The sequence below is a fragment of the Pseudomonas sp. 22189 genome, assembly GCF_052045635.1.
GTDB classification, from domain to species: domain Bacteria; phylum Pseudomonadota; class Gammaproteobacteria; order Pseudomonadales; family Pseudomonadaceae; genus Aquipseudomonas; species Aquipseudomonas parakoreensis.
In genome coordinates this window covers 1-55,894 of the sequence record NZ_JBQEPG010000025.1, presented here as the reverse complement: position 1 = coordinate 55,894, position 55,894 = coordinate 1, and the positions used below count along the sequence as shown (strand labels likewise).

The window sequence follows — 55,894 nt, the reverse complement described above, 5'->3', positions numbered from 1 at the left end:
TTCCAGTTCGCGCGCCAGACGCCGGGCCTTGGCGTCGCCCTTGGCCGCTTGTTTGCTCAGCGCCACCAGCTGCAGCACTTCGCGTGGCAAAGCGTTACCGATGCCGGTGATCGCGCCGGTGGCGTTGCAGTTGACGAAACCGTGCACCACTTGCGTATCGACGCCGACCATCAGGGTCACGGCATCGTCCTGCGAGGTGATGTTCTCGGCGGCGTAGCGCAAGTCGGCGCCACCGCCGAACTCCTTGAAACCGATCAGGTTCGGATACTCGCGGCGCAGTTCGAAGAACAGCTCGGCGCGGGTAGCGAAGCCGTAGTAAGGGCTGTTGTAGATCACCGCCGGCAGGTTCGGTGCGGCCTTGAGGATCGCGGCGAAGTGGGCTTTTTGCGCAGTCGCCGAAGCACCACGGGACAGCACGCGTGGAATCACCATCAGGCCATGGGCGCCGACTTTTGCAGCGTGCGCGGCGTGGGACACCGCTTCACGGCTGTTGACCGCGCCAGTGCCCACGATGGTCGGCACCCCGGCGGCCACCAGACGCGCCACGCCTTCCTGACGTTCGGCTTCGGTCAGCAACGGCCAGTCGCCCATCGAGCCGCAGTAAACCACCGCGCTCATGCCGATATCGATCAGTTCGCGACCTTTGGCGACCAAGGCGTCGAAGTCCGGTTTGCGTTCGGCGGTGCATGGGGTCATCAGTGCGGGAATGCAGCCAGTGAAGATGTTATCGCTCATTGTTGTAGCTCCTCGGGAGATTCATTCAGATCGGTAAAAAAGCGGGGCAGGTCAGATGCCCCACGCGAAAGGGTCCTGCTCGTCGATCAGCAGGGTGGCGTCGGCGGTCATGTAGGCGCGCCCGGTGATGAATGGGCGCACGCGTTCGCCATGCCATTCGAAGCGCCCTTCGAACCGGCTGCCGGTGATGCTCGCCTGCGTCCAGACCTGACCTTCGGCGAGTTTGCCGTCAGCGGCCAGACAGGCGAGTTTGGCGCTGGTGCCGGTGCCGCAGGGCGAGCGGTCGTAGGCCTTGCCCGGGCACATGACGAAGTTGCGGCTGTCGGCCTTGGCATCGTCGGCGAACAATTCGACGTGGTCGATCAGCGCGCCGTCCTCGCCGTGAATGCCCTGGGCTTCGAGGGCCTTGAGCATCGCCCAGGTGTACTCGGTGAGGGCTTCGACGTTGCTCATCTGCAGGTCCTGGCCGTGTTCGGAAACCAGGAAAAACCAATTGCCACCCCAGGCAATATCGCCGAACACTCGGCCGTGGCCGGGCACGTCCACCGGCACCTGTTTGCGATAGCGGTACGCCGGGACGTTGCCCAGGGTTACCGCGCCGTCCTCGTGCAGGGTCGCGCTGACCGGGCCGACCGGGGTGTCGATCTGGTGCACGCCCGGTTCGATGAGGCCCAGGTAATGCAGCGAGTTGACCAGGCCGATGGTGCCGTGCCCGCACATGCCGAGGTAACCGGCGTTGTTGAAGAAAATCACCCCGCAGGTGGCGTCCGGCGAGACCGGCGCGCAGTACAGCGCGCCGACCAGCACGTCGTTGCCACGCGGTTCCAGCAGGCAGGCGCGGCGCCATTGATCGTGGCCTTCGCGCAAGGCATCGCGCTGCTCGGCGATGCTGTTGCCGGGCAAGTCGGGGAAGCCCTTCATCACCAGGCGTGTGGGTTCGCCGCCGGTGTGGGAGTCGATGATGTGCAGTCGTTTCATGAACGCGTCCCTTCAGTGAATATCAGGCGTGCGCCGGGCGTTGGCCCGTTGCCGAATGGGTGGAGGATTCAGCGGCTTCACTTTCGTCGTCTTCGGTTTCCAGACGAATCAGGTGTGCCGGTACGCCGGTGGCCGCACCCCAGTAGTAGATGCCCAGGGCGCAGACCGCGACGATCACGGTGTCGAACGGATGACTGAGCACGCCGATACCGCCGAAGCTGCCGAGTTTGGAGAGGAGGATGGTCACCGCGTAAAAGCCGATCAGCCACGCCGAAGAGTGCACTTGCTGGCCCAGATTCAGGTGCGCGGTCGGCACCAGGCGACCACACAGCAGGTAGATCACGAACATCAGGATTTGCAGGCCGAGCAACCACGACACGGTGCCCCAACCCGACCAGTAGACGATCAGCGCGGCGATGATGAACGACACTGGCCCGAGCACATTCATGCCCTTGACCCGGAACGGACGCGGCATGCCCGGCGCGCTGCGGCGCAGGGCGGCCACCGACACCGGGGCCACGGCGTAGCTCAATACCAGCGCGGCGGAGACCACGTTGATCAGCGCTTCCCACGACGGGAACGGCAGGGTCCAGAACACCGACAGGCCAAAGGTCAGCCACAGCGCGGGGCGCGGGATGCCGGATTTTTCATCGATGCGGGTGAAGATCTTGAAGAAGGTCCCGGTCTGCGCCCAGCCGTAAATCACCCGTGGCGTGGCGTTCATGTAGATGTTGCCGCAGCCGCTAGGCGAGATCACCGCATCGGCCACCACCAGATACGCCAGCCAGCCGACGCCCAGTGCCAGGGCGATGTCGCGATACGGCAGGGCCAGTTCCTTGGCGACACCGGCCCAGCCATTGGCGAGCATTTCGGTCGGGATACCGCCGAGGAACGCGGTCTGCAGCAGCACGTAGATCGCGGTGGAGAGCAGCACCGACAGGATCAGCGCAATCGGAATCGTGCGTTGCGGATTCTTCACTTCACTGGCCACCGAAATGATCGGCGTCAGGCCCAGATACGCGAAAATCACCCCGCCGGCCGACACGGCCATTTCGATCCCGGACAGGCCGAATGGCGCAAAGCCGTGCATCTGGAAGTTGGCCGGTTTGAAGAAGCTGAACAGCACGCCGATCACCAGCAGCGGCACGATGAACTTGAACACGCTGACCAGATTATTGGCCATGGCGAAGGTCTTCACGCTGCGGTAATTGAGCAGGAAAAACAGGCACAACAGCCCGAACTGCACGAACCAGCCAAGCACGGTCGGGTCGCTGGAGCCGACCTTGGTCAACTCGGGAAACCACGCTGCTGCATATTGCCGCGAGGCGACCACTTCGATCGCCACCAGGCTGGAAAACGCGATCAGCGTGATGAAGCCCATCAGGTAACCGAGCAGCGGGCCGTGGGAGTAAACCGGGTACCGCACCACGCCACCGGCACGGGGCAGCGCGGCGCCCAATTCGCAGTAGACAATGCCCAGCAGCAACACGGCGAAACCGCCGAGCAGCCAGGAAAAAATCCCCGCCGGGCCGGCGATGGCCGACACATGACTGGCCGCGAACAACCAGCCTGAACCGAAGATCGCCCCCAGTCCGATGAACGTGAGGTCTATCAGTGAAAGTTGTTTCTTGAACTTGCCTTGGCCTGTCATAGCGTCGCCTTCTTGTTGGTTGTTGGAGGGGCGTGCAGTGGCGCTACAGTGAACTTGTCAGGCGCTGCGCGATTGATGTTTTTTGCCGGTGTCGATGACGAAATCAGCACAATGGCCCACGGCAAAGGCCCGGCTCGACAGGCTGCCAGCCATCGGGCAATCTGCGCGCAAGCCAATGCGCACAGTGGGGAGTGACAGTCATGACGCAGAATGCGTTTGCGATCCTGAGCCAGCAGAACGAGGCGAGCCGAGCGCAATGCCTCGACGATCTGCTCGCCAGCATGGCGCTGCTGTTGCCCATGCTTGACGTGATTCCCAACGCGGCGATCTTCATCAAGGATCCGCAGGCACGCTACGTCATGGCCAACCAGACGCTAGTACAGCGCTGCGGTTTGAAAGACCTGCGACCGTTACTCGGCAAGACCAGCGCCGAAGTGTTTCCGGCGCAACTTGGCCCGGGCTACACCGAGCAGGATCGGCGCGTGCTGGAAGAGGGATGGGTGCTGGAGGATCAGCTGGAGCTGCATTTGTACGGCAGCCGCGAACCCGGCTGGTGCCTGACCCACAAGCGTCCGCTGTACGATCGTGATAACCGGATCATTGGCCTGGCGGGCATTTCCGTCGACCTGCAAACCGCCAGCGAAACCCATCCGGCGTATCAGCGACTGGCGGCGGTGGACGAGTACATTCGGGCGAACTTCAATCAGCGCGTCAGCCTGAGCGAACTGACACGCATCGCCGGAATTTCAGTGGCGCAACTGGAGCGCTACTGCAAACGGGTGTTCCACCTGACGCCGCGGCAGATGATCCAGAAAGTGCGTCTTGAGCACGCGCATCGGCTGTTGCACGGCGAGTTGCCGATCACCGAGGTGGCGCTGCAGTGCGGCTATACCGACCACAGCGCCTTCACCCGGCAGTTCAAGGCCTCGACCGGATTCACCCCGCGCCAGTATCGGTTGGCGACGGCGCAGTGAGGCTTGCCTGTCAGGCCTTGACCCAGCGCTGCCGGCTCCAGGCACTCAGCGAATCCACGCCCAGCACCAGAATCAGCATCGCCAGAATCACCGTGCTCGCCTGCGCTTCCTGAAACAGGCTGAGGCTGACATACAGCATCTGCCCCAAACCACCGGCCCCGACGAAGCCCAGCACGCTGGCCATGCGGATGTTGTTTTCCCAGCGATACAGGCAATAGGCGAGCAATTGCGGGGCGAGGTTGGGCAGGGTGCCGTAGCAGAAGGCAAGCACGGGATTGCCGCCCTGCAAGCGGATCGCTTCGGCCGGTTCTGGCGGGGTATTCTCCAGCGCTTCGGCGAACAGTCGACCGAGCACGCCGGTGGTGTGCAGGGCCAGCGCCAGGGTGCCGGCGTTCGGGCCGAGGCCGGCGGCGAGCACCATCAGCGCCGCCCACACCAGTTCCGGAATCGCCCGCAAACCGTTAAGCAACAGGCGCGAGGCGCTTTGCAGCGGCCAGCCGAAACGCCCGGCCGCAGGCAGCGCGACGAGAATGCCGAACACTGCCGCGAGCAGGGTGCCGAGGGCCGACATGGCGAGGGTTTCCAGCGCGCCCTTGAGGATCGCCTGCAAATGCGTGGCGCTCAGGTCCGGGCTGAGAAAACGTTGTGCATACGCGGCCATTTGCTTGAGGCTGGTGGCGCCGCCCAGTTCGCCGAGGTCGAGTTCGAGGTAGCCGAACGAGGCGATCACCGCGACGCCAATCACGACGATCAGCAGCAGATTGATCAGGCGATTCATGTCAGCCTCCAGCGCAGCAGGCGGCTGAGTTGGTCGGCACCGAGCACCAGAATCAGGAAGGTCAGCAACATGCTCGCCACTTCACCGCTGGCGAACATGCGCAGCGACAGGTCGATCTGCTGGCCGAGGCCACCAGCGCCAACAAACCCCATCACCACCGAGGCACGAATCGCGCACTCCCAGCGATACACCGTGTACGACAGCAGCTCCGCCGCGACATTCGGCAGAATCCCGTAGGCGAACGCCGCGAGTCGTCCGCTGCCGGCCTGCATCAAGGCATGCGCCGGGCGTTGGTCGGTGGACTCGAAAATCTCCGCGTAGACCTTGCCGAGCATGCCGCTGTAGGTGATTGCGATCGCCAGTACACCCGCCGCCGGGCCGAGGCCGACAGCACGCACGAACAGCAGCGCCCAAACGATTTCCGGCACGCTGCGCAAGAAGATCAGCAGTCCGCGCACCGGCCAACGCAGCAAGCGCCCGAGCCGACTGGGAATGCCGCTGCGGGACGCCGCCGACAACGACAGCGCGCGGCTGGCTATCAGGCTGGCCGGCACCGCCAGCAGCAACGCCAACGCCATGCCGGCGGTGGCGATGGCCAGGGTTTGCAGGGTCGCCTTGAGCAGTAACTGGAGAAAATCGTGGTCGTGCGCCGGAGGCCAGAACCCGGAGATGAAGCGGCCCATTTCGGTCTGGCTGTCGCTGTGCAGCAGCACGCCAAGGTCCAGTTCGCTGAGCTGGATGCCCGGCCATAGCAGGGCAATCGCCAGCAGGGTCAGCAGCAGTCGCGGCGCGGCGGCCGGGTCGCGGGAATCAGCCGTCAGCATCGCGGGATCTGCACAATCAGCGGCGCACTGGGCGTCGTCGGGCTTTGCAATTGCTCATTGGCGTACAGCGTGTCGAGCATTTCGCGGCTGACCTGCTCGGCAGGGCTGTCAAACAGGATCTGGCCGTCGCGCAAGCCGATGATGCGCGGAAAGTGCGCCAGCGCCAGCTCCACCGCATGCAGGCTCGCCACCAGCGTGACGTTATGCGCCCGCGCGTGCTGGGAGAGGATCGACAGGGTGTGCCCGGCGAGCACCGGGTCCATCGCCGACACCGGTTCGTCCGCCAGCAGAATCTCCGGTGCCTGATACAGCACCCGGGCAATGCCTACGCGCTGCAATTGGCCGCCGGACAATTGCTGGCAGTAAGCGAAGAGTTTGTCGCCCAGATCCAGGCGGGCGAGGGCGGCACGGGCACCGGGAATATCCGTCGGATGCAGCAGATTGAGCAGGCTCTTGCCCAGACTCCACTGCCCGAGCTTGCCGGCCAGTACCGCCGTCACCACACGCTGGCGCGGCGGCAGCGGTGGGGCCTGATGCACAAGGCCAATTCGTGCGCGCAGACGTTGCCGTTGGCGGGCGGAAAGGTGCCAGGGGCGTTCACCCAGCACCTCGATTTCACCGCTGCTGGGGCGCAACGCGGTGGCGAGCAGGTTCAACAGGCTGGATTTACCGGCCCCGGACGGACCGATGATCGCCACCTGTTCACCCGCCGCAATCTGCAGATCGACTCCACGTAGTGCGTCGACCCCATTGGCGTGGTGCAGGCGGCCTTGTTTGAGGCTCAGGGTCATTTCAACAGATCGGCGGCGCGAGCAGCTTCCTCGATGCCCTTGTAGTTCTCGGGCTTGGTGTCGATGAAACGGCTGGCCGCCTGCAGATCAAGAATCTTCTTCTGCTCCGGGTTGGCCGGGTCGAGGTCGAGGAAGGCTTTCTTGATCTTCGCTGCCAGCGCCGGGTCGAGGGTGCCGCGCACGGTCCAGTTGTAATCGAAGTAGGCCGGGGTCGTGGCGAACACGTGCACCTTGCTGGTATCGACTTTGCCGGCGTCCACCAGTTTCTGCCAGACGCTGGCGTTCAGCACACCGGCATCGACCTTGCCGGCCTGGACCCAGGCGACGGTGGCGTCGTGCGCACCGGAGTAGGCGACGCGGCTGAAATAGGCTTCAGGCTTGATGTTGTCGTTCTTGAGCATGAAGTAACGCGGCATCAGGCTGCCGGAGGTCGACGACACGGAGCCGAAGGCGAAGGTCTTGCCCTTGAGGTCGGCCAGGCTCTTCACGTTCGGGTCGGCAGTGATGAACTTGCTGGTGAACTGCGCATCCTGCTCGCGCTGCACCAGCGGAATCACCGGGGTGGTGGCGTCGGTCTTCAGGCGTGCCTGAACGAAAGTGAACCCGCCCAGCCAGGCCATGTCGAGGCGATCGGTCGCCAGCGCTTCCACCACTGCCGGGTAGTCGGCCACCGGAACGAACTGCACTTTCATGCCCAGTTGCTGCTCCAGATAGGCCCCCAGCGGTTCGAATTTGCGCAGCAATTCGGTCGGGGCTTCATCGGGAATTGCACTGACCCGCAACACATCGGCGGCATGCGCCACCAGAGCAGAAAAAGACAGGGCCAGACCAGCAGTCAGTGCCAGGGTTCGTTTGAGCATGGAAATCTCCGTTTCATGAGCGTCGCATTCTAAGCGCCACCGGGCGCGGTGTCGCGCCCGGGCGCTCAATCAGGTTAGACGAAACGGCCAGGTTATACGCAGCCGCGCCGTGAAAGGCCAGCGCGCTTGTCCGGCGATGTTTTGCTCCACATTTCCTGCAGCCCACTGCCGCTGTCACCACGAAAACACCTGTAGGAGCTGTCGAGTGAAACGAGGCTGCGATCTTTACATTTCGATTGAAGATCAAAAGATCGCAGCGTGCCGCAGCTCCTACACGGGGATTCTGGCAATCACCTTGATCTCGAACTGAAACCCGGCCAGCCAGGTCACGCCGACCGCAGTGATCGTCGGATACGGCGCGCTGCCCCAGAACTCCGGCACCACTTCCCAGATGGTTTCGAAAGTCGATTGTGGATCGATCATGAACACCGTGACGTCCACCGCATCGGCGAAGCTGCAACCGGCGGCATTGAGGATCGCATTGAGGTTGTTGAACGCCAGGCGCACCTGATCCTGCAGATCCGGCTCGGGCGAACCGTCTTCACGGCTGCCGACTTGCCCGGAGACGAACAGAAAGCCATTGGAACGAATGGCCGGTGAATAGCGATGACGCTCATAAAGTGCATGGCGGGCAGGCGGGAAAACGACGTCGCGTTGGGTCATGGGTGTCTCCATCATTTTTTGGTGGTTGTTGATGGAGTGACTTTAGGGGCTTGCGTAAGGGGGATAAACGCGCAACCTTGGCGTTCACTGTTTGCATTTTCCAAACAATCAGAGGGCGCGAAGTGGACCGTTTCGATGCAATGCAGGCGTTCGCCCGGGTGGTCGAGGCGGGCAGTTTCACCAAGGCTGCCGAGACTTTGCACATGAGCAAGACCACGGTGACGCAGCTGGTGCAGCAGTTGGAGGCACGGCTGCGGGTCAAGTTGCTCAACCGCACCACGCGCAAGGTCAACGTCACGGCCGACGGTGCGATCTATTACGAGCGAGTGATCAAACTGTTGGCCGACATGGACGACGCCGAAACCAGTTTGTCCGGCGCCTCGGCATTGCCCAGAGGGCGCTTGCGCGTCGATGTGCCGAGCCCGCTGGCGAGACTGATTCTGATGCCGGCATTGCCTGAGTTTCACGCGCGTTATCCGGATATTCAGATCGACATGGGGGTCAGTGACCGCATCGTCGACATCATCGATGAGAACGTCGATTGCGTGGTGCGCGGCGGTGAATTGCTCGACCAGTCACTGATGGCCCGGCGGGTAGCCGACCTGCAACTCGGTGTCTTCGCCGCGCCCACTTACCTGGCCCGCGCCGGCACGCCGCAGCATCCCCGCGAGCTGGAAGACTCCCATCATCGGGTGGTCGGCTTTCTCTGGGCGCGCACCGGCAAACCCGTGCCTTACGCCTTGCACAATGGCAGCGAACACCTGCAGATCAAGGGCCGCCACGTACTCGCCGTCGATGACGGCAACGCTTACCTTGCGGCAGGTCTGGCCGGCATGGGCGTGCTGTGGTTACCCAGGTACATGTCGCACGCGCATCAGGCTCGGGGTGAGTTGGTGCCGCTGTTCGAGGACTGGCAACTCGAGCCGATGCCGCTCTACGTGGCGTACCCGCCGAACCGGCATGTCAGCCTGAAGCTGCGGGTGTTCATTGACTGGATCGTCGAGCTGATGGCGCAACATGCGCCGCTCATGACTCGCCAAGTTGATTGATCAGCCATTCACTGAGGCATCGCGCCATCGGGTCATTCTCGCTGTCGCGATGGGTCAGCAGCGCCCAGTTCGGGCCGCGAATGGTTTGCTCCACCAGGGGCAGCAACAGTCCGTTTTGCTGCGCCTGGTGGCTGAGCAACTGACTGACCAGCGCGATCCCCAACCCCGCCGCAGCGGCATCGAGCAACAAGCCCGGATCGGAAAAATTCAGCCCCTGATCCTGCTGCCCGACATCGACCCCGGCTTCCACTGCCCAATGGCTCCAGTCCATTTCCCGCTCACCGTGCAGGGTGGTGCGCTGCGCGGCAGGCTGCGCCAAAACGCTTGGATGACACGCCGGAAACAGGCGGTCGGCATGCAGCACCTTGAAGCTGCATTCAGCCTGCGAGCTGATGTCGTCGCGCACTGCCAGATCGATGGTTTGCGTGGCCATGTCCGGCACTTCATCGGTGCTGTAGATCCACAGGTCCACCTCTGGATATCGAGCGCGAAAATCCGCCAGACGCGGCAACAACCAATGTCGGGCGAAGGCTGGCGTGGTGTTGAGCACCAGTTGATTGGGCTTCTGATATTGCCCCAGACGCCGGATGCCGACCGCCAGTTGCTGCAACATCGCCTGAGTGGTGCTGAGCAAATCGTGGCCAGCATCGGTCAGCGCGACGCTGCGACCGTTGCGAAAAAACAGCGGCTGTTCGAGGTACGCCTCAAGGCTGCGGATCTGCTGGCTGATTGCCGATTGGGTGAGGTGCAACTCATCGGCCGCCTTGTGAAAACTGCCGAGGCGCGCCGCCGCTTCGAAGCCGCGCAGGGAGCTGAGCGGTGGCCAGTGTTTGAGCATATCGATAAGTTCCTCTAATCATTTCTGCGCAAAATCCATCGTTTGTTTGCCTGTTTGCGCGTCCGTAGCATGGTCGGCGTGAACACATTGGCTTAACTTGCGAGACATATCATGCAGCACAATGACAATAAAAACAGCGCTTGGATGATGCCGGCGGAGTGGGCCACCCACGCTGCCACCTGGATGGTCTGGCCGCACAACCAGGCGCTGTGGGAATCGGGATGGCGTGTGACTTTGCCGCAGGTGCAAGAGGATTTCGCCCGGGTCGCGAATGCCATTGCCCGTTTCGAGCCGGTGAAAATGGTCGTCGATCCGTCGGCGCTAGCGAGCGCCAAAGCGCTGTGCGGACCGAACATCGAGCTGATCCCGTTGGCGGTCAACGACAGCTGGTGCCGCGACTCTGGCCCGAGCTTTGTCTGCCACCCGCAACAAGGACTGGCCGGTGTCAGCTGGCGCTTCAATGCCTGGGGCGGCAAGTCGGCGCACGAGCTGGACGAAAGCCTGGCACGCCGTGCACTCAATCACCTGGGGCTGGAATGCTTTGGCACGCCGTTGAGCAACGAAGGCGGGGCGATTCACGTTGATGGCGAGGGGACGCTCATCACCACCGAGTCGGTGTTGCTCAATCCCAATCGCAACCCGGACATCTGCAAGGCTGAAATGGAAGAAATCTTCAGTCGCTTGCTCGGCGTGAAGAAAACCATTTGGTTGCCGGGCGATCCTGATTACGTCACCGGCGACATGACTGATGGCCACGTCGATGGCGTCTGCGCCTTCGCCCGTCCCGGCGTGTTGCTGGTGGATGCGACCCACGACCAAAGCTCGGTGTACGCCGAAGTGGTGCGCGAAAACCGCCGCGCACTGGAGCTGGCGACCGACGCTCAGGGGCGCAAGTTCGAGCTGATCGAACTCTACGAAGCCAGCGAAGCCGTCGATACCGAAGCCGAAGTGTTCTGCGCCTCGTACACCAATTTCTACATCGCCAATGGCGCGATCATCATGCCGGCCTACGGCATCGAGGCCGACGAAGCGGCGGCGAAAGTGCTGGCGCAGGCGTTCCCCGGACGCGAAGTGGTGCCGGTGCGCATCAATCATCTGGCCCATGGCGGCGGCGGGGTGCACTGCATCACCCAGCAGCAACCCGCCTGGCCAGTGGAGGGTTGAGCGATGAGCCATCTGACCATCGCCACCACTCAGATGCCGTGCACCTGGGACCTGCCGCGCAACCTCGATCAGGCCGAGCAGCTGGTGCGTGAGGCCGCCGCGAAGGGCGCGCAGGTGATCCTGTTGCAGGAGCTGTTCGCCACCCCGTATTTCTGCATCGAACAGAGCCACAAACATCTGGCGCTGGCCGAGGAGTATCGCGACAGCCGCGTGCTGCAGCGTTTCGCCGCGCTGGCCAAAGAGCTGGGCGTGGTGCTGCCGCTGAGCTGGTTCGAAAAGGCTGGCAATGCCTACTTCAATTCGCTGAGCGTGGCCGATGCCGACGGGCGTCTGTCGGGGGTGTATCGCAAGACCCACATCCCCAACGCCATCGGCTATCAGGAGAAGGAATATTTCAGCCCCGGCGACAGCGGCTTCAAAGTCTGGGACACCGCGTTCGGCCGCCTCGGCGTGGGCATCTGCTGGGATCAATGGTTTCCCGAGACCGCGCGTTGTCTGGCGCTGATGGGCGCTGAAGTGTTGCTGTTTCCCACGGCTATCGGCTCCGAGCCGGGTTGCGCGGCGCTGGACTCTCGCGACCATTGGCAGATGACCATGCGCGGCCATGCCGCCGCCAACCTGCTGCCGGTGGTGGCGGCCAACCGGGTCGGGCGAGAAGTGGCGAGCACCGATCAGGCGCTGCAGATGAACTTCTACGGTTCGTCGTTCATCAGCGATCACAAGGGCAAGTTGCTGGCCGAAGCCGACCGCGACAGCACTGGCGTGCTGGTGCACAGCCTCGATCTCGACGCGATGCGCGAAGAGCGCCTGAGCTGGGGCATTTACCGCGACCGGCGCCCGGACATGTATGGCGCGCTGCTCAGTCAGGACGGCCACCACCTTCACGCACGCTGGACCACTCAAGGGGTTTGAACATGGCTTCGCACCACCAACGACTGCTCGGTGTTCTGGGCTTGACATTGATTTGCGTGATCCCGTCGCTGCATGCCGAGGACAAAACCCTGCGGCTGTACAACTGGGCCGATTATTTTGCCGAAGACACCCTGAGCCGCTTCACCGCCGAAACCGGGATCAAGGTGATCTACGACGTCATGGACGGCAGTGAAACCCTCGAAGCGAAGATGCTTTCAGGTGGCAGCGGCTATGACCTGATTTTCCCCGGCGACACCGTGGCCGAGCGCCTGATGCGTGCCGGCAGCCTGATGCCGCTGGATCAATCGAAGCTGACAGCGCTGGCCGACATCGAGCCCGGTTTGCAGAAACTGCGCAGCCATTACCAACATTCCAGCCAGGCCACCGTGCCCTACACCTGGGGCACCATCGGCCTGACTTACAACGCAGCGCAGATCAAACAGCGCATGGCTGATGCCCCCGTCAATAGCCTGGACATGCTGTTCAAACCGGAGCTGGCGGCGAAGTTTGCCGACTGTGGCATTTCGTTGATCGACTCGCCGGACGAAGTGCTGGCAGTGGTGCTCAATTATCTGGGCCGAGACCCGCGCAGCGCGAAACCGGCGGATCTGGCGGCGGCCAGTGAGGTGCTGATGAAGCTGCGGCCGTACGTGCGCAAGTTTCAGTCGCAACCGGTGACCGATCTGGTCAACGGCAACCTGTGCCTGTCGCTGGGTTACAGCGGCGACATGACCCAGGCCCAGCGCACCTCGGACAGCGCTGGCAAGAGCACCCGCTTCGAGTACCGCATCCCGCGCGAAGGCACCACGGTGTGGATGGACACCATGGCGATTCCGGTCGATGCCCGGCATCCGGAATACGCCTACGCCTTCATCAACTTCGTGATGCGCCCGGAGAACATGGCGGCGATCAGTAATTTCACCGGTTACCCGACTTCCAACGCCAAGGCACGGGCCAGCGTCGACGCGGCGATGCGCAATAACCCGGACATCTACCTCGACGAGGCGACCTATGCTCGATTGATCCCGGGCAAGGACATTCCTCAGGCTGATATGCGCGCCCGCATGCGCACCTGGACCAAATTCAAAACCGCCACCCACCCATGATTCAACGGCCGGCGCCCGGTCGCCGGCCCCTTTCAGGAAAGCCCGTTATGTCGACGCGTCGTGAGTTCATCAAACAGGTATCGGTCGCTGCAGGTGTCAGCGCCGCGGTCATGGGCCTTGGCCTGGCCCCCGGCAAACTGCTGGCGGCCAGCGCGGGGGATTGGTTCATGCCCGACGAGGGCGACCCGCACGAGCGCGCCTTCATCGCGTTCGGCGCGCAGGATGCAATCTGGGAGGATTTCACCGCAGATGTGCAAGCCGCGCTGGGCCGCATCGCCCGCACCATTGCCCGTTATGAGCCGGTCACGGTGTTGTGTCGCAGTGGCGAACGCAGCCTCGCCGAAGAATATTGCGGCACCCGCAACGTCACCTACGTGACCGCCGCGCTCGACGACATCTGGATGCGTGACATCGGCGCCAATTTCGTCATCGACGACAAGGGCGGGCTTGGCGCCGTGGACTTCAATTTCAACGGTTGGGGCAACAAGCAGCGGCACAGCAAGGACGCGAAAATCGCCGCGCGAGTGGCCGCCGATGCACAGGCGACCTACCTGCGTAGCGAGCTGGTGGGCGAGGGTGGCGGCATCGAAGTCGACGGCCACGGCACCGGGATCATGACCGAGAGCAGCTGGATCAACAGCAATCGCAATCCCGGCTGGAGCAAGGCCGATGTCGAGGCCGAACTGAAGGAGCGTCTGGGCCTGCGCAAAATCATCTGGCTGCCGGGGATCAAGGGCAAGGACATCACTGACGCCCACGTTGATTTCTATGCGCGGTTCGTCAGGCCCGGCGTGGTGATCGTCAACCTCGACACCGATCCACAGTCCTACGATCACCAGGTGACGCTGGCGCACCTGGAAATTCTCAAGAAAGCCACCGACGCTGACGGTCGCCCGCTGCAGATCCACACGATTTCGCCTCCGCTCAAGCCGCGCAAAAGCAAGTTCAACCAGAACAACCCGGACTTCGCCGCCGGTTACATCAACTACTTCGTAATCAACGGCGCGATCATCGCCCCGGAATTCGGCGACAAGGCAGCCGATCAGAAGGCTTGCGACTTGTTGTCGAAGCTGTACCCGGAGCGCAAAGTCGAGCTGCTGAACATCGATGCGATCGCTGCCGGTGGCGGCGGGATTCACTGCGTGACCAGTCATCAGCCGCAAGCGTGATTGACTCTTTGGCCCATCAAGCCAACTATCGGCGCATAACAACATGACCGATGGGCCAGACCTTGATCGAACGACGTCAATTCAGCGGAGGCATGAAGGGCAAAAACCTCCGCTATCTGAATGAGCAAGCCGCCGAGACCCGCATCACCCGCACCGGTTTTCTGTTGCTGGAGCATTTTTCGCTGCCGGCCTTCACCCAGGCGCTGGACACGATCATCACCGCCAACCTGTTGCGCGCCGGACTGTTCAGCTCGCGCACGTTCGGGCTGGGCGAGGGTGAGGTGATCAGCGACCTGGGGTTGGTGATTCGCCCGGATGCGCGGATTGACGCCGCCAGCCTTGCGGATCTGGACTTGCTGGTGGTGTGCGGCGGCTACCGCACTGAGCTGAAGGCGAGCGAGGAGTTGATCAGCCTGCTGCGCTCGGCGCCGGAGCGCGGGGTCAGTCTGGCCGGTTTGTGGAACGGTGCGTGGTTTCTCGGCCGCGCCGGCCTGCTCGATGGTTACCGTTGCGCGATTCATCCGGAACACCGTCCGGCGCTCACGGAAATTGCCAAGGCCACCCAGGTCAGCAGCGAGCCTTATGTGATCGATCGCGACCGGCTCACGGCGGCGAGTCCGTCCGGGGCTTTCCATATGGCGCTGGACTGGATCAAGGGCCTGCACGGCAAGGCGCTGGTCGAAGGTATCGAGGACATCCTGGCGTTCGAGGAGTCGCGGTATCGGCGGATCAAACCGGATGAAAACCTTTGCGTCAGTGCACCGTTGCGCGAGGTGGTCAAGCTGATGGACGCCAACCTCGAAGAGCCGCTGGAGCTGGAGCAACTGGCGGTGTACGCCGGGCGCTCGCGGCGACAGCTGGAGCGTTTGTTCAAGGAGCAGTTGGGCACCACGCCGCAACGCTATTACCTGGAATTGCGCATCACTGAAGCCCGGCGCCTGTTGCAGCACACCGAGCTGTCGCAGATGGAAGTGCTGGTGGCCTGTGGTTTCGTTTCGCCGAGCCATTTCAGCAAGTGCTACAGCGCGTTTTTCGGTTATCGACCGTCCAGGGAAAAACGCCTGGTCAAATAGACCGTGGCGTTTTCTGCCTTCGGCCTCAGAGGTGATCGGCGTCGATCACCGCCTGAGCAAACGCCTGCGGATCTTCCTGCGGCAGGTTGTGGCCGATGCCGCCGTTGATCAGGCGGAACTGGTACTTGCCGGTGAAACGCTTGGCGTAATCCTCAGGCGCCGGGTGCGGCGCGCCGTTGGCATCGCCCTCGAGGGTGATGGTTGGCACGCTGATCGACGGGGCGCTGGCGAGTTTCTGTTCCAGCGCCGCGTATTGCGGTTCGCCCTGCACCAGGCCCAGACGCCAGCGGTAGTTGAACACGGTGATCGCGACGTGATCGGGGTTCTCCAGCGCTTTGGCGCTGCGGTCGAACGTGGCGTCATCGAACGCCCACTTCGGCGAGGCGAGCTGCCAGATCAGTTTGGCGAAGTCGTGGGTGTTTTTCCGGTAGCCGTCACGGCCTCGTTCGGTGGCAAAGTAGAACTGATACCACCACTGCAATTCGGCCTTGGGCGGCAATGGATTCTGCCCGGCAGCCTGATTGCCGATCAGGTAGCCGCTGACCGAGACCAATGCCTTGACCCGCTCTGGCCACAACGCCGAAACGATGTCCGCCGAACGCGCGCCCCAGTCGTAACCACCGAGCACCGCTTGCTGGATATTCAGTGCATCCATGAAGTCGACCACGTCGCTGGCCAGTGCCGCCGGTTGACCGTTGCGCAGTGTCTGGTCCGAGAGGAAATGCGTGTCGCCATACCCCCGCGCATACGGCATCAACACCCGATAACCCTTGGCGGCGAGCAATGGCGCGACCCCGTCATAACTGTGAATGTCGTACGGCCAGCCGTGCAGCAGAATCACCACCGGCCCCTGCGCCGGACCGGTTTCGGCGTAGGCCACATCCAGCAGGCCGGCCTGCACATGCTTGAGCGGGCCGAACGGCGAGGGGGCGGCATAGCTGACGCGGTGGTCGCCGGGTGCCGGCTGCGCGGCGGCGGCCGTTGGCATTTGAGTCGCCGCCAGCGCGCCGAACAGCGCCACGGCGAAGATGTTCATACGGTTGAATGCTGCGTTTTTCATGCTGAAGTCTCCTTGGCAATCCTGTCGGGGGCAGGTGCGGGCTGAGCCCGGCAAACCTTGCAGGCATTTGAACGCCGGGACGTATCTGGTCCATGTCGAAAAAGCGCGATGATTCAAGTTCATGTATCGCCGGGGTGTCTGTACACACTGAGATACATAGCCGGTGTGCTTTGTATGGCCGTGTATTCAGCGGTGCGCACGATACATGGCGAGACCAACCCCGGGTTTTTCGACACATCGGCGCTACACCCGGCGGTCACAGTGCAGGCCTTCACACCACCACTGTCGAGAGGGCAACTGCATGCAACGCACACTGATTCTGGCCACTGTGGCCGCACTGGTTTCATTCACCGGCCTGGCGCAGGCGGCAGACGCTCAAGCCATGAGCTGGCAGCAGGGCTTGAGCCGTACCGACCTGATTCGTCAGGACCTGGGCGACGCGGATCGCGAGGTGATACAGGCACGTATCGATTTCGACCCGGGTGTCACCGCGCCGCGGCATGCGCATCCGGGTGTCGAAGTGGCGCACGTGCTCAGCGGCACGCTGGAGTATCAACTGGAGGGGCGCCCGGCGGTCACGCTAAAGGCCGGCGACTCACTGTTCATCCCGGCAGGTGTTGCTCATGTGGCGAGGAACGTCGGTCAGGACCAAGGCGTGGAACTGGCGACCTATGTGGTGAAAAAGGGTCAGCCGCTGCTGCAACTGAAGCCGTGATCGGGCTTATCTGGCGCGCAGCAACTTGCGGTAATCCACCGGCGAAATCCCGCGAGCCTGACGGAAGGAATGGCTGAAAGAACTGGCCTGCGAGTAACCCAGCATCAGGGCGATGTTCATGATGCTGGTCTCGGTGCGGCGCAGGTAATGGTCGGCCAGTTCCATGCGCATGGTTTCCAGCACCTGATTGAAGTTTTCCCCTTCCGCCGCCAGTTTTCGCTGCAAGGTGCGCGGCGAAATCGCCAGCTGCCGGGCCAGGCTTTTCAAGCTGAAATCGCCGGTCGGCAACTGTTCGGTGAGCAAGGCACGCAAGCGGTCGGTCACGGAAAATGCCGGGTACGACAGACAGAGCTGCCAGTCGGCCTCCAGCAGCATGCTGCGATGCATGCGTGGGTCGGCGCCCTGGATGCGTGACGAGAGGGTCGATTCGGCGAACACCAGCGCGTTGCTCCCGGCTTCGAACTGCACCGGACAACCAAAAAACGCTTCGTAGAGTGCCGGCTCGCCGAGCGCCGGGTGCCTCATTCTGACCTCCAGCATCGGCGAGTTACTGGCGATCAACCAGCGGCCGAACGCCGCCCAGCCGGCCATTAACGTTTCCTGATGCAGGGCGCAGTAAGGCTCCAGTTCATTGATGCGCTGATCTTCGAGGGTTACGCGGCCGTCGCCGATGACGATCCGGGTCTGGCTGGACGGGCTGTCGTAAACGATCTTGCCGAACCGCAGAATCATGTTCAGCGACTCGCCGAGCGTCGCACTGGTCATCAGCACGTAACCCAGTACGCCGTAGGTGCCGGGGCGCACGGCGGCGCCGACCAGCAGACCGAAATGCGGCAGGTTGCTGCTGCGCGCCGCCAGTTCCAGCAAGGTCCGCAGTTGGCGCATGGGAATGCGCACAATCGAATCGGACAACTGCTCGCGTGAGAGTCCGGTCTGCTGCAACAGCCAGTCGCCATCGCAGCCGTGTTGCTCGGCGACATCAAGGACGTGGTTCACGAAAGCAGCGCTGGAAGTGGCGGGTCGCATGGGGGGAGGGGAAGTCCGGTCATCCGGTGATCTTGCTTTTCCGAAAGGTGAAGAAAGCGACGTCGCCAAGGCGCGCGGCGTCAGTAGACCCTACATGCGCCCGATCACCGGAATGCCGGTGCCGGTGACCGCAGACGCCTGTTCCGAAATCAGAAACAGAATGACCGCCGCCAGCTGCGCGGGTGTCACCCAGCGCTGGTGCTCGGCGTCGGGCATGGCCTCACGGTTTTGCGGGGTGTCGAGCACGCTCGGTAGCACGGCATTGACCGTGATGCTCATGTCCTTGAGCTCTTCGGCGAGGCTTTCGGTCAGGCGCAGTACGCTGGATTTCGACGCAGCGTAAGCACCCATCCCCAGTCCGGCCCTGGCCGCCATGCTCGCGCCGATATTGACGATGCGCCCCGCCGAGGATTGCAGCAGCAATGGCAGCAGGGCTTTGCTGGCATTCAAGGCGGTTCGCAGGTTCAGCGAGTAGAGCCGATCCCAAGCCTCTATCGCACCACCGAGCAATGGCTCCCACGCGTAACCGCCAGCGCCGTTTACCAATGCATCGAGGCGCCCGAAGTAGCGATTGATCTGGTGGGCGACTTCCTGGCAATCGGCAAAGGAAGTCAGATCGATGCCGGACAGGACCAGTCGGTTATGGGAACTGGGCAGCGTAATCGTCGCCTGATCGATCAGCACCAGATCCGCGCCCCGGGCGGCGGCCATGTCCGCCAGGGTCTCGCCGAGATTCCCCAGGGCGCCGGTAATCGCCACAACGCGCCGTGAGAGTGACTGAGTCATCAAGAGTCCTTTCCTTTTTAAGGGCGCATACTCTAATGATATCGGTCGCCCGTAGCATGCTTTTGGATGTCAACTTGTTGTGCAAAAGTGCCAATTTTTTTTGCTCGGCGAATCTTCGGGCAAGGGTCGTGAAACAGGCGTCAGAAAGTTGGCTTCTGCCGCTCTTGCCCCGTCCAATCTTGAAAGCCTGGCGATGGTTTGGTCTGGCATGCTTGTCATCGTTTCCCCAGGCGCGATGGCTTTTCTGAAGTCTGCGGCGTGTTTTTTTGCGCCACCTATTCTGTTGCTGCAGCAAGCCCGTGCGACTTGTATCCTTGCCCGCGACAAGGACAAGCGGCTGTAGTCATCGAGTCGGTCGACCCGCCGCAGGAACGGAAACCGGATTTTCCCAAAGGTAGTGATGTGAAGCGTGATACCCGCCTGGTAGTGCTGTTGTTGTTGGTGATCGGCTGTTCCCTCGCGTCGCTGACGGTATGGAAAGTGCTGGCCTCTCGCGAGCGTGCGCTGGAGGAAGTCAACGTTCATGGCTTGAACCTGACCCAGGCGCTGGCGACGTATTCCGAAGGGATCGTGCGCCAGAGTTCGTTGCTGCTGCTCGGACTCGTCGAACGTCTGGAAACCGAAGGCAGTGGCCCCGCACAGATCCAGCGTCTGAGCGCACTGGTCAACCGTCAGGAACCGCTGATGCCGCAGCTCAGCGGCATCACCATCTACGACAATCAGGGCCGCTGGCTGATGTCGTCCAACCGACCGATTCCGGCCGGGGCCAACAGCCGTGATCGCGCCTACTTCATCCATCATCGCGACGATCCGAGCCGCGAGACCTTTATCGGTCCGCCGATCCAGAGCCGCTCCAATCAGGAGTGGGTGATTACCGTCAGCCGCCGTTTCAACGATGCGCACGGCGAGTTTGCCGGGGTGGTGGCGGTGACGCTGGGGGTCGAAAACTTTCTGCGCCTGTTCGGCAAGATCGATGTGGGGCAGGAGGGCGCCATTGGCTTGTCTTATACCGACGGTACGTTGCTGGTGCGCTATCCCTTCCGCGAGCAGGACATGGGGCGCAACTTTTCCAAGTCGCCGATCTATGCGAAGTATCTGGTCGATCGATCCGTCGGCACCGCGTCGTTTACCTCCAGCCTGGACGGCGTCGAGCGGCTTTACGCCTTCCGCAAGAGCGACCGGCTGCCGCTGATCACCACCGTTGCTCTCGGCAAGCGCGAGGCCCTCGCGGCGTGGCGCATGGAAGCCTGGTTGTCGGCTGTGGTGGTCACGGGATTGCTGGGGCTTACCGGGCTGATCGGCTGGTGCCTGATGCTGGATATCCGCCGGCGTACCAGGGCTGAAGATCAATTGCGTGGCACGCAGCAGCAGTTGCTCTCATCCAATCGCCAGCTTGAGTTGCTGGCGATGAAGGATGCCTTGACGGGTCTGGCCAACCGGCGCTGCTTCGATGAGAGCCTCGCCATGGAAGCCCGGCGCGCCCAACGTGACGGCACGACACTGGCGTTGCTGATGATCGATATCGATTACTTCAAGCTGTTCAACGATTCATTCGGGCATGTCGCCGGCGATGCTTGCCTGCAGAGGGTCGGCAGAATCCTCGAGGGTTGCGTAAGGCGCCCGTCGGATCTGCTGGCGCGTTATGGCGGAGAAGAAATGGCGGTGATCATGCCGGACACTGACCGTGCCGGTGCGACGGTCGTCGCACAATTGATCCTTGATCGTCTGGCGCAAGCGCATATTGCGCACCCCTCCAGCCCGGTCGGGCGTGTGACCGTGAGCATCGGGATTGCGGCGGCGTCGGGGGCACAAATGGATCACGTGCCAGGTTTGATCGAGGTGGCCGATCAGGCGCTGTATAACGCCAAGACGGCGGGACGTAACCGGTTTGTACCGGCCGAGTGGTGACGGGGGCAAACAGGACGTTGTCAATCAGTGGCGTCGGGCGCCTCCCGCAGAGTCTCAGGGCGTCAGCACGATGGCGCCGTTGAAGTGCCCGCTACGTAGACACGTCAGCGCCTGATTGGCGTCCTCCAGGGCAAATCGGGTGACGTCGCAATGCACGGGTGTGTGCTGCAGCTGCGCAAAAAACGCGGTGCCGTCTTCACGGGTCAGGTTGGCCACGGAGCGTACGCTGCGTTCGCCCCACAGCAAACGATAGGGAAAGGCGGGGATATCGCTCATGTGGATGCCGGCGCAAATCACGCAGCCGCCCTTGACGGTGGCGGACAGCGCCAGTGGCACCAGCGCCCCGACGGGCGCAAAGATCAGGCTGGCGTCCAGCGCATGGGGCGGTGGCTGATCCGAAGGGCCAGCCCATTCGGCGCCGAGGGTGCGTGCATAGGCCTGGCCTTCGTGGTCATCCGCTCGGGTAAAGGCGTAGACCTGTTGCCCGCGACCGCGGGCAATCTGAATTGCCAGATGTGCCGCCGCGCCAAATCCGTACAGCCCCAGGTGTTGCGCGCCCTGAGCCATTTGCAAGGCGCGAAAGCCGATCAGGCCGGCGCACAATAACGGCGCCGCCTGAATGTCGCTCAGCGCATCCGGGATTGCAAAGCAGAAGCGCTGATCGGCGACGGTGTATTCGGCATAGCCGCCATCCAGCTGACAACCGGTGAACTGCGCCTGATCGCAGAGGTTCTCCCGCCCCGAGCGGCAGAAGACGCATTCGCCGCAGGTCCAGCCCAGCCACGGCACGCCAACCCGCCGGCCAATCCATTCAGCGGCCACATCGGCGCCTGCGGCGATGACTTCTCCGACGATTTCATGCCCCGGCACGCGGGGCAGAACCGCTTGTGGCAACTCGCCGTCGAACAGGTGCAGATCGGTACGACACACCCCGCAAGCCAGTACCCTGAGCAACAGTTGCTGCGCGCTGGGCGTGGGGATCGGCCGTTCTTCGCATTGCAGCGGTTGCCCGGGTGAATACAGGACCATGGCACGCACGATGATTCTCCTCGCGTTGCAAGAAAGCGCTGAGTTGCGCTCCCTCCTGCAGCGTCTGTTTCCCATAGAACCGGAGCACTGATGACGGCGCTTGATTTAAATCAAGTCTTGCAGGTTTCAGGCTTTCAGAATCGACGGACGAATCTTTGTTCAGCGAACCCGGGGCGGTAAACCTCATGAGCGATTTCCTCAATGCGCAACAACTGGAAGGCCTGGACGCTTACTGGCGCGCTGCCAATTACCTGGCTGTCGGGCAGATTTACCTCAAGGACAACCCGCTGCTCAAGGAGCCGTTGCGCCGGGCTCATATCAAACCGCGTTTGCTGGGGCATTGGGGCACGACGCCGGGGCTTAACCTGATCTACACCCACCTCAACCGGCTGATCAAACAGTACGACCTCAACATGCTTTTTGTGACCGGCCCCGGTCATGGCGGGCCGGCGATCGTGGCGCAGACCTATCTGGAAGGCACCTATACCGAGTGTTATCCGGCGGTGGAGCGCAATGCCAACGGTCTGCTGCGCCTGTTTCGGCAGTTTTCCTGGCCGTACGGAATTTCAAGTCATGTGTCGGCACAGATTCCAGGGTCGATTCACGAGGGTGGGGAGTTGGGGTACAGCCTCGCGCATGCCTATGGGGCCGCGTTCGATAATCCTGACCTGGTGGTCGCCTGCGTGATCGGCGACGGTGAGGCGGAGACCGGCACGCTGGCGGCCAGCTGGCACTCGAACAAATTCCTCAATCCTGTGCGTGACGGGGCGGTGCTGCCGATCCTGCACCTCAATGGCTACAAAATTGCCAACCCGACGTTGCTGTCCAGAATCAGCGAGGATGAACTCTCGGCGCTGATGTACGGCTATGGCTACGATCCCTTTTTCGTTGAGGGCGACGATCCGGTGCAAGTGCATCAGGCATTGGCGCAGACACTCAACACCATCGTGCTGAAGATTCGCCAGATTCAGCTCGAAGCGCGGCAACGGCCGCCGTCCAGGGCCGTGTCACGGCCGTTCTGGCCGATGCTGGTGTTACGCACGCCCAAGGGTTGGACCGGCCCCGGATTTGTCGACGGCCATCGGGTTGAAGGCACGTGGCGCGCGCATCAGGTGCCGCTGGCCGACTTCACCCAGCCGCTCCATTTGCAACAACTGGAAGAGTGGCTGAGCCGTTATCGTCCCGAGGAATTGTTCGATGCCCAAGGTGCCTTGATGCCGGAAATCGCCGCGCTGGCGCCCACCGGACACCGGCGCATGAGTGCCAATCCCCACGCCAATGGCGGTGTGATGTTGCGTGCGCTGGACCTGCCGGGTTTTGCCGATTACGCCGTGAGCGTGGCTGGGCCGGGGACTTTGCGCGCCGAAGCCACCCGAGTGCTGGGAGAATTCCTGCGTGATGTGATGAAAAACAGCCTGGCCAGCCGCAACTTTCGGCTGTTTGGCCCTGACGAAACCGCCTCCAATCGCCTTGATGCGGTGTATGAGGTCAGCGCCAAGACCTGGATCGATCCGCTGGAACCTGACGACCTGAACTTGTCGGCGGACGGCCGGATAATGGAAATTCTCAGCGAACAGGTGTGCGAGGGCTGGCTGGAAGGCTATTTGCTGACGGGCCGGCATGGATGGCTGTCGTGCTATGAGGCGTTTATCCATATTGTCGATTCGATGGTCAATCAGCATGCCAAATGGCTGAAGACAGCCGCCGAGGTGCCGTGGCGCGAACCTGTGGCATCGCTGAACCTGCTGTTGACCTCCCACGTCTGGCGTCAGGACCACAATGGGTTCTCACACCAGGATCCGGGATTCATCGACATGCTGGCGAACAAGAAGCCGGACGTGGCGCGCATCTACTTGCCGCCCGATGCCAACTGCCTGTTATCGGTCGCCGACCACTGCCTGCGCAGCCGTAATTACATCAACGTCATCGTCGCCGGCAAGCAACCGGAATGGCAGTGGCTGAGCATTGACGCGGCACAGCAACACTGCCAGGCAGGTGGCGGCCGATGGGCGTGGGCCAGTCACGATGATCAGGACCCGGACGTCGTCATGGCCTGCGCCGGCGATGTGCCGACGCTGGAAACCCTAGCCGCCTTGACCCTGTTGCGCGACTACGTGCCGGACTTGCGCGTCAGGGTGGTCAATATCGTCGACCTGATGCTGCTGCAGCCGTCCAGTCAGCATCCTCATGGCTGGTCGGATAGCGCGTTCAATGCGCTGTTCACTGTCGACAGACCGGTGATTTTTGCCTTTCACGGGTATCCGGCGCTGATCCATCGGCTGGTCTACAAACGCGCCAATCATGCCAACTTTCACGTACGAGGTTTCAAAGAGGAGGGCGCGACCACTACGCCATTCGACATGGCCGTGATCAACGATCTTGATCGCTACCGACTGGCGCTGGACGTGATCGAGCGGGTGCCACGCCTGCAGGATCTCGTAAACGTTGCGCGGGAGCGTTACTGGTCCGTCATGGAGCAACACAAGCTGTACCTCATCGAGCACGGCGAAGACCTTCCCGAAGTGCGCAACTGGCAATGGACACCTCGCCAGACGCCATGAGCGGCTATTTGTTCTTCCAGTATTTCTGCATTTCCAGAAACAGAAACGACGCGGTCCAGGTTATGAGGACAAGGCCGGTCAAGGCCTCAAGCCCGGTCAGGTACTTGAGGTGGCCAACCGGCGAAATATCGCCGAAACCGATGGTCGTGTACGTCGTGAAGGAGAAGTACACGCAATCCATCAAAGAACCGTCGAAGTTGCCGGTCAGCTGTCCCCATTCGCCCGCGCGGGACATCAGGAAATAAACCACGGCGAATGCCCAGACCTCGATGGCATGGGCCAGCAGGCTGCCCAACACCCCGACAACGATTCTGAACCGGCTCCAGATTTTCAGGCGCGGCATCCAGTCATTCAGGCGCAGCAGACACTCATAGTGGATCACTACCGCGATGATCACGACCAGGCTGTTGATCAGGGTGACGGCAAGCATTGGCCTGGCTCCAGGAAGACGAGCGTGTCACGCCAGCAGCAGATGGTTTTCGACCCGGCCGACGCCGGGCACTGACCAGGCCGCGCGCTCGGCAATCTGGCGTTCGCGCCACAGGTGAACCCGGCCTTCGAGCCGCACCACATCGCCTTCGACTTTGACGTGAATGTCCTGGGCATCGACTTCGGCGTTACGTTTGAGCGCGGCCTCGATGCGTTGCTGAATATCGAAGACATCCAGCCGTGGACGCAGGGTGATGCAATTGCTCACGCCGGTCACACCGGACAGCTTGCGTACCGAACGCTCGACGGTTTCCTTCTGATACTGCCAGTCGACTTCACCTTCCAGGGTGATGCGTCCGCTCTGCACGATGACCTTGACGTCACCTTCGGGAATGTCGCAGCTCCAGTGGATTATCTTCAGCGCCCGGGCAGCGATGGTGTCATCTGCGGTGCCGGCATTCCTGTCCAGTCGTACCTGGAGCTCTTCAGCCACTGCGCGCACGCCTTTCATGCGTTTCACCGCGCGCTCGGCACTGACCTTCTGAGCATAGCTTTTGACATGCCCGCTGAGGGTGACCACACCGTCCTCCACCGTGACGCCGATGTTGGCGGCATCGATTTCCGGCTGGAATTCGAGTTCTTCGAGAATATTTTTGCGCAGGTTCAAGTCGCTCATGACGGTGTCCTCTTTCGGGTAGGTGTCGATGGGTCAAACGTGCCTGTTGTTGTTTTTCTACACCGCGGTGACGCGCGCGCATTGAGGTATATCAACAATGCCGGCCTCGCCCTCGCATTGGCTGATGGCGTCTGCAAGTCGGTGATTGTTTGACAAAGATCAGAGTGGTGACCGGATAACGCCAGATACTCGAATCATTACCTTTGCCGTCGAGAGCAATCGAGGGAACAAACATGAACAAGCGCTTGCCGATTGTGGTGCTGAGTGTGCTGCTGGCAGCGACCACCGGTTGCAGTCATCGGCAGGCCGATGAACTCAACGCGCGGCTGGAGTCCGCTGAAGACAACGCGGCGACTGCCAGGCTGAGGGCTGATGAGGCGGTGCTCAAAGCGGAACAGGCGCAACGTGCTGCCGATGAAGCGAATGAGCGCGCCAAACGGCTGGCTGAGAAGGCCAATCGCAAGTAGCCGGCAACCATCTCGAAACAGCCATGAATCGGTGTTTTGGGCTGAAAGTGCCGGCGTTCTCATCCACATTCAGGAGACGGCCATGCGAATCACTTTTCTGGGGGCGGCTGGCACCGTCACCGGCAGCAAATACCTGTTGGATCACCGCGACCGGCATGTGCTGATCGACTGCGGGCTGTTTCAGGGTTACAAGCAATTGCGCCTGCACAACTGGGATCCTTTCCAGCTGCCCGTGCGGGATCTCGACGCGATCGTGCTGACTCACGCTCATCTGGATCACAGTGGCTACCTGCCGGTGCTGGTGCGCAACGGCTACCGTGGCCCGATCTATGCCACCGCAGCAACCTGTGAACTGGTGAAAATCCTGTTGCTCGACAGTGGGCGCCTGCAGGAAGAAGAGGCCGGATTCGCCAACCGCCATGGTTTTTCCAGGCATGCGCCGGCGTTGCCGCTGTACACCGAACAGGACGCCGAGCAGGCATTGAAACTCTTGCAGCCGGTGGAGTTGCATCATCGGGTCGAGATTGTTCCCGGCCTGAGCATCTTGCTGCGCGGTGCCGGACACATTCTGGGCGCGGCCACGGTCGAGGTGGTTGCCGACGGTGTCACGCTGGTCTGTTCCGGCGATCTGGGGCGGCCCAACGACCCGTTGATGCTTGCCCCCGAAACCATCGAGCAAACGGATTACCTGTTGATCGAGTCGACCTATGGTGACCGCCAGCACCCTGACGACGACCCCGAGCAACAACTGACCGACGTGATCAACCGCACGGCGTTGCGCCATGGCATTACCCTGGTACCGTCATTCGCGGTCGGTCGGGCGCAACTGCTGATGTATCACTTGTATCGCTTGAAGCAGAAACACGCGATTCCGGATCTGCCGATCTACCTCAACAGCCCGATGGCGACGGATGTCACGCGTCTGTATCAGCGTTTTCGCAGTGAGCACCGGTTGTCGCTGCAAGAATGCGAGGGAATGTGCCAAGGCACGCGTTTCATTCGTTCGACCCAGGAGTCGATCGATCTCGATCATCAGCGCATTCCGGCCGTGATCATTGCCGCCAGCGGCATGGCCACCGGCGGACGGGTGCTGCACCACCTCAAGGCATTGGCGCCGAGCCCGGCCAACTCGCTGCTGATGCCCGGTTTCCAGGCCGGCGGCACGCGGGGCGCACAGATCGTTGCCGGTGCGCCGTCAGTGCGTATCCACGGTCAGGAGGTGCCGATCCGCGCTGAAGTGGTACCGATGCAGACTCTGTCCGCGCATGCCGATGCCGATGAAATCATCCAGTGGCTGCGCGGTTTCAAACGTGCACCGAAACACACGTACGTGGTGCATGGCGAACCCAACGCCTCGGACGTTCTGCGGCGGCGTATCAGCCTGGAACTGGGCTGGTCGGTGTCAGTGCCGGAGTACCGGGACAGCGCCGAACTGGATGCCGCTGCCGATGTGCCTCCAGCCGAACGGCAGGAGTGACCGCTTCAAATCCGCTGGTGACGATCTTGACCGTTCCGCACGGTTCATCCGACTGGAGATCAATCATGAGCCAATATCAAAGTCTGTTGCTGGTAATCAATCCGGCTCTGCGCCGCTCTCCGGCGATCAGCCATGCGGCTGCTCTGGCCAAGGCCAGCGGGGCGACCTTGCATATCGTGGCGCTGGTCAAGTCATTGGACATTCTCTGGTTGCTTGAAGAAGGCGATCGGGAAAAAGCCCGGGCGAACTATTTGCAGGATCACCGCGACTGGCTCAAATATCAGGCCGGCAACCTGCGCGACAGAGGCATTGACGTGACAGTCGAAGTCGCCTGGTCGGATGACATGAAGCAAGAGATCCTCGACCTCGTCACCGAGATGATGCCCGACCTGCTGATCAAGCAAGTGCAGCATGAGTCGTTGCTCAAACGCGCCTTCTTCACCCCGCTGGACTGGCACCTGTTGCGTCATTGCCCGGTCCCGGTCTATCTGCTGGGCGGGGCAGGACAGGCATTGCCACGCAAGATCGTGGCAGCGGTCGACGCCTCCGCAAGCGACCCGGTGAACGACCAATTGAACAAGCGCATCATCGATCAGGCCACGGCCATGGCGATCCAGTGTGACGCCGAGTTGCATCTGTTGTACGCCTACGACATTTCGCAGGAGTACCTGGAGGAACTGGGCGAAGGCTTGACGGTTTCAGAGCTGACCAAGGAACTGCGCAGAGAGTTCGAGAGCGCGTATATCGACCTGGCCAAGCGCTATGGAGTACCCGCCGAGCGCCGGCATTTCGTGGTCGGCCACCCGGTTGCCGCACTCAGTGAGTTCGCCGATGCACAGCATGTGGATGTGATCGTCATGGGCCGGGTGCAATACCACGGGCTGGACAAGCTGCTGGGCAGCACCACCGAACATATTCTTTATCAGGTGCCGTGCAATCTGTTGGCGGTCTGACAGCGACGTCTGCCTGCGACAAATGCCGTGATGGGTTTATTGCAGTGTCGACCGGTGATTAACACTGCCAACATCCAGTTGCCTGCCGGTTGGCCGTTCATTGACAAAAATCAGAGGCCGGCCGTGCTGACGCCAGATACTTCAGGGGGCGCCGGACTTTTCCCGGCGCAATCACCCAAGGAGAGTCATCATGAACAAGCGTTTATCTGTGGTTCTGCTCAGCGTCCTTTTGGCGATGAGCGCGGGGTGCAGCAATAAAAAGGCGCAGGAAATGGACACGCGAATCGACGCCGCCCAGAGCACTGCAAACGCGGCACAATCCCGTGCCGACGCGGCTTACTCCAGGGCGGATCAGGCAGCCGCTGCAGCCAGTCAGGCACAACGTACGGCCGATGAGGCCAATGAACGCGCCAGCCGGATGCTGGAAAAGGCCAGCCGCAAATAGTGAGTCCGTGCGGCCAGCGTTTGCAGCAGTTGTGCAAAGGGTGGCGTAAAAAAAACCTTGCCGGTTTCCCGGCAAGGGGTACGACAGCGCGAAACTTACTCGCCCTTGATCGGTACGACTTTGTCCGCTTTAATGGCTTCAGGCTTTTTCGGCAACGAGATACTCAGCACACCTTTGCTGAAACTCGCGTCGATCTTCTCGGCGTCGACGCCTTTGGGCAGGTTGAAGACCCGCTCGAAGGAACCATAGTGACGCTCGCTCAGGTGGTAGCCCTTCCTTTTTTCTTCCTTGTCCTCTTTCTTTTCGCCCTTGATGATCAGGCTGCCGTTCGACAATTTGATCTCGATGTTCTTGTGATCCATGCCGGGTAATTCGGCGGTGATCTCGTAGCTTTTGTCCTTTTCACTGATATCCACGGCCGGCATGCCGTGACCGATCAGTTCGCGCCGCCAGAGCGGTTCGACGTCGAACAGCCCACGACCAAAGGGTGAAAGCCCCGAACCGCGGTTGAAGTCTTCGAACAGGTGATCTACCTGCTGGCGCAGTTTTTCCAGAGGGCGCCACAAGTCTGCATTCAGCGGATGCTGAAGGGATTTGTCTTTGGTATCGGTAGTGACCGGCATTTTCTTCACGGAGTTGCTCATTTTGAATTCTCCTTTGCGAATGGACGGCGGCTTACGGACATCCGAACCGGAGCGCTCACTGGTCGGCATAGATTTCGCCCTGCCACGTCAGCTTCAATGTCGGCGAGAACAGCGTGTCAGTGGTTGATAAAAGTCAATTACGGGGGGAACGGCGTTTCGCTCAGAAGCCAAATGGCAGCGTGCGGCCCAGCCCTATGCAAACGTCGGCCCGCTCTTGGGCGACGGACTGGTAGCTCCTGTCCTGGAACCAGGTTTTGCGCACCACGTCGATGTTTCCTGCGCGGTGTTGAAGGAGGGAGCGCCAATCTCACACGCCAGAAATGAAACAGCCCTGAATATTCAGGGCTGTTTTTTAGTTATTCGAAAATACTTCATCCGTTCTTGCTGTAGCCGCTGCCGACGTCTGTCAGATTCGAATAAAAGATACAGCCGATCAGCCTCGCGAACAGGCCTAACGTGTCCGCCAGATCCGGGTCGTCGAATATGACCGCCCTGGAGTCCAAGGCACACAGTGCGCCCCACAGTTGACCGTCGGGAAGAAAAATGGGCGCGCCGGCGTAGCTTTCAATCAAATATTGCTTCACTACGGGACGCGTGGAAAACCTGCCGTCGCGACTGATTTGTGGCACGAACAGCACTTGGGGGTCTCTGCGAAACTCACTGCACAGCGTGGTTTCCAGTTCCAGCGTGTCACCGGTGTGGATTCCAAGCTCGATCGGATCGTAGGCGGAACAGACAATCCATTCCGTGTCGGTGAATTTGGCGATCGCCGCAAAGCGCGTCCCGGTCATGCGTGTGACCAGTTGCAGAATATTGGTAGTGGCTTCAATTTCAGCGATAGAGGAACGTTCCTCTGCGCTTAGCAACGCTCTGTGAATGGTGTCACTGAGAGGCATGCAGTGTTCTCCGGTCATGATTGTTCGAGCTGGCAACGGCTAAACGCGTTTGAAACTTCGCGTTTGATTGCCGGCAAAACGGATTCGTTCACTTGAAGGGGTCTGATGGCTACCATAATTAAGGATCGTTTGCGTGTGGCTTGAGGCACCGTTATCGGCGGCGTAGCCTTGAACACACATTTGTTCTATGTCGCATTGAAGGCAAGGTGAGAAAGTGGAAGGCGTAGTGTTGAGCGAGAAGATGCAGCGTGAAGCTGATCGGCTGCTGGCGCAGATTGTCCGGGCAGATTCGATGATCATTGCGGTGAAGGCGGGGGCGCGTGCGGATGGCTTCGTGCTTGGGCTGGAAACCAGTGAGGTTTTGCGTGCCTGCGATGCTGAAAAGCTGTACGTCATTTTTGAAGCGGCTTTGGTGGAGCGTCTGAAAACGCTTTCACGGTCTTGAGCGGCTTGTCAGGCTTCAACTGTATTTTGCAGGCAGGTCAAGACCGGTGAGCCAAGCACCGCTGTCTGTCGAATCCAGTTGATTAGTGTTTGCGGTTTGTCTTGGTTAGTATCAAGCACGAAGCCGCCGCACCGCGAATGATTCTCTCCCGTCACCCCATTGAGGCATCCAATGCAGGCCAGTCGTGCCAATCTTGCCGATTTCGTTTATTTCCTGGCCATTGCTCGCCACCAGAGTTTCAGTCGCGCCGGGAAGGAAGTCGGTATCAGTGCTTCGGCGTTGAGCCATGCGATCAAGGGGCTTGAGTCGCGGTTGGGGGTCCGTCTGCTGAACCGAACGACGCGCAGTGTCACCTTGACCGCTGCGGGCGAGGAGCTGCACAGCGTCATCAGCAAACCCATGGATGAAATCGGTTTGGCGACGGAAGCGCTTAATCGCTTTCGCGATGAACCGATCGGACGTATTCGTCTGAATACCTTAAGCGATGCTGCCGACTTGTTACTGGGGCCCGTATTGCCGGTGCTCAATGATCGGTATCCGGAAATCCAGGTCGATCTGACGGTCACCAATCTCATCGTCGATGTGATCGGCGGCGGCCATGATGCCGGGATCCGCTATGGCGGAACGGTACCGGAAGACATGATCGCTCAGCGCTTGTCACCGGATATCCGCTGGGTGGTCGCGGGTAGCGCGGACTATCTTGAACGCTTCGGCGTTCCCCAACATCCGAACGACTTGATGCACCACCGTTGCCTGCGGATTCGGCTGGGCAATGGCGCCATGTACGATTGGGAGTTCGAGAAAGAAGGACAGCAGCTCTCCATTGCTGTCCCGGGGTGCATCACCATCGATGAAACTCGCGTCGGACTTTCACTGGCTCGTCAAGGCGCGGGCCTCATGTACGCCCCTGAGCCGGCGATGATGCCGCTGCTCGAAAGTGGTGAGGTGATCAGGGTGCTCGACGACTGGTCCAGCACAGGTTCCGGGTTTCACATGTACTATCCCAGTCACCGTCAATTGCCGGTAGGGCTGCGTCTGTTGATTGACTTGATCCGTGAACTTCAGCCCATCGGCGATTACCAGGCGTAAGCCCGTGACGCGTTGCCTGCTTCCGGCCTGATACCCGCGAGGTGTCGCGGCGGGCATCGATGCGCCCACGCCTGAGCTCGGCGCATCGTTTCAGTGTTGTGTGCCAAGCAATGCCTGGTACTGCGCGTCGGTCACCGGTTCCAGCCACTCGACGTTCTTGCCGTCCCGAGCTTCCTGAATGGCAATGTGGGTCATGCCGTTCGTGGATGTGGCGCCGTGCCAGTGCTTCACGCCCGGTGGTGTCCAGACCACATCACCCGGTTTGATGACGATCTTCTCGCCCCCGGCTTGTTGTATCCAGCCTGTGCCTGAGGTGACCACCAGCGTCTGGCCCAGAGGATGGGTATGCCAGACCGAGCGTGCGCCGGGCTGAAACGTCACTGCGCCTGCCGAAACAGTCGAGGGTGCCCGCGCTGCAAACAGTGGATCGATGCGCGCGTTGCCAACGAAGTTGCCGGGCGCCCCGGTGATGGATGCTTGTTCGCCATTTCTGACCACGCTCATAGTCTCGTCGGCAGGCAGTTCGGCAGCATGGCTTGCGAACGCAGGCATCAAGGTCATTGCCAGCATGGGTAAGGCGACACGTGTTTTCATCGGCAGATTCCTGTTGATTGAAGAAATGCGCCTCCACGCTAGTGCACCAACTTCCGCGCGACTACCGGGAAAAACCTGCATGAAACGATGAGCAGCGCTCACTAATCGTCTGTTTCATCGCACTCGGTGTTTTGTCACGGCGATCTCGCCTTTCTTCACGATTGATGAGTATTGCTCATCGGAACATCCCACTCAGGGCCGGTATTCAGCTCTCCGAGCGTCGATTACCTTGGTTACATCAAACAATGTCTGCTCAGTGCGTTATGAGGCTATTGCTCATAAACATTCTGCGCAGCTGCAAAGTGAGGAACATTCGATGAGTTTTTCGTTCGAGAACAAGGTCGCCCTGGTGACCGGCGCGGCTTCCGGTATCGGTCTGGCCACCGCGCAGGCGTTCGCACGGGCCGGCGCTGCCGTAGCGTTGGCGGATATCGATGGCGGCGCTGCACAGGCAGCGGCGCAGGCCTTGATAGCTGCAGGACATCGCGCTATCGGCATTCGCTGCGACGTGGCGGACGTCGGTCAGGTTCAAGCCATGGTCAAGGAAACGGTCGCGACATTCGGTCGTCTGGACGCTGCGTTCAACAACGCCGGTATTCAGAACCTGTTAGCTGAGACAGCCGACGCCACGGTCGAGGATTACGATCGGGTCATGTCGGTCAATTTGCGCGGCGTCTGGGCGTGTATGAAATTCGAACTCGAACATATGCGCCGCCAGGGCGGCGGAACGATCGTCAACTGCTCGTCTTTGGGCGGTCTGATCGGAGGTGCCGAGCGGGGCAACTATCACGCGGCCAAGCACGGTGTCCTCGGCCTGACCAAAAGCGCAGCGCTGGAGTATGCCGCACGCAACATCCGCGTCAATGCGGTGTGCCCTGGCTTGATCTGGACGCCGATGGCCGAGCGGATGGTCGAAGCGGGGCAGGGTGAAGCGCTGGCAGGCATGACCAAGGCTATCCCCATGGGACGTCACGGCAAGCCGGAAGAAATCGCTGACGCTGTGCTTTGGCTGAGCAGCTCGACCTCAAGCTACGTCACGGGGCAGTCCATCTCGGTGGATGGTGGTTTTGTCATGCGCTGAGGCGCGTCCACCGAAGTATCGGTAGGTCGAAACATACGGCCTGACGATCGGCCAACCGCAGGCTCTGTCGGTAATCACTTAAAGGAGTAAGCCATGCCGCCATCGAACACTTCCCGGTTAACCGCCACGCTGCTGATTGTCCTTGGCTCCTTTATCTTGCTCATCGGACTTTCGCTGCTAGCGGGTGGTTTTTATCTCGTTGCGCTGGGCGGCTCGTGGTACTTCGCCCTGGCAGGTGCAGGATTGGCCATCAGTGGTGTGTTGATGTTGCGTCGACGTCGATCCGGAGCACTGGCGTACCTGCTGGTGTTCGCCGGCTCTGTCTGCTGGTCGGTTCTGGATGTGGGGTTGACGTTCTGGCCGCTGTTTTCGCGCCTCTTCGCGCTGGCTGTCATCAGCGTACCGGTGCTGGTGGCGATCCCGTATTTGCGCAGTCGCCAGCGTGGCACACTGGCGCGGCTGGCTTGCGTGGCGGCTGCGGGCATGGTCGTGGGGCTGTGCGCAACGCTCTACGCAGCCTTGCAACCGCAACCCATTCTGACCGCCGAGAGGATGCCGGCGCCTGTACCGGGGAAAGCGGTCGGCACAGTCGAACCCACGACCGACTGGCGTTATTTCGGTCATACACCTTCAGGAACACGACATGCCGTGAGCGATCAGATAACGCCGCAGAACGTGTCGAATCTGACGCTTGCCTGGACATATCGCACAGGTGAAATACCCAAAGGTGCGCAAGGGCATGTGGTGACCCCCCTTCACGTCAATGGCGTGCTCTACGGTTGTACGCAGTCGAGCCAGTTGTTCGCCCTGGACGCGGATACCGGCAAAGAGATTTGGCATCACGACCCCAAAACCCAGGCAAACAATGTTTACCCGCGTTGCCGAGGCGTGGGCTATTACGAAGAAGCCCACGAGCTGGCCGCCTCAAACAACGCTGTTGCAGCGCAGCCCTGTTTGCGGCGAATCATCGCGACCACGGTTGACGCACGGTTGATTGCAGTAGACGCGCAGACTGGCCAGGCGTGCAGCGATTTTGGTCAGCATGGCAGCGTAAGCCTGCGTATCGGCGTGGGCGATACAGATCAGGATTTGTACTTTCCGACGGCCGCACCGACGGTTGTGCGTGATCTGGTAGTGGTCGGTGGGCTGGTGTGGGACAACCAGAAAACAGGTGAACCGTCTGGCGTGGTCCGCGCCTTCAATGTGCGCTCGGGGGCATTGGTGTGGGCCTGGGATCTGGGCAATCCGGCGATTACCCGCGAGCCTCCCGAGGGGCAGACTTACACCGCAGGTACGCCGAATGTCTGGTCGACACCGGCCTTTGACGATGCGCTTGGACTCATCTACTTGCCCACCGGCAATGCCACTCCGGATTTTTGGGGCGGTCATCGCTCCGAGGCCGATGATCGCTACTCGTCTTCCGTCGTCGCACTCGACATCGCGACTGGCCTCGAGCGCTGGCGCTTCCAGACGGTTCACCACGATCTCTGGGATTACGATGTACCTTCGCAACCAGCGCTTTACGATGTTCCTGATGGCCATGGAGGAATGCTCCCGGCACTGATTCAGACCACCAAGCGTGGCCAGATCTTCATGCTTGACCGGCGTAACGGAAAGCCAATTGCGACAGTCGAAGAACACCCTGTTCCTCAAGGTGGTGTGGCGGATGAGCGAATTTCTGCGACTCAACCCTATTCGACCGGAATGCCCGCCATCGGCACTGAGCCGCTCAGCGAAAAGCGCATGTGGGGGCTTACGCCGCTGGACCAATTGATATGCCGGATCGACTTTCGCAAGGCTAGATATGAAGGTGAGTTCACGCCGCCGAGCGAGCACCTGACGCTCCAGTACCCAAGCTGGTTGGGCGGCATGAACTGGGGATCGGTGTCCATTGCGGAAAACCTCGGCTACATGATCGTCAATGACACCCGGGTAGCCATCTGGAACCGAATGATCCCCCGTGCCGCTTATGACGCGAAAATCCTTAGTGGCGGCGGCCATGAAGGGAACGCTCCGCAGGCGGGGACACCGTGGGGTATCGAGCAAGGCCGCTTCCTGTCGCCGTTGGGTATTCCGTGCCAGGAGCCGCCTTTCGGCACCATCAGTGCAATCGACCTGGCGACTCGAAAGGTGGCTTGGTCGATGCCCTTGGGGACCACCGAGCAAACGGGTCCGCTGGGCATTGCCACGCACTTGCCGATGCCGATTGGCATGCCCACTCGGGGCGGTCCGGTGACTACATCAAGCGGCCTGGTGTTCATGGCCGGCACTCAGGACTTTTACCTCCGTGCCCTTGATGTTCGCACCGGCAAAGAACTGTGGAAGGGCCGTCTGCCTGTCGGAGCCGAAGCGACTCCAATGACTTATGTTTCCCCATACACCGGCAGACAATTTTTGGTCATCAGTGCCGGCGGTAACTCGGCGACGACGCAAAAGGGGGACTATGTGATGGCCTTTGCGTTACCTGAGCACGGCGTGCAGTAACTCCGCATGCCTGCTTACGGAAAGCACAAGCACGACTCAATTGATGAAAGGCGCGCCACTGACTGGACAACGCCTGCGCGTGAGGGGATTGACAGATCTTCCGAACAGAAATGATTGATGCAGCCACCGGAAGTTGTGTCTGCTGCGCGGACTCACTGTGGTACGACACGCAGAAAAAAGCCCGCGAGAGAGGCGGGCTTCAAGGGGCGGGCTTCAGAGGCAGTCGGACTTGCCTATCTGAAAATTGACGATCGGTGAACGGGTTGAATCTTTGTAGAGGAGGTCAATGGAAAGACCCGATTTCACGAACTGTCCCAAACCTTTTTCATTACAGAATGCAGAAGCTGCAATCGCTCTTGCATCCTTGGTGAACTCATCAGAATCGATTTCGTCTTTGGTAACTTTTGTGAGTGTGTAAGAGATACGCATGACCTCATCGCTGTAGGTCACAGAATCGACGCGAGTTGAGTCATCAGATACTTTTCCGGACTGCACACTCATGATGAGCGCGAGCCCTTTGAGTTGGCGCTCCCGCTCCTGCTTTTTCTCTTCCTGGCCAGATTTTGCGTGCCACACCTGTACCAGGATAAAGAGCAAAGTCATTGCCGAAAAAAATAGGATGATTCCGCGATTCTGTTTCAATTGAGAGTACCGTAGCAAAAGGCCATTACTTATTTGAGCATGTTGATCGCACCATCTCAAGTTGGAGAAGTTTCATCATTGATGAACCAGAAATCTCGACGGCATCGATCCGCTGAGAGATTGCGCTAGTCAGTCATGACAGGCAGGAAACAGTCAGAAGCGGACATCGGGAAACCGACCGCTACCGGCCAGAAGCGGTCTTTGGGAACGACGCTTTAACATGTTGAAATCGCACCAGGTTAATGATCAGGTTGCCCTTCGTGACAGGCGGGTTTCGGCCAGGAGCGGTCATCCTCGGCCGTCAGCTTTCGGCTGTCACTCCTGACCCTCCACATTCGGCCAGAATCTGACATCGCCGGCGCAACCCTACATGTCTATGAAAAGGGCAGTGGGGCAGCCATTCGTCAGCAGGACGAACAGCCGCTTCTTGACAGGCAAGTTATCTGGGCAAATACTCGCGGCAAGATTCATATAGATGACTAGATAACAAGGTGAATAAAGTCGATGAATTCTTTATCCAGTGATGCCCGACTCCCGCTGTACCAACGCCTGCGTGACCAATTGGCTGAGCAGATCGCCAATAATCGCTGGCGTCCGGGGGAGGCGATCCCTACTGAAGCGGCGCTGTCTGCTGAATACCAACTGTCCACCGGCACGGTGCGCAAGGCGATTGATGCGTTGGTCAGTGAGGGCATTCTGGAGCGTCAGCAAGGGCGAGGGACGTTCATTCGCCGGGCGCAGTTTCAATCCTCATTGTTCCGTTTCTTCCGATTCCAAACTGTTTCCGGTGAGCGCCAGGTCCCGGAGAGTCGCATCCTCTCGATCGAGCCCGTTGCCGCACCTTCGGCCGTAGCGCAAGCACTGGGGTTGCCCGCCGATGCGCCGGTCATTCGTATTGTCCGTGTGCGTCTGCTCGATGTTAAGCCGGTGCTCGCCGAAGAAATCTGGTTGCCCCGCCAGCGGTTTCAGGCGCTGCTGGAGATCGACCTCAGTCGCGAAGGGCCGCTGCTGTATCCGATCTACGAAGAAGTGTGCGGACAGGTTGTTGCATCGGCCGAAGAAACGCTGACCGCTGAATCGGTGAATGACGTGCATGCCCGATTGCTCCAGGTAGCGGTCAACAGTCCGGTGATCGTGATCGAGCGTCTGGCCCGCGACTACGCGGGTAGCCCGCTGGAGTGGCGTCGCTCGCGCGGCCACGCGGAGCACTTCCGCTACAGCGTGGATATTCGCTGACGCTTGCCTGTGTAGCGGAGCGTTCTGCGGCGGCTAGATCGCCGCCCGATTTCTGTTTGTTTGCCAAAGCTGACCCTGTCGCGGTGCGGTTGGCTGTCGGCTGCCTTGCGTAACACCTATAAGGATAAGAATCATGTTCAGCTGGTATCGCCAAGTCACTCCTCGGGAGCGCAAAACGTTTTGGGCCTGCTTCGGCGGATGGTCGCTCGACGCGTTGGAAGTACAAATGTTCGGTCTGGCGATTCCGGCGCTGATCGCCGCTTTCTCGCTGACAAAGGGCGATGCAGGATTGATCAGCGGCGTTACCCTCGTCACCTCGGCACTCGGTGGCTGGGTGGGTGGGACGTTGTCTGACCGCTATGGCCGTGTGCGCACGTTGCAGTTGATGATTGTGTGGTTCTCGTTCTTCACCTTTCTCTCGGCCTTCGTCACGGGCTTCAATCAGCTGTTGGTGGTCAAGGCGCTGCAGGGTTTCGGGATTGGCGGGGAGTGGGCGGCCGGTGCGGTGCTGATGGCCGAGACGATCAATCCGCACTATCGCGGCAAGGTCATGGGCACTGTGCAAAGTGCCTGGGCGGTGGGTTGGGGCCTGGCGGTCGGGGTGTTCACGCTGATCTATACCTGGGTGCCACAGGACATGGCCTGGCGTGTGATGTTCCTTGTCGGGTTGCTGCCGTCGTTCCTGATCATCTGGGTACGTCGTAACGTTGAGGAGCCGGACAGCTTCCAGCGTCTGCAAAAAGACAACGCCATCCCACAGAGTTTCTTCAAGTCGCTCGCCGGCATTTTTCGCCCGGAACTGATTCGCGTGACCTTGTTTGGCGGGCTGCTGGGACTGGGCGCGCACGGTGGCTATCACGCGGTAATGACCTGGTTGCCGACCTTCCTCAAGACCGAGCGCAATCTCTCTGTGCTGAACTCGGGCGCGTATCTGGCGGTGATCATCTTCGCCTTCTGGTGTGGTTGTGTGGCCAGCGGCTATTTGATCGATCGCATTGGCCGTCGTAAAAACATTGTGCTGTTTGCCTTGTGCTGCGTGGTCACGGTGCAGTGCTACGTATTTTTGCCGCTGACCAATACGCAGATGCTGTTCCTGGGGTTCCCGTTGGGGTTCTTTGCCGCCGGTATTCCGGCCAGTCTGGGAGCGCTCTTCAACGAACTTTACCCTGCCGATGTACGTGGCGCCGGCGTTGGCTTTTGCTACAACTTTGGCCGGGTGCTGTCCGCTGTATTTCCATTCCTGGTCGGGCACATGAGTGACTCCATGTCGCTGGGTTCGGCGATTGGTATCGATGCCGGGATCGCCTACGGCGTGGCGGTGTTTGCCGCACTGTGCCTGCCTGAAACCCGGGGCAGGGACCTCGAAGCCAATGCCACCTCCGTTTCGGCCGGTATCAACGGCAATCAACGCGCTCGGGCGTGATGATCCTAACCTTCAGTAGATAAAACCCATGTCAGATACCCGCTCCAAGTCGATCACCGGCATCGACTCCCATGCCCATGTGTTCAGCCGTGATCTGCATCTGATCGGTGCACGGCGCTACACCCCTGAGTACGACGCCACGCTTGGCCAGTACCTTGAGCATTTGCAAACGCATGGTCTGAGTCACGGTGTATTGGTGCAACCCAGTTTCCTTGGCACCGACAATAGCTACCTGTTGGCAGCGTTGAAGCGAGCGCCGCAGCAGTTGCGCGGTGTGGTGGTGCTGGAGCCAAGCGTCAGTCGTTCCACCTTGAATGACATGGCTCGACTGGGCGTGGTCGGCGTGCGCTTGAACCTGATCGGCAAGGCGTTACCGGATTTTCGTGACAGTGCCTGGCAAGGGTTTTTCAGCGATATCGCTGATCTCGACTGGCATGTCGAGTTGCACCGGGAAGTCAGGGATCTGCCGGGCCTGATCCAGCAATTGACGCCGTTCGGCGTGAAGTTGGTGATCGATCACTTTGGGCGGCCGGACGCGAATGCGGGTCTCGATCAGCCCGGGTTTGGCGAGTTGCTTGAGGCCGGATCTAAAAGTCCGATCTGGATCAAGGTATCGGGAATCTATCGTTTGGGAGGTACGCCACAACAGAACATTGATTTCGCTCGAAGGGCATTACCGTTGCTGGAACAAAGCTTCGGCCTGCATCACTTGGTATGGGGCAGTGACTGGCCGCATACGCAGCATGAGCAAAGCATCGGTTTCGCCACCGTCGTCGACCAGTTGCAAGCCTTGGAACTTTCGGCGCAAGCCAGCGACTCGCTGCTGGTGCAAGCGCCTCGAAGGTTATTCGGTTTTTAGAAAGTCGAACGCTGAAACTCAGCCGTTGCAGATGCCATTCATTTCACCCACACACACAAGAATTTGGGCACCAGCCCAACCGAGAACCTTTCATGACTCCCTTAGATATAGATCTGTTACTGACCGCATTGATCAGCGTCCTGGTGCTGGTAGCGCTGATCGTCTCGCGCCTCAAAATGCACCCGCTGCTGGCTTTGCTGGTAGTTTCCGTCGGCGTAGGCTTTGCAACCGGAATGGAGCCAGATGGCATCGTCTCCCACTTGGTCACCGGCGCCGGCAAGACACTGGGGGCAGTGGGGGTGGTCATCGCGCTGGGGGCGATGCTCGGCAAAATTCTTGCTGACGCCGGCGTCACCGAGCAGATTGCTGCGGTCATCCTCAAGCGCACAACGGATCGGATGATTCCGTGGGCGATGATGATGGTCGCGTTTGTGATTGGCATTCCGATGTTTTTCGAGGTCGGCCTGGTGATCATGCTGCCGCTGATCTTCAGCGTCGCGCGCAAGCTGGAAGGTCAGGCGCGCTTCAAGGGTTCAGCGTATGTCTATGTGGGCGTTCCGGTGATTGCCGCACTGGCCGCCATGCACGGCATGGTTCCGCCGCACCCTGGCCCGTTGACGGCCATCGCCGCGCTGAAAACCTCGGTCGGGCCGACCATGCTCTATGGTTTCCTGGCGGCTATCCCGGCCATGATTTTAGGCGGCCCACTGTATGGCGCATTCATTTCCCCGCGCATGAGCACTCGGCCCGATCAGGTGTTGCTGGATCAGTTCACCCTGGCTGAAAAAACCGACGATAAACCAAGCCCCAGCGTATACCTTGGCGTGCTGGCAGCCTTGCTGCCGGCGATCCTGATGCTGATCCATGCCGTCGCCGAGATGGTATTGGCCAAGGACAATGCGCTGCTGAAAATGGCCGGTTTCCTCGGCAATCCGCTGATAGCGATGCTGCTGGGCGTGCTGTTCGCCGGGGCCAGTCTGGTACTCGCGCGCGGCGGCGATGCGGGGCAATTGCGAGAGTCGCTGGGCAAGAGCCTCAAGCCAATCGCCTCGATCATCATGATCATCGCCGGCGGCGGTGCCTTTCAGGAACTGCTGACCAGCGCCAAGGTGGGCGATGCGATTGTGCACCTGACTCAGCAGTCGGCGTTCCCTCCGCTGATCCTCGGTTGGTTGATCGCCATGTTGCTTTCGGTGTCTACCGGTTCCGCCACGGTAGGTATCGTGGGGGCTGCCGGTTTGCTCGCGCCGCTGGCCGGTGCTGATCCCAGCCTCAACCTGCCGCTGCTGGCCTTGTCCATTGGCTGCGGCTCGTTGTTCTTCAACTACGCCAACCATGCAGGTTTCTGGATGGTGAAGGAATCCTTTGGCATGACGATGGGCGAAGCCACCAAGACTATTTCGGTGGTGCAATCGATCGTCGCCGTGGTTGGTTTGATTGTGGTGTTGCTGTTGAACGTGGTCGTGTAATGACCTGAGGCGGCGTCCAATCAGGACGCCGCCATCTGTGAAACCCCTTATTGGCCGTCGATCAGGCGCGGCAGTTGCAGCGGATTGGACTCGCCCAGTGCCTCACCGACCGGTTGAATCCACAGTCGAAAGTTGCCTGTCGAAGACAGCCACATCTCCCATCATTTCAAGGTCGAACAAGTGATGTCGGAAGACGACGGGCGAGCGGTGGACGGTCCGGCCTTCGAGGATCTTCGCGGCCACCAATATCAACCAGGCCTCAATCTTGCGGCGGATGAAGCGCTTCATGCCGCCACCTGCGTCGGCTGTTCTTGGCGCAGCGCCTGGTCACTGCGGCGAACTCCAGACCTGACTGCCGAGCAGTACTCCTTGCGCGCCTGGGTGAGCTTTCTGTGTAGGGACTCATAGGCATACATGGCGAGCCGAAAGTTTGGGATCGCGACTGGAAGGAGGTGTGGAATTTCCTGCGTGAAGCTATTTCAGAAGTGGATGTTCAGGCGTTGCAGTCTGTGTGGCAGGTCATCTTTGATGAAAATTCTGAAGATGCGGCATAAAGGTATTTCTATGTTGGGATTTGTAAGGTAGTTTTCCCATAGTGCACAAGTAACGCGAAACGCACATAGACATTCAAGCCCGGCCAATCGCCGGTTTTTTGCTGAGGTGATATGGATACTGCCGGCCACGAGCTCGACCAAATCTACTTCGTGACACTTTACCTTCCCGGTTTCTTTTCGTTTGTATTAGTCATCGCCTTAGCAGTGCTTCGGAGGCAGTTTCTCGTCATACCGCAATGGAAAGCTTTTGCGCTTTTTACGATAGGGTTGCTGATGATCGGCGGTGCGTTACCAGTATGGCGGGCACTCTTTCCTGAGCCATGCCTCTACTATCCTTTTAAGCCATTGAGCCCTTGTTGGATGGAGCCATCAGCAGCATTTCAGATGGGACTATTTGGCGGGGTTGTCGGTGCGCTAATAGCGCTGGTAGTACTCAAGGTTTCGCGAGTAGCCGCCAGGAAAATAAGTAGTGTCAGGTAACAGAAAGCCCGCCCAGTGCGGTTTTTTTGTAGCCAGGGCAGCACTCGGGAATGGCTGGACGTCGATAGCCGAATAGTGCGACGTACGGAATCAACACCGGCAGCCCGCGTACCCTCCTCAAACTTGCTTTCGGGGTGGGGCGAGATTTAAAGCTGGAGACGCTGAGCATGAATCCTGCTCGGCGCCTCCTAGATCATTTTTGGATCAGAGTGCCGAATTGGTATCGAGCATTGCCTTTTTCGCAGCCTCGAAGTTTTCTGAAGAGAACTTGACGACGTCGCCGCCCTCAATCACTACGGTTGCTGGGCCGCCGAGGATTGCATTAGCCAAGAAGGCTTTTCCTTTTTCAGTCTCCGGAGACAGAACTCTTTTCCCACCGAGGCAGGCTTGAACGAACTTCACATTGGTTCCGTTTATTTGAAAAGGGCCTGCGGGTCTAGGATTAGAGTTTTCCCCTTTTTCACAAAATGCCCCCGACAAGTCCACCAAATTCATGACCACGTGTTCGCCTTCAAACAAGCTTGCCATCGCAAGCAACGGTTGCTCTCCGGCCGGGTCGAGAACGTACATCGTTGAGGTGAACTGCCGCCACTCGTTTGCTTGGGCGGTAAAAGACAGGGCAGATGCAAGTGCAAAGGCGAAGAGCTTGCGCATTTATAACTCCATTCTTGAAAGCATTGGTTGTTTCCGGCGCTTTCCAAAGCGCTCGATCAGCAGTGGGCTGATGGCGACGTAATATTACACGTGCTCTACAGATTGGTCATAAGTTAAGTCGTCCGAGTGTAGGCAGGCCAAAGACTGCTATAGATTTCAGTTGATTTTCGATTTTTTTCGTGCAAAGACTGTCGCGAAGACGAGTTTTTCGTGTTAAGGAAGTCAACGAGCCTCGGCATTTGCCGGGGCTTTTTCGTTTCCGGCTCCCCACACCCATTTTTCCGAGCTAGCCTATGTGCGTGAAATTTCTCAGTAACGCTGCTCATTTTTGCATTCGCGGCGGCACGCTCCTATTTTTTATAGGGGCTACCATGAAAATCCTGTGGGCATGCGTTCTGGCGTTGTTGGTCACCGGCTGTTCTAACCATCATCCGATAGGCTCAATCAGGTCGGGGCCTTGATTCCGGACGTTCCCCACGGCCCGGTCAACCTTGAACCACTCGAACGCCTCTGTCGGTTCACCTTGGTGCAGCGCCATCTGTTCGGCGCGTTCTTTCGGCGTGGCCGGGTCCAACCATTCCCGGGCGAGTTTTCGTTGATCTTGAAGAGCAGGGAAGGGAGCAGGTCGGAGTTGGGCATTTTGGTTTCCTTGGCAGCCAAGGCATCAGCGTAGCACCGTGTTACATGAAGAGTGTTTTAACGATTGGCAGGACGCCGGAGAGGGGAGAAATCGGTCGGAGTTATGGAACCCGCCCACAAAAGTTATGGAACACATATCGAAAGGCAGAATTTTTCGTAAACGCCAGAAACGACAAAGCCCTGAATAATCAGGGCTTTGTCGTACATAAGATGGCGGAGGCGATGGGATTCGAACTCATGGACCTGTTACAGTCGACGGTTTTCAAGTCCGAAGAATAATCCTTTAATTTCAATCTGTTAGCCTAAATTTATTTCCACAAGCCAGTGTTCGCCGATGCTCTGAGGGGCGCTGAAATCAGGGGGTAGGAATCTAATTGCGGAAATGATTTTTTGCCGGTTTTTGATTTTTCTGGTGGAGGGTTCGTGCCTTATGTCGGTGGTTGAACCGAAATATTTCCGTGGGCGCTAAATTCAGCGCACCTCGCGGGTAGCCATATTGTTGGACTCGCCTGGGCTCTCTTTTTTTTGACAAAAACATGGCTGATTTGACAGGCTGTCTTGGCTAAAATTTTGATGCCAGTGCCAAAGGAATTGCATGAAATTCACAGATATCAATCCAGGAAATTTACTGGCATCCCCGTCCCCTGTGATAAGCGACATCCTCGAACCCAAACTGGAAGGTTTACCATTTCATCTCATGCATTGGGAAGACTTCGAGAGACTATGCGCGCGCTTGATCCAGCACCAGTATTCGGAAGGCGGCCTACAGGTTTTCAAATATGGAAGGGCAGGGCAGGATCAGAAAGGTATTGACATCATCTGGCAGGCACCACGAGAGAGCAAATACAAGGTTGCTCAGGTAAAAAGATGGAGGAAAGTAAAACCGGCAGACATTCGAACTTGGGTCAAGACCTTCCTTGAAGCAAAGTTGGCGACCGAGTCACGCACCTGGATTCTCTGTCTTTCGATTGATATTCAAGAAGACACTCAACTGCTTGAGGCTTGGCACTTAGCCAAAAAGGAATTGGAAGCACATGGCTTATCTGCTGAAATTTGGCACAAAGGCTGGATCGAACAGCTTCTGCGGCAGAATCCGGAACTCGTCGAAACCTTTTTCTCTAAACAGATCAGTGACCGCTTCTGTCATACACTGAGGATGCCTATAGAAGAACAGCAGTTTTATCGAAAAGGCTTCTCTCAGCACTACGATTCGCATCTTACTATCGAAAACGAAAGCGTCAGGATGGAAGTCCTGCTGCCAAGTCCGAAATCGCATATAGCTTCCGCCATTTTTTCCTTTGCCCGATCCAATTTGGCGGGAGTTTCCTTGGCCATTGCTGGGAAGGATTTGGTGCATTGGCTGCAATGGGCAGGGCATTATCACGATCCGGTAAAGGGACCTTTTACTTTGCCGCTGAGCGATTCGGCGCGTTTCTTGCTCACAACACAGAAGTTCCAATTGAGCTTGGACCGAAAAGAGCTAGAGGACCTGAATTGGTGCCTGATCCAGGTTTGGACTCACTATCTAGACACGATTCAGAGGCTGGAAGCCAATTGGCGCTGTCTAAGATTCAAGCAACTTTCCGATTCATCACAGCCTGTACATACAATCTATAGCGTTTCACGTTTTCTCTGGCGCCTCATCATGATTTACGCCAGAGAGCATGACTACGCTACAGGTGAGACCGAAGAACATATATTTGATGCTTCTGGAAATAGTGTATTAAAGGTTTTTTCGCCTAGGGTCACCGATTCGTTGGACTCCGGTTACCATCTAATTTTGTACGTATACCAAGAGGGTGGGATGTGTAGTTCTCATGAGCCCAGTATTCTCATCGGCTGGAGCGCAAATCACCTTCGTGAACTTTCCAGTTCTTGGGGGCCGCGTGGGCTGTGGAGTGCCGAGTTCACTCACGATTGGTTGAGTACTACGCTTATACCCCGAGTCATGCGCTGGTACCGCGGAAAGTGTAGAGCGGAGCTGTCTTGGCTCAGTCATCCATTGAAAAAATTGACTGGTAATTTCCCAATATTTGATCCGGATGAACATCTGTTTTCCTACTCTCGGTTGTGTGTTTCGCAGGTTTCGGAAATTGATACCTCGGAAATGTTGAGTAATTGTCTACATTCGATGCAGTCACATTTCTGCATATACGCTACTCCGGCTAATATCGAAGGCCACTTGGTACAGGCGGTATTACGCTGCGTCCAGCATCTAGCCTACCGTCTTCCTCGAGAACACCATGGTTACATCAGAGGCAATTTACAATTGGGGCCACATCCATTGGTCGAGGAGCTGGACGCCTTAATGATTGGTATTGCTGAGTGTTGTAGCAGCAGCTCGATGTTGGAAATGGCACTTCGTTCGCTGATCTGTTGCTGCGAGACCATTGCAGATATAAGGAGCGATCTTAAGTGGATAAAGCAGATGCTGGAGCCTGTCTGGGATAGGATGCGTGAGGACTTGCTATGCGAAATTTTCTCTTGAAATCTCATGTTTTTTGGACAACCCGCTCTTTCACCGGGTGATTCAAAGCCGTTATTTAAAGATTAGCTACTATCAGTTTAAGGCGAAGTATATAAATTTCACCAATGGTTGAGACATTTGAAAGGTTGATTCAGGTCCTTCTCGGACCTTGGGAGAAAAGCAGGAGTCGGCCAATATCAGTCACTCAAATGGAATCTACGATGTTAAGGCCGATTCACTGACCCCTCACGAAGGGCATAGGAAGGAAATGACGACAACTTGACCGTTGGTCGCCTCACAGATTGTATGTAGTTGAAAGAGAAGCCCCGCTAATCAGCGGGACTTTTTTAACACCGTAGAGTGCGGTGGCTGGAGCATGCAGTAAGCCCATCGAGATCATGCTGTAGCGAGTGCATTTCATATACGGTTGAAATTAAACGCTTGGCTTCGCTGACATGATAATATTTCCAGCATTGATTAAGTCAAAAATCAAAGCAACCTCTCTCTTTTCTAATGGGCTAAAATCGAAACCGAAAGCGGCAAGCGTTGAGCAACTCATAAGTGCCGCAAGCGTGTACATGTATGCCAGCGAGTTGTTCATTTCTCCGTCATGCTGAGCCTCAGATTGAAGAGCTGCATGGCTAGTGTGAGCATACATGCTCAGCGTATGATACTGGTATGTACCAAACTCCTTCGATATTGGAGTGTGCGCAAGTAAATCATTCCAACTGAGTTTGCTGTTAGAGCTTACTCTCCAGTAGCCGGACTTGACAGAATTTTTAATATCTTGCGTTAGCAATTGGTAAGTAGGGCTTTGGGAGATCATTTCTCGGCACTCGGAAATCTCCTTTCTCACATAAACTATTTCACGTTCGTATAGCTCTTTATACGAAGGAACATCTTTAAGCTTGTCAAGTGTACGCTTGTTATCCAGCGCGCCACTAAGCCTGTAGCAAGCGTATTTGAAATCCTTTTCATCTTGCGAGCCATCACCAATTGTCCTGGTGGTAATGTACTGGAAAATCAGATAAAGCTCATGACATACCCTAATCTGAGTATTTATTGCTTTGATATCTGTATAAGTATATTGAGGGGCGAATACGTAACTTGTTCCCTCTGACAGCCTCAGTGTAGTATTGTAGAGTTTATAAAAAGATTTAAAAAGCCCATATCGCCACTCCGAGGCATCCGACATTTCATTCGAGATACCTTCAAGAGACATGTGAACCTTGAAGAGCACCCCGTACATAATCTCAGCGACTTCTTCGTTCCCTATCTTATTTATTAGCTCAATATACTCGTCTTCCGACATTTCCATACGTGCGCTCTCCTTTATTCTGAAAATCTAGATTATACATGCTAGCTTGAAAAGCGGTACTAGTGGCAATCCTGTATGGATCTCGAATTCATGCATCAATAAAAAACTTAAAGAGCGGAGGCGGGGCTGTCTTATCGCGGTGAGTCGATTGCTGCCCGACGCGAAAGGTAGCAGTTGACTCGTAGCTGCCCCCCCCCCACACACACTCATTTTTAGATACCACTTCTCACTTAATCGAAATGTCTATGCATTCAAATCTATAATGCTGACTGAGTCGCGTTCGAGATAAAGACCTTGATGATGAAGCATGTAGCTCGCATTCGATTGTTGCATGCTATATGCTGCGACCACCTGATCTTTGAGGAAGGACGGTGGAAGTTTTTTTATTGATACAATATCAGTTTTGCTAGCAATGGAAACTAATTGTTCGGACAATTGCAATTCCAGGCTAAGATTCTTGATTTTCTGCCCGTGCAGCTCAGCCTCAGCGAGTTCCAGTTGTTTGTTTTTTATTTCCATGTCTACATCATGAATTTCTTTAGCCCGCTTTTCCTGCTGAATAGCCTGGTACAAAGCAATACCACCCTCAAAAATAGCACCTAAAGGACTATTTCTTTTAACCTCCTTAAGTTCCAAGCCAACTTGCTCTTGCTTGTTAACTAAAGAGCGCCCCAGAATCCTAAATTTATTATCCGATACGCGAGCGCAGACTAGAGGTCTAGTGGTTTTGTCAAACGTTGTGAAAAATGCAGATAGGAGGCGGGATAGTCTTATGTTGTCTCGCCCATCCAAGGTTAGGATGTCTAAGCGTTGTTTATCATCAAGCTGCTGTGATTGCTTGATATCTAAAAAAAGTTGGTGCTTATACTTTTTGTATTTGTCTAGCTGCTTGTTGAAGTCGCTATCTGTAAATTGTTTCTTTTTTTCTCCTCGCCTTGCAGCTGCTTCATAGCTTTTTTCCGCTTGCTTATAAGCAAGGTCAATTGCGTTTGCTTCAGCTGCCTCTAGGCCGAACGATTGGAGATGCTCATATAGATAACTGATGTTGGTCAGGCCTAGTGTGCCTACATGATTTTTCTTCAGGAATGAGTTTATCGTATTAAATATTCGGTATAGGCAGTTATACTCGTAAATGCTTACGCTCGGCATTAGGGGTATGGGCATACCTATTGAGTAGAATAGCTGGGCCGCGAAAGGCTCACTCAGCAAATTCATCTCCGAATATCTTTCATATAAAGGTAGTGAGTGATCAAATATGAAAATGTCTTCGGGACTAATTCCATGATTTACCGCGGAGCAGATAGAATTAAGTAGTTCAAATTTGTAATAAACAGTATTAAGTTTTTTTAGAAAGCCAGCAATTTCCCATGGGTACATCGGCTCATCACGTCTTTGCAAAAACTTTACTTTGATCCGTGCTCCGGTGTCTTTATAATCGTAATCATCAAACATATAGCTTCCAGTTGCCAGTTCTGATTTTTAATTAACATAATTGCTTGGGCAAGCTGAAGCGTGATCACATCAGCAGACCTTAATTACCAAGGCCTAAACGGTAACGTGAGGCGGCTACTGGATGCAATGGCATTCTGCTATCTTCTCAAAAAAATCGAAACAGCGATCCTAATATGACCAGCATTGAGCTGCCAAAATCTCACCCGTTTTGCCGGAGGCGCTTCTGGGTGAAAGCAGCCCTTCGTGATTGTCTGTTTTCGGCCAAAATCGGAAGTTCGCTATGACTCGCTATCCCGCATGGTTGGCTGAGAATGAGAAAAGCTGGCTATTCACCCCTCGTCGTCATACCCATCGGGTTCCACTGCGCAGATTACTCAGCTCCAACTGCCAGATCATCTCTCCACAGCTTTTCGAGATCGACGTCCTCGCTGGCAGGCTGCTTGCTGCTTGGCAGACGATCAACTTGGATCACCATTGGAAGCTCAAAGGCGGTGCCTGTGACCACGCAACATCCTTGTGAGAGTCCGGGGATAAGGTTGCGCGACAGAGCATCCAGCGTAGAGATCGTGTTGTCGATTAGGTACAGATCGCGGTCATTCACCAGGCGGTGAATGAAGAAATTGTGGAGTTGCGAGACGATAGTAGGCGATATGTCTGCAGGGCGCTGGCTAGCGATGGTGATGAACATACCGAACTTGCGTCCCTCCTTAATAATCTCCTCGAACTGCTCAAGCCGATAATCTTTCCAGGTTTCGCTTTCTCTCGCCGACTGTTCGGAAAGAATGTTGTGGGCCTCATCAACGATGATATGGATGGTGCGGTCGGGCGGGTTGGCAACTATCTCCTTGTGGCTGTTGTAGTAGTGCTTGGCAAACAACAGCGGCAGAACCTTTTTAACCTCGTTATTGCACCGGCGCAACGAGATGACTGTCAGCAAGCGCTCACCTGGCGGAATATTTGATACCGACAAAACTTTACGCAGGCTAGCGAGTGAGGACTCGACGCGTTTCAGAAGCGGCTGTATGTGCTCGAACTGAACATATCCGGCATTCAGGTCGGAGATCAGTTGCAGGTTGACGCGTAGTACAAGCTGGTCGAATTCATCGAGACCTTGGCTGTCCAGCGTACCGATGGTGGGCGCGATGTGCATATCGTAATTGTTGCCATCGGGGTCGATCCACACACCGCGGCAGTTGAAGCGGCCATTGCGGTACAAGGTTACATCTGCCAGCAGATCCACCACCTGCTGGTTTCCCATTCGCCGCGCCACGGTTCGCATCAAGTCCAGCGTCGCTGGTTTCACTTCGCCGGCACAAAACGATCGCTGAAACATCGATTTCGCATAGTTCGTAAGTGAGCCAGGGATGGCTCCATACCGCTCCCAGCCTGCGATGACGCGGTTGAGGAAAGGCCTCTGAGTGTTCGTCGTGGCCTGAAAGAGCAAGGACATAGTTTCTAGCTGCCAGAACTCCTCCGGAGCCAGCGGAAAGCGGGACGTGGGGTCGTTGAGGTCGGGGTTGGCCTGCGTGGACAGCTGGTAGACTGTCTTGTGACCTGCGGCCACGAGCTGCTCGCCTCCATATTCACCATTAAAGTCTAGGATGATGAAGCGGCTCTTACCTGTAATGAGGGGGAGTTTCTGATCGAAAAGAACGGTATATAACTTAGCCAGCGTATTCGACTTGCCGCTTCCGGTATTGCCGAAGACTCCAATATGGCTGTTGAAAAGGCGCTTCCATGGCAGCCCGACCGTTATCTCTTCTTTAAGCATGGAGCCGATCCTGAAATCACTGTCCGCATTGCGGTCGAAGATGGATCTGATCTTTTCCTCGGGAAGCAGGTAGGCCGGATCCTGGATCATTGGCAGATACTTTATGCCCTGAGTGAAGCCAGCGCTGTCGAAGTACCCAATCGGCCTTGCCTCTACTTTCCGCACAAACGATTGCCGGCCTTCATGCATCTCAGTCCGGCTTTCGTCTAGGAACTCGCCCTCGACCATGCAGACGATGTCGCGGAAGCCGCGTTGAATGGACAGAAATTCTCGAATTGAGACGCCTTTGTATTTCTCACCCTCATAAAACAGCGTTTCCTTGCTCGACTGCTCGTCGATCTTCAAAATCAATTTGGTACCATGAACTGCGATGACCTCGCCAACCCGGATGCTCATATTAGATCCTCGAAGTCTGTATCGGGCGCAGGCGGGGGCACTCTTGCGGGAGCTATAGGTGCATCCTGTTTAGGAATCGCAGCTTTCGGCCAAGCCAATACCTGCTCATTGAAAGCGGTGAAGTCCATCTCGCTGTCTTGCAACATCAGGCACTCAACGTTGCGGTGTCCCTTGAACTTATTTTCCATGGCGGTGTGCCCTGACTTGCTGTAGCAGCAGACAAAAACCTGCAGACCTGGATTGGATAGAGACCGCATTACCAGGTTGAGGATGTGCTCGTCGGCAAACGAGAAGCCAAAAGTGATGAGTACAGCGTTGGGCTTCTCAAGCTCGTAGCTGAGCAACCGTAGCATCTGATAGTAATGTTCCTCGTACACTGTCTCGTGGAACTTCCATTTGGTAGGGTTAACTATTGGAATCTGCGTATACTTTTCCCAGAACGCTTTCAGCTCTGAGTCGGAGAAGCCTGTGTCTGGCACGTCGGCAAGTGTCGATGCCGGATCGTTAAGCGCCGCCGAAAATGGTTGCAGAAATTCCATCGCGTAGTTATCCATCAGGTCTTCGCGACTAGACAGGTCATAGCCAACTTGGATCCCGGCATCCAACTTGCTCCAATAAACCGACCCATGCAAATGGATCAGGTTTATCTGAGGGATGCTGCTCTGATAGCGGCCAAAGACACCCGCCTGGCACAGGTAAGACCCGAAGTTTCGGGCCTGTAGGATGAGCTGCGTGAACCCTCGCGTGCCGTCATTCAGCACGAAGTCAATGTTGCCTTCCTTGATCAACGCGTCAGCCACGAGGGGGAAGCAGCCGTCATAGTTCGTTGTGAACACATTGCAGCGACGATCTAGTGCTTTGCGGCGCTTCACCATCTCAAGTGTTGTAATTAAGAACGTGCGGTAGTTCTTGATAACCGTGGCGCCTGGCTCTTCGTTCAGCGCCTGTTCCAGGTTGAGCCGCTCGGCGGGACGTATGCAACTTGTGTAGTAGTGCATGAACAGCGGGATCAGACGCCGGTCTTGCTCACGCTCAAACTTGGTGGCTAAGTCTTCCAGTGTGTAGCGAGAGTCGCCTTCACCGGTCTGAACCTGCAATTGAAGGGTTGGGAGCAGACCGAACGACGCACCTGATCCGAATAGAAAATTGATGTCTTGGTTGTAGATATCGCCGATAGAAATCACTGGCTGTCTTCCCTGGCTACGCATTTAATGAATTCGATGATGCCATGAGAAGATATATACCACTGCGTGCAAAGTGCCACTGCTGGGAGCTGAGGCTGACTTCGAAACGTCAACGGATCGAAAATTATCGCTCTCCAGCGATAGGCAGTAATGGGTTGATAGGGACCATTCATGGATGGGCGCTATGGCCGAGAGCCGCACGTTACGAAGAGCGGCTCTCAGTTTTAGTTGAGCGGTCAAGAAAACTCGTGAAGCAATTTGACCGATTTTATTGGATCACCGCGTGGGTTTCACGATCTCACCGACGCGTCGGTAAACTGTTTCGGTGATCCGTTTATCTGTGTGCCCTAACAGTCTGCTGGCATGCCCAAGATCGTCAATTTCGCTGGCTGCCTTAGGCCGGATGTCCCGGAACTGGAACTGTCGGATGTTCGAAGCGAGTTGTAAGTCCTCGTCTTCTAAAGCTTTCGCGACGGCAATATTTCGAGCATCGTCAAATCGCAGACGCAGCATGGGAGCGGTTACGCGGCGTCCGTCCTCGGTGACGATCAAGTATGGATTTCTGACCGCTCGCGCCTTTCGTTGTGCGAGCAGTTTTTGTATCAGCTCACCCAAGCCATTAGAAATCTTGCCTGCATCAAGCTGGATGCGGAGCTTTTTCGAAGTCTTGCCCTGTGCAACCTGCAGAAAACTCTCTGTGACATCCGTAGCACGCATGGACAGAACATCCGCTGGGCGTTGGCCTGTAAGATAGGCTAAGTCCATGGCGTCTTTGAGTTCTGGCACGGCGACGCCGTACACGGCATTCCAGATTGTGGCGTCAGCATAAAAGTCCCGTGGTGTCTCTTTGTTCTTGCGCACTCCTGAGGCTGGGTTCTCCTTGTCAGTGATCCCCCACTCCCTTGCGATGTTATAGATGTGCGAGAGCAACGAGATCTCGCGGTTTGCCCGAACTTTCCCGGTCCGCTTGTCGCGGTACTGGGCTATCACCTGCGGTGTCACTGCATTTATCGGCGCATCATTGAATGCTTTCCTCAGCTGTGTCAGCGAAAGCAAATTGTCTTTTTGGGTTCTAGGTTTTTTCCCTGGGATGATCTCGGCTTCGTATCTGTCGAAAACTTTCCCAAGCAGGGAGTTCTTTTGCGGAATTGGCTTGCAATCCAGTTTTGCCCATTCCGCCTTGGCGATATCCAAATCGCCACCGAGAGGAATTTCCTTCCTCTTCCCGTGTTCATCTCTCCCATCGTAGTAGTAGCCGACCCACTCAGAGCCGTTTTTCATTGACCTAACGCGTCTGATCATTCGAGGTGGTAGATCCCGATTTACTGCTTTTCTTGGTCGCATTTTCAACCCACGCGTGAAAGATCTAGCGACCAGGCTTCAGCCGCAATATTTTCAGATGAAGGCTTCACACCAGACAGTTTCATTCGGGCGTATACGCGGCCGACAACGGGCCGTCTTGCGCCTGTAAGTACGTATTTCCAGCCATTTCGATTGAGCCAGTCCAACTGTAATGAAGGTCGTTGATACCCGGTGATAGCGACCAACTCGTCCTCGGCAAGAGTTTCGCTACGAATTTCCATGTATATCCCTTTCTAAATTTGTCTCTGCTTTTGTTGACTCGCCCTGCTGGCGTTGCAAGCTCTGGTCGGCCTTGTAGGCGCGGATGTCGATCAACGAGGCGACATGGCGGATGTGCGCGTACTTCAGTGCCTTGCGGCTGGTATCCAGCGTGGTGATCGGAAGCTGGATCCGGCCGCTGTTGATCTCCGTCACGAACGACTGCTCGTTGAGATTGCGAAAGTACTGCTCGCGGACTTTTTCCAGCGGGATCAGGACATCACCGAAGACTCGATAGAGCAGTTCAACGGTGGCCGATTCGGGCGCCGGATGCAGGCGGAGCGGGTTCTGTGCAGTGTTACTCATGGCCTTGTCGAGCCTCCTTGCGTTGTTGTCGTGCCGGGTGGTTCCAAGCGTTCAGGCAGTGGCGTCTGGTCAGCTCGCGCAGATGTTCGGGCACTTCGAGGAGCGCGGCGTTGCGCTCCTCACGTGTGCGCATGGCAATGATCTGGCGGGCGTACTCCCTAGGCCACGTCACGGCGATCTGCCGGGATGGCAGGAAGATCGATGTCCAACTGCTCGGCCAGCCAACGGATACCGGCCTGCTTCACCCGAGTCGACTGGCTGTACTGCATTCCGTGTTTCTCGTCATACCAGGGGCTGTCCTTGACCCGCAGGTACACCTTGTCGCGCTTTAGATCTGCCGGCAGGTTTCCCTTGAGCAAACCTTTCTCCCGCATGAGAGCGATCAGTTTGGGGCGAGTGAGGCCGAGTTGAGTGGCTGCTTGGGCTAGGGTGCGTTCCATAAACGGTTCCTCAAGCAGCATGCGCAGCAGGAGTGGCCGCTGCAGTAAGGTGGTTGATGGACTCAATGAGCTTTGCGTAGATCTCGGCATCGGGGTCGTACAGGGTGAAGCAACGCGTATGCGGGCTCTTGTTGCCGATGCTCAAGATGGCGGTGACGCCCCGGCGTGATTGGGTGCGATGCAGTGCCACATGAAGAGGAAGTTCAAAACCCATGTCGAGGCTCAGCACGCCGCCGGTGTGCACCAGTTCGAACACGCGCTGCTTGTCCTGGACATCAAAACGGCCGTATTGACGATCGGCATGCGGGCGATGCACCAGGTCGCTGGAGTTGCTCGCGTCGAACGGACCGTTGGCAATCTCTTCGATGAAGTCGGCGAGTTTGAGGTGCATCTTCTTGTCGTTCTGCAGGGTCAGCGTGTGGCGTTCGCTGCCCAGTTCGACGACAAAAGTGCTTTCCACTGTGCCGCGCTCAGCCTTGAGGCGAAACGCCAGGCATTCACGTTTCGGTGCTGTTCGCAGGACGTGGTTGAAGGTTTCGGTCAGGTTGACCTGGGCGTTGAGCAACTGCAGGGTGCGGTTGTCGATCTTGTACTTGATCATGCCGCGTGCCCTCCACCGTTCGGATCGATAGGAGAGGGCTGGCAGGACTTGGC

The 55,894-nt window shown here is 58.1% G+C and carries 53 protein-coding genes and 1 pseudogene (1 of these 54 cut by a window edge); 23 read left to right on the top strand and 31 right to left on the bottom strand.

Features of this window, described 5'->3' with window-relative positions:
* The 3 genes in view from ACTJKS_RS22605 to ACTJKS_RS22595 are tightly spaced (at most 51 nt apart) and all read right to left on the bottom strand, a layout consistent with a single transcriptional unit that may run on beyond the window.
* Positions 1-735, bottom strand: the 5' portion of a protein-coding gene (locus ACTJKS_RS22605; RefSeq protein ID WP_086790997.1) for a dihydrodipicolinate synthase family protein. It extends 213 nt beyond the left edge of the window; 735 of the gene's 948 nt are visible here — the first part of the coding sequence; it begins with the start codon at positions 733-735; its stop codon lies beyond the left edge, outside the window.
* A gap of 51 nt (positions 736-786) precedes the next feature.
* Positions 787-1,713, bottom strand: coding sequence for a 4-hydroxyproline epimerase (locus ACTJKS_RS22600; protein ID WP_198758768.1), 927 nt, complete (start codon positions 1,711-1,713; stop codon positions 787-789).
* A gap of 22 nt (positions 1,714-1,735) precedes the next feature.
* Complete coding sequence (locus tag ACTJKS_RS22595) at positions 1,736-3,364, bottom strand: APC family permease (RefSeq protein ID WP_262948285.1); 1,629 nt, start codon at positions 3,362-3,364, stop codon at positions 1,736-1,738.
* 200 nt (positions 3,365-3,564) lie between these two features.
* On the opposite strand from ACTJKS_RS22595, the gene ACTJKS_RS22590 reads away from it, so the two are divergent.
* Entirely contained in the window at positions 3,565-4,338 is a 774-nt protein-coding gene (locus ACTJKS_RS22590) for an AraC family transcriptional regulator (protein WP_108182537.1), read from the top strand.
* A gap of 10 nt (positions 4,339-4,348) precedes the next feature.
* On the opposite strand, the gene phnE is transcribed toward ACTJKS_RS22590, so the two are convergent.
* The 5 genes from phnE to ACTJKS_RS22565 all read right to left on the bottom strand — a co-directional run bounded on the left by phnE (position 4,349) and on the right by ACTJKS_RS22565 (position 8,254).
* A complete protein-coding gene (gene phnE, locus ACTJKS_RS22585; RefSeq protein ID WP_108182538.1) occupies positions 4,349-5,116 on the bottom strand; it encodes a phosphonate ABC transporter, permease protein PhnE in 768 nt (255 codons plus the stop codon).
* Positions 5,113-5,940 (bottom strand): PhnE/PtxC family ABC transporter permease, encoded by an 828-nt coding sequence (locus ACTJKS_RS22580; RefSeq protein WP_108182539.1) that lies wholly within the window; start codon positions 5,938-5,940, stop codon positions 5,113-5,115. The genes phnE and ACTJKS_RS22580 overlap by 4 nt, the downstream gene beginning before the upstream one ends.
* On the bottom strand, positions 5,934-6,731 hold the full coding sequence (locus ACTJKS_RS22575) for a phosphonate ABC transporter ATP-binding protein (RefSeq protein WP_108182540.1): 798 nt from the start codon (positions 6,729-6,731) through the stop codon (positions 5,934-5,936). Before ACTJKS_RS22575 ends, ACTJKS_RS22580 begins: the two co-directional genes overlap by 7 nt.
* Complete coding sequence (locus tag ACTJKS_RS22570) at positions 6,728-7,591, bottom strand: putative selenate ABC transporter substrate-binding protein (protein WP_041072554.1); 864 nt, start codon at positions 7,589-7,591, stop codon at positions 6,728-6,730. The genes ACTJKS_RS22575 and ACTJKS_RS22570 overlap by 4 nt, the downstream gene beginning before the upstream one ends.
* Before the next feature lie 270 nt (positions 7,592-7,861).
* Positions 7,862-8,254, bottom strand: a complete 393-nt coding sequence (locus ACTJKS_RS22565; protein WP_198758772.1) for a RidA family protein — start codon at positions 8,252-8,254, stop codon at positions 7,862-7,864.
* 122 nt (positions 8,255-8,376) lie between these two features.
* Between ACTJKS_RS22565 and ACTJKS_RS22560 the strand changes: the two genes are divergently transcribed.
* On the top strand, positions 8,377-9,303 hold the full coding sequence (locus ACTJKS_RS22560) for a LysR family transcriptional regulator (RefSeq protein WP_108182542.1): 927 nt from the start codon (positions 8,377-8,379) through the stop codon (positions 9,301-9,303).
* Here the strand turns inward: ACTJKS_RS22560 and ACTJKS_RS22555 are convergent.
* Entirely contained in the window at positions 9,281-10,141 is an 861-nt protein-coding gene (locus ACTJKS_RS22555) for a LysR substrate-binding domain-containing protein (RefSeq protein WP_198758773.1), read from the bottom strand. The two genes, ACTJKS_RS22560 and ACTJKS_RS22555, sit on opposite strands and share 23 nt — an antisense overlap.
* 111 nt (positions 10,142-10,252) lie before the next feature.
* Between ACTJKS_RS22555 and ACTJKS_RS22550 the strand changes: the two genes are divergently transcribed.
* Genes ACTJKS_RS22550 through ACTJKS_RS22530 form a run of 5 tightly spaced genes read left to right on the top strand, consistent with a single transcriptional unit; the run spans position 10,253 to position 15,565 of the window.
* On the top strand, positions 10,253-11,305 hold the full coding sequence (locus ACTJKS_RS22550) for an agmatine deiminase family protein (protein WP_198758774.1): 1,053 nt from the start codon (positions 10,253-10,255) through the stop codon (positions 11,303-11,305).
* 3 nt (positions 11,306-11,308) lie between these two features.
* Positions 11,309-12,217 carry an N-carbamoylputrescine amidase gene (aguB, locus tag ACTJKS_RS22545; RefSeq protein WP_262948292.1) on the top strand — a complete coding sequence of 303 codons (909 nt, stop codon included), beginning with the start codon at positions 11,309-11,311 and terminating at the stop codon, positions 12,215-12,217.
* A 2-nt stretch (positions 12,218-12,219) separates the two neighbouring features.
* On the top strand, positions 12,220-13,323 hold the full coding sequence (locus tag ACTJKS_RS22540) for an extracellular solute-binding protein (protein WP_262948294.1): 1,104 nt from the start codon (positions 12,220-12,222) through the stop codon (positions 13,321-13,323).
* 47 nt (positions 13,324-13,370) lie between these two features.
* The gene (locus ACTJKS_RS22535; RefSeq protein ID WP_262948296.1) at positions 13,371-14,492 is read left to right on the top strand and encodes an agmatine deiminase family protein; all 1,122 of its coding nucleotides are present in this window, start codon (positions 13,371-13,373) and stop codon (positions 14,490-14,492) included.
* A 50-nt stretch (positions 14,493-14,542) separates the two neighbouring features.
* The gene (locus ACTJKS_RS22530; protein ID WP_108182548.1) at positions 14,543-15,565 is read left to right on the top strand and encodes a GlxA family transcriptional regulator; all 1,023 of its coding nucleotides are present in this window, start codon (positions 14,543-14,545) and stop codon (positions 15,563-15,565) included.
* A gap of 25 nt (positions 15,566-15,590) precedes the next feature.
* Here ACTJKS_RS22530 and ACTJKS_RS22525 read toward each other — a convergent pair whose 3' ends face one another.
* Positions 15,591-16,625 (bottom strand): alpha/beta fold hydrolase, encoded by a 1,035-nt coding sequence (locus tag ACTJKS_RS22525; protein WP_198758776.1) that lies wholly within the window; start codon positions 16,623-16,625, stop codon positions 15,591-15,593.
* A gap of 301 nt (positions 16,626-16,926) precedes the next feature.
* Here ACTJKS_RS22525 and ACTJKS_RS22520 point away from each other — a divergent pair, with 301 nt between their 5' ends.
* Complete coding sequence (locus ACTJKS_RS22520; RefSeq protein WP_198758777.1) at positions 16,927-17,340, top strand: cupin domain-containing protein; 414 nt, start codon at positions 16,927-16,929, stop codon at positions 17,338-17,340.
* Between the two features lie 6 nt (positions 17,341-17,346).
* Here ACTJKS_RS22520 and ACTJKS_RS22515 read toward each other — a convergent pair whose 3' ends face one another.
* Both ACTJKS_RS22515 and ACTJKS_RS22510 read right to left on the bottom strand, forming a co-directional pair.
* Positions 17,347-18,336 (bottom strand): AraC family transcriptional regulator, encoded by a 990-nt coding sequence (locus ACTJKS_RS22515; protein WP_256198928.1) that lies wholly within the window; start codon positions 18,334-18,336, stop codon positions 17,347-17,349.
* 120 nt (positions 18,337-18,456) lie between these two features.
* Positions 18,457-19,152 carry an SDR family NAD(P)-dependent oxidoreductase gene (locus tag ACTJKS_RS22510; protein WP_041072581.1) on the bottom strand — a complete coding sequence of 232 codons (696 nt, stop codon included), beginning with the start codon at positions 19,150-19,152 and terminating at the stop codon, positions 18,457-18,459.
* Between the two features lie 402 nt (positions 19,153-19,554).
* Between ACTJKS_RS22510 and ACTJKS_RS22505 the strand changes: the two genes are divergently transcribed.
* On the top strand, positions 19,555-21,060 hold the full coding sequence (locus ACTJKS_RS22505) for a sensor domain-containing diguanylate cyclase (RefSeq protein ID WP_262948302.1): 1,506 nt from the start codon (positions 19,555-19,557) through the stop codon (positions 21,058-21,060).
* Positions 21,061-21,114: 54 nt separating this feature from the next.
* Here ACTJKS_RS22505 and ACTJKS_RS22500 read toward each other — a convergent pair whose 3' ends face one another.
* Positions 21,115-22,098, bottom strand: coding sequence for a zinc-dependent alcohol dehydrogenase family protein (locus ACTJKS_RS22500; RefSeq protein ID WP_262948304.1), 984 nt, complete (start codon positions 22,096-22,098; stop codon positions 21,115-21,117).
* Between the two features lie 176 nt (positions 22,099-22,274).
* Between ACTJKS_RS22500 and ACTJKS_RS22495 the strand changes: the two genes are divergently transcribed.
* Positions 22,275-24,650 (top strand): phosphoketolase family protein, encoded by a 2,376-nt coding sequence (locus ACTJKS_RS22495; RefSeq protein WP_262948306.1) that lies wholly within the window; start codon positions 22,275-22,277, stop codon positions 24,648-24,650.
* Positions 24,651-24,654: 4 nt separating this feature from the next.
* On the opposite strand, the gene ACTJKS_RS22490 is transcribed toward ACTJKS_RS22495, so the two are convergent.
* Together ACTJKS_RS22490 and ACTJKS_RS22485 are read right to left on the bottom strand one after the other, a co-directional pair.
* The gene (locus ACTJKS_RS22490) at positions 24,655-25,080 is read right to left on the bottom strand and encodes a potassium channel family protein (protein WP_108182555.1); all 426 of its coding nucleotides are present in this window, start codon (positions 25,078-25,080) and stop codon (positions 24,655-24,657) included.
* A 27-nt stretch (positions 25,081-25,107) separates the two neighbouring features.
* Positions 25,108-25,755 (bottom strand): BON domain-containing protein, encoded by a 648-nt coding sequence (locus tag ACTJKS_RS22485; protein ID WP_262948308.1) that lies wholly within the window; start codon positions 25,753-25,755, stop codon positions 25,108-25,110.
* 233 nt (positions 25,756-25,988) lie between these two features.
* Here ACTJKS_RS22485 and ACTJKS_RS22480 point away from each other — a divergent pair, with 233 nt between their 5' ends.
* From ACTJKS_RS22480 to ACTJKS_RS22465, 4 genes are all read left to right on the top strand, one after another.
* Positions 25,989-26,222: an Lpp/OprI family alanine-zipper lipoprotein gene (locus ACTJKS_RS22480; RefSeq protein WP_047294072.1), complete on the top strand. Its 234-nt coding sequence runs from the start codon at positions 25,989-25,991 to the stop codon at positions 26,220-26,222.
* A gap of 82 nt (positions 26,223-26,304) precedes the next feature.
* Positions 26,305-27,699: an MBL fold metallo-hydrolase RNA specificity domain-containing protein gene (locus ACTJKS_RS22475; protein ID WP_262948310.1), complete on the top strand. Its 1,395-nt coding sequence runs from the start codon at positions 26,305-26,307 to the stop codon at positions 27,697-27,699.
* A 65-nt stretch (positions 27,700-27,764) separates the two neighbouring features.
* The gene (locus tag ACTJKS_RS22470) at positions 27,765-28,652 is read left to right on the top strand and encodes a universal stress protein (protein WP_095666714.1); all 888 of its coding nucleotides are present in this window, start codon (positions 27,765-27,767) and stop codon (positions 28,650-28,652) included.
* 190 nt (positions 28,653-28,842) lie between these two features.
* The gene (locus ACTJKS_RS22465) at positions 28,843-29,097 is read left to right on the top strand and encodes an Lpp/OprI family alanine-zipper lipoprotein (RefSeq protein WP_047294075.1); all 255 of its coding nucleotides are present in this window, start codon (positions 28,843-28,845) and stop codon (positions 29,095-29,097) included.
* A 95-nt stretch (positions 29,098-29,192) separates the two neighbouring features.
* On the opposite strand, the gene ACTJKS_RS22460 is transcribed toward ACTJKS_RS22465, so the two are convergent.
* Positions 29,193-29,741 carry an Hsp20/alpha crystallin family protein gene (locus ACTJKS_RS22460; RefSeq protein ID WP_095666713.1) on the bottom strand — a complete coding sequence of 183 codons (549 nt, stop codon included), beginning with the start codon at positions 29,739-29,741 and terminating at the stop codon, positions 29,193-29,195.
* A 371-nt stretch (positions 29,742-30,112) separates the two neighbouring features.
* A complete protein-coding gene (locus tag ACTJKS_RS22455) occupies positions 30,113-30,637 on the bottom strand; it encodes a GAF domain-containing protein (RefSeq protein WP_047294079.1) in 525 nt (174 codons plus the stop codon).
* A 214-nt stretch (positions 30,638-30,851) separates the two neighbouring features.
* On the opposite strand from ACTJKS_RS22455, the gene ACTJKS_RS22450 reads away from it, so the two are divergent.
* On the top strand, positions 30,852-31,082 hold the full coding sequence (locus ACTJKS_RS22450; protein WP_108182558.1) for a hypothetical protein: 231 nt from the start codon (positions 30,852-30,854) through the stop codon (positions 31,080-31,082).
* A 171-nt stretch (positions 31,083-31,253) separates the two neighbouring features.
* Positions 31,254-32,171 carry a LysR family transcriptional regulator gene (locus ACTJKS_RS22445; RefSeq protein WP_086791012.1) on the top strand — a complete coding sequence of 306 codons (918 nt, stop codon included), beginning with the start codon at positions 31,254-31,256 and terminating at the stop codon, positions 32,169-32,171.
* A gap of 90 nt (positions 32,172-32,261) precedes the next feature.
* Here ACTJKS_RS22445 and ACTJKS_RS22440 read toward each other — a convergent pair whose 3' ends face one another.
* Positions 32,262-32,723, bottom strand: coding sequence for a (R)-mandelonitrile lyase (locus ACTJKS_RS22440; RefSeq protein ID WP_373557820.1), 462 nt, complete (start codon positions 32,721-32,723; stop codon positions 32,262-32,264).
* Between the two features lie 358 nt (positions 32,724-33,081).
* On the opposite strand from ACTJKS_RS22440, the gene ACTJKS_RS22435 reads away from it, so the two are divergent.
* Together ACTJKS_RS22435 and ACTJKS_RS22430 are read left to right on the top strand one after the other, a co-directional pair.
* The gene (locus ACTJKS_RS22435; RefSeq protein ID WP_086791013.1) at positions 33,082-33,846 is read left to right on the top strand and encodes a glucose 1-dehydrogenase; all 765 of its coding nucleotides are present in this window, start codon (positions 33,082-33,084) and stop codon (positions 33,844-33,846) included.
* A 93-nt stretch (positions 33,847-33,939) separates the two neighbouring features.
* Positions 33,940-36,330 (top strand): membrane-bound PQQ-dependent dehydrogenase, glucose/quinate/shikimate family, encoded by a 2,391-nt coding sequence (locus tag ACTJKS_RS22430; RefSeq protein ID WP_108182559.1) that lies wholly within the window; start codon positions 33,940-33,942, stop codon positions 36,328-36,330.
* A 213-nt stretch (positions 36,331-36,543) separates the two neighbouring features.
* Here ACTJKS_RS22430 and ACTJKS_RS22425 read toward each other — a convergent pair whose 3' ends face one another.
* A complete protein-coding gene (locus tag ACTJKS_RS22425; RefSeq protein WP_232966822.1) occupies positions 36,544-36,972 on the bottom strand; it encodes a hypothetical protein in 429 nt (142 codons plus the stop codon).
* A 504-nt stretch (positions 36,973-37,476) separates the two neighbouring features.
* Here ACTJKS_RS22425 and ACTJKS_RS22420 point away from each other — a divergent pair.
* The 4 genes from ACTJKS_RS22420 (at position 37,477) to ACTJKS_RS22405 (ending at position 41,959) form a co-directional block, all read left to right on the top strand.
* Positions 37,477-38,208 (top strand): GntR family transcriptional regulator, encoded by a 732-nt coding sequence (locus ACTJKS_RS22420; protein ID WP_047294081.1) that lies wholly within the window; start codon positions 37,477-37,479, stop codon positions 38,206-38,208.
* 133 nt (positions 38,209-38,341) lie between these two features.
* Positions 38,342-39,631: an MFS transporter gene (locus ACTJKS_RS22415; RefSeq protein WP_108182561.1), complete on the top strand. Its 1,290-nt coding sequence runs from the start codon at positions 38,342-38,344 to the stop codon at positions 39,629-39,631.
* A 28-nt stretch (positions 39,632-39,659) separates the two neighbouring features.
* Positions 39,660-40,490 (top strand): amidohydrolase family protein, encoded by an 831-nt coding sequence (locus tag ACTJKS_RS22410; RefSeq protein WP_108182562.1) that lies wholly within the window; start codon positions 39,660-39,662, stop codon positions 40,488-40,490.
* 92 nt (positions 40,491-40,582) lie between these two features.
* Positions 40,583-41,959 (top strand): GntP family permease, encoded by a 1,377-nt coding sequence (locus ACTJKS_RS22405; protein ID WP_108182563.1) that lies wholly within the window; start codon positions 40,583-40,585, stop codon positions 41,957-41,959.
* A gap of 102 nt (positions 41,960-42,061) precedes the next feature.
* Here ACTJKS_RS22405 and ACTJKS_RS22400 read toward each other — a convergent pair whose 3' ends face one another.
* From ACTJKS_RS22400 to ACTJKS_RS22390, 3 genes and pseudogenes are all read right to left on the bottom strand, one after another.
* Positions 42,062-42,247 carry a hypothetical protein gene (locus ACTJKS_RS22400; RefSeq protein WP_108182564.1) on the bottom strand — a complete coding sequence of 62 codons (186 nt, stop codon included), beginning with the start codon at positions 42,245-42,247 and terminating at the stop codon, positions 42,062-42,064.
* A 950-nt stretch (positions 42,248-43,197) separates the two neighbouring features.
* Entirely contained in the window at positions 43,198-43,647 is a 450-nt protein-coding gene (locus ACTJKS_RS22395; protein WP_041072612.1) for a hypothetical protein, read from the bottom strand.
* A gap of 427 nt (positions 43,648-44,074) precedes the next feature.
* Positions 44,075-44,236: pseudogene (locus ACTJKS_RS22390) on the bottom strand (DUF159 family protein); the annotation flags it as partial.
* A 645-nt stretch (positions 44,237-44,881) separates the two neighbouring features.
* Between ACTJKS_RS22390 and ACTJKS_RS22385 the strand changes: the two are divergent.
* A complete protein-coding gene (locus ACTJKS_RS22385; RefSeq protein ID WP_440828998.1) occupies positions 44,882-46,774 on the top strand; it encodes a hypothetical protein in 1,893 nt (630 codons plus the stop codon).
* A 412-nt stretch (positions 46,775-47,186) separates the two neighbouring features.
* On the opposite strand, the gene ACTJKS_RS22380 is transcribed toward ACTJKS_RS22385, so the two are convergent.
* From ACTJKS_RS22380 to ACTJKS_RS22340, 9 genes are all read right to left on the bottom strand, one after another.
* Positions 47,187-48,071 (bottom strand): hypothetical protein, encoded by an 885-nt coding sequence (locus ACTJKS_RS22380; protein WP_440828997.1) that lies wholly within the window; start codon positions 48,069-48,071, stop codon positions 47,187-47,189.
* A 243-nt stretch (positions 48,072-48,314) separates the two neighbouring features.
* The gene (locus ACTJKS_RS22375) at positions 48,315-49,523 is read right to left on the bottom strand and encodes a hypothetical protein (RefSeq protein WP_440828996.1); all 1,209 of its coding nucleotides are present in this window, start codon (positions 49,521-49,523) and stop codon (positions 48,315-48,317) included.
* 370 nt (positions 49,524-49,893) lie between these two features.
* Positions 49,894-51,690 carry an ATP-binding protein gene (locus ACTJKS_RS22370; RefSeq protein ID WP_440828995.1) on the bottom strand — a complete coding sequence of 599 codons (1,797 nt, stop codon included), beginning with the start codon at positions 51,688-51,690 and terminating at the stop codon, positions 49,894-49,896.
* Entirely contained in the window at positions 51,687-52,874 is a 1,188-nt protein-coding gene (locus ACTJKS_RS22365) for a hypothetical protein (protein ID WP_440828994.1), read from the bottom strand. The genes ACTJKS_RS22370 and ACTJKS_RS22365 overlap by 4 nt, the downstream gene beginning before the upstream one ends.
* Before the next feature lie 276 nt (positions 52,875-53,150).
* Positions 53,151-54,218: a tyrosine-type recombinase/integrase gene (locus ACTJKS_RS22360; protein WP_440828999.1), complete on the bottom strand. Its 1,068-nt coding sequence runs from the start codon at positions 54,216-54,218 to the stop codon at positions 53,151-53,153.
* Positions 54,219-54,220: 2 nt separating this feature from the next.
* Entirely contained in the window at positions 54,221-54,457 is a 237-nt protein-coding gene (locus ACTJKS_RS22355) for a DUF4224 domain-containing protein (protein WP_440828993.1), read from the bottom strand.
* Positions 54,444-54,800, bottom strand: coding sequence for a pyocin activator PrtN family protein (locus ACTJKS_RS22350; protein WP_440828992.1), 357 nt, complete (start codon positions 54,798-54,800; stop codon positions 54,444-54,446). Before ACTJKS_RS22350 ends, ACTJKS_RS22355 begins: the two co-directional genes overlap by 14 nt.
* A gap of 158 nt (positions 54,801-54,958) precedes the next feature.
* Complete coding sequence (locus tag ACTJKS_RS22345; protein ID WP_440828973.1) at positions 54,959-55,240, bottom strand: phage antirepressor KilAC domain-containing protein; 282 nt, start codon at positions 55,238-55,240, stop codon at positions 54,959-54,961.
* Positions 55,241-55,250: 10 nt separating this feature from the next.
* Complete coding sequence (locus ACTJKS_RS22340) at positions 55,251-55,841, bottom strand: hypothetical protein (protein WP_440828972.1); 591 nt, start codon at positions 55,839-55,841, stop codon at positions 55,251-55,253.
* Positions 55,842-55,894 lie beyond the last annotated feature (53 nt).

Excerpts from the sequence above, each read along its gene's own strand:
- ACTJKS_RS22600 (WP_198758768.1), bottom strand. The coding sequence starts at position 1,713 with ATGAAACGACTGCACATCATCGACTCCCACACCGGCGGCGAACCCACA.
- ACTJKS_RS22595 (WP_262948285.1), bottom strand. The coding sequence starts at position 3,364 with ATGACAGGCCAAGGCAAGTTCAAGAAACAACTTTCACTGATAGACCTC.
- ACTJKS_RS22590 (WP_108182537.1), top strand. The coding sequence starts at position 3,565 with ATGACGCAGAATGCGTTTGCGATCCTGAGCCAGCAGAACGAGGCGAGC.
- phnE (WP_108182538.1), bottom strand. The coding sequence starts at position 5,116 with ATGAATCGCCTGATCAATCTGCTGCTGATCGTCGTGATTGGCGTCGCG.
- ACTJKS_RS22580 (WP_108182539.1), bottom strand. The coding sequence starts at position 5,940 with ATGCTGACGGCTGATTCCCGCGACCCGGCCGCCGCGCCGCGACTGCTG.
- ACTJKS_RS22575 (WP_108182540.1), bottom strand. The coding sequence starts at position 6,731 with ATGACCCTGAGCCTCAAACAAGGCCGCCTGCACCACGCCAATGGGGTC.
- ACTJKS_RS22570 (WP_041072554.1), bottom strand. The coding sequence starts at position 7,591 with ATGCTCAAACGAACCCTGGCACTGACTGCTGGTCTGGCCCTGTCTTTT.
- ACTJKS_RS22565 (WP_198758772.1), bottom strand. The coding sequence starts at position 8,254 with ATGACCCAACGCGACGTCGTTTTCCCGCCTGCCCGCCATGCACTTTAT.
- ACTJKS_RS22555 (WP_198758773.1), bottom strand. The coding sequence starts at position 10,141 with ATGCTCAAACACTGGCCACCGCTCAGCTCCCTGCGCGGCTTCGAAGCG.
- ACTJKS_RS22550 (WP_198758774.1), top strand. The coding sequence starts at position 10,253 with ATGCAGCACAATGACAATAAAAACAGCGCTTGGATGATGCCGGCGGAG.
- aguB (WP_262948292.1), top strand. The coding sequence starts at position 11,309 with ATGAGCCATCTGACCATCGCCACCACTCAGATGCCGTGCACCTGGGAC.
- ACTJKS_RS22540 (WP_262948294.1), top strand. The coding sequence starts at position 12,220 with ATGGCTTCGCACCACCAACGACTGCTCGGTGTTCTGGGCTTGACATTG.
- ACTJKS_RS22535 (WP_262948296.1), top strand. The coding sequence starts at position 13,371 with ATGTCGACGCGTCGTGAGTTCATCAAACAGGTATCGGTCGCTGCAGGT.
- ACTJKS_RS22530 (WP_108182548.1), top strand. The coding sequence starts at position 14,543 with ATGGGCCAGACCTTGATCGAACGACGTCAATTCAGCGGAGGCATGAAG.
- ACTJKS_RS22525 (WP_198758776.1), bottom strand. The coding sequence starts at position 16,625 with ATGAAAAACGCAGCATTCAACCGTATGAACATCTTCGCCGTGGCGCTG.
- ACTJKS_RS22520 (WP_198758777.1), top strand. The coding sequence starts at position 16,927 with ATGCAACGCACACTGATTCTGGCCACTGTGGCCGCACTGGTTTCATTC.
- ACTJKS_RS22510 (WP_041072581.1), bottom strand. The coding sequence starts at position 19,152 with ATGACTCAGTCACTCTCACGGCGCGTTGTGGCGATTACCGGCGCCCTG.
- ACTJKS_RS22495 (WP_262948306.1), top strand. The coding sequence starts at position 22,275 with ATGAGCGATTTCCTCAATGCGCAACAACTGGAAGGCCTGGACGCTTAC.
- ACTJKS_RS22490 (WP_108182555.1), bottom strand. The coding sequence starts at position 25,080 with ATGCTTGCCGTCACCCTGATCAACAGCCTGGTCGTGATCATCGCGGTA.
- ACTJKS_RS22485 (WP_262948308.1), bottom strand. The coding sequence starts at position 25,755 with ATGAGCGACTTGAACCTGCGCAAAAATATTCTCGAAGAACTCGAATTC.
- ACTJKS_RS22480 (WP_047294072.1), top strand. The coding sequence starts at position 25,989 with ATGAACAAGCGCTTGCCGATTGTGGTGCTGAGTGTGCTGCTGGCAGCG.
- ACTJKS_RS22475 (WP_262948310.1), top strand. The coding sequence starts at position 26,305 with ATGCGAATCACTTTTCTGGGGGCGGCTGGCACCGTCACCGGCAGCAAA.
- ACTJKS_RS22470 (WP_095666714.1), top strand. The coding sequence starts at position 27,765 with ATGAGCCAATATCAAAGTCTGTTGCTGGTAATCAATCCGGCTCTGCGC.
- ACTJKS_RS22465 (WP_047294075.1), top strand. The coding sequence starts at position 28,843 with ATGAACAAGCGTTTATCTGTGGTTCTGCTCAGCGTCCTTTTGGCGATG.
- ACTJKS_RS22460 (WP_095666713.1), bottom strand. The coding sequence starts at position 29,741 with ATGAGCAACTCCGTGAAGAAAATGCCGGTCACTACCGATACCAAAGAC.
- ACTJKS_RS22455 (WP_047294079.1), bottom strand. The coding sequence starts at position 30,637 with ATGCCTCTCAGTGACACCATTCACAGAGCGTTGCTAAGCGCAGAGGAA.
- ACTJKS_RS22445 (WP_086791012.1), top strand. The coding sequence starts at position 31,254 with ATGCAGGCCAGTCGTGCCAATCTTGCCGATTTCGTTTATTTCCTGGCC.
- ACTJKS_RS22440 (WP_373557820.1), bottom strand. The coding sequence starts at position 32,723 with ATGCCTGCGTTCGCAAGCCATGCTGCCGAACTGCCTGCCGACGAGACT.
- ACTJKS_RS22435 (WP_086791013.1), top strand. The coding sequence starts at position 33,082 with ATGAGTTTTTCGTTCGAGAACAAGGTCGCCCTGGTGACCGGCGCGGCT.
- ACTJKS_RS22430 (WP_108182559.1), top strand. The coding sequence starts at position 33,940 with ATGCCGCCATCGAACACTTCCCGGTTAACCGCCACGCTGCTGATTGTC.
- ACTJKS_RS22420 (WP_047294081.1), top strand. The coding sequence starts at position 37,477 with ATGAATTCTTTATCCAGTGATGCCCGACTCCCGCTGTACCAACGCCTG.
- ACTJKS_RS22415 (WP_108182561.1), top strand. The coding sequence starts at position 38,342 with ATGTTCAGCTGGTATCGCCAAGTCACTCCTCGGGAGCGCAAAACGTTT.
- ACTJKS_RS22410 (WP_108182562.1), top strand. The coding sequence starts at position 39,660 with ATGTCAGATACCCGCTCCAAGTCGATCACCGGCATCGACTCCCATGCC.
- ACTJKS_RS22405 (WP_108182563.1), top strand. The coding sequence starts at position 40,583 with ATGACTCCCTTAGATATAGATCTGTTACTGACCGCATTGATCAGCGTC.
- ACTJKS_RS22400 (WP_108182564.1), bottom strand. The coding sequence starts at position 42,247 with ATGAAGCGCTTCATCCGCCGCAAGATTGAGGCCTGGTTGATATTGGTG.
- ACTJKS_RS22395 (WP_041072612.1), bottom strand. The coding sequence starts at position 43,647 with ATGCGCAAGCTCTTCGCCTTTGCACTTGCATCTGCCCTGTCTTTTACC.
- ACTJKS_RS22385 (WP_440828998.1), top strand. The coding sequence starts at position 44,882 with ATGAAATTCACAGATATCAATCCAGGAAATTTACTGGCATCCCCGTCC.
- ACTJKS_RS22380 (WP_440828997.1), bottom strand. The coding sequence starts at position 48,071 with ATGGAAATGTCGGAAGACGAGTATATTGAGCTAATAAATAAGATAGGG.
- ACTJKS_RS22375 (WP_440828996.1), bottom strand. The coding sequence starts at position 49,523 with ATGTTTGATGATTACGATTATAAAGACACCGGAGCACGGATCAAAGTA.
- ACTJKS_RS22370 (WP_440828995.1), bottom strand. The coding sequence starts at position 51,690 with ATGAGCATCCGGGTTGGCGAGGTCATCGCAGTTCATGGTACCAAATTG.
- ACTJKS_RS22360 (WP_440828999.1), bottom strand. The coding sequence starts at position 54,218 with ATGCGACCAAGAAAAGCAGTAAATCGGGATCTACCACCTCGAATGATC.
- ACTJKS_RS22355 (WP_440828993.1), bottom strand. The coding sequence starts at position 54,457 with ATGGAAATTCGTAGCGAAACTCTTGCCGAGGACGAGTTGGTCGCTATC.
- ACTJKS_RS22350 (WP_440828992.1), bottom strand. The coding sequence starts at position 54,800 with ATGAGTAACACTGCACAGAACCCGCTCCGCCTGCATCCGGCGCCCGAA.
- ACTJKS_RS22345 (WP_440828973.1), bottom strand. The coding sequence starts at position 55,240 with ATGGAACGCACCCTAGCCCAAGCAGCCACTCAACTCGGCCTCACTCGC.
- ACTJKS_RS22340 (WP_440828972.1), bottom strand. The coding sequence starts at position 55,841 with ATGATCAAGTACAAGATCGACAACCGCACCCTGCAGTTGCTCAACGCC.